This is a genomic window from Telluria sp. PB2R4, from assembly GCF_059685695.1.
Genome location: NZ_JCASIC010000019.1, coordinates 1 through 55,570, shown reverse-complemented (window position 1 = coordinate 55,570; position 55,570 = coordinate 1). Strand labels below are relative to the sequence as shown.

The 55,570-nt window shown below is 68.4% G+C and carries 51 protein-coding genes (1 of these 51 cut by a window edge); 23 read left to right on the top strand and 28 right to left on the bottom strand.

Translation table 11 applies throughout. The features are described from left to right. Positions 1–319, top strand: the final stretch of a protein-coding gene (locus AC56LU_RS23000) for a SulP family inorganic anion transporter (protein ID WP_497177924.1). It extends 1,331 nt beyond the left edge of the window; 319 of the gene's 1,650 nt are visible here — the last part of the coding sequence; its start codon lies off the left edge, out of view; it ends in the stop codon at positions 317–319. A gap of 10 nt (positions 320–329) precedes the next feature. Here the strand turns inward: AC56LU_RS23000 and AC56LU_RS22995 are convergent, their stop codons facing one another. Continuing rightward, entirely contained in the window at positions 330–962 is a 633-nt protein-coding gene (locus AC56LU_RS22995) for a 1-acyl-sn-glycerol-3-phosphate acyltransferase (RefSeq protein ID WP_497177923.1), read from the bottom strand. 179 nt (positions 963–1,141) lie between these two features. On the opposite strand from AC56LU_RS22995, the gene arsC reads away from it, so the two are divergent. Further along, positions 1,142–1,489, top strand: coding sequence for an arsenate reductase (glutaredoxin) (gene arsC / locus AC56LU_RS22990; RefSeq protein WP_497177922.1), 348 nt, complete (start codon positions 1,142–1,144; stop codon positions 1,487–1,489). A gap of 73 nt (positions 1,490–1,562) precedes the next feature. Here arsC and AC56LU_RS22985 read toward each other — a convergent pair whose 3' ends face one another. From AC56LU_RS22985 to AC56LU_RS22975, 3 genes are all read right to left on the bottom strand, one after another. Then, on the bottom strand, positions 1,563–2,792 hold the full coding sequence (locus AC56LU_RS22985) for a right-handed parallel beta-helix repeat-containing protein (RefSeq protein WP_497177921.1): 1,230 nt from the start codon (positions 2,790–2,792) through the stop codon (positions 1,563–1,565). A gap of 118 nt (positions 2,793–2,910) precedes the next feature. Next, complete coding sequence (locus tag AC56LU_RS22980) at positions 2,911–3,378, bottom strand: acyl-CoA thioesterase (protein WP_497177920.1); 468 nt, start codon at positions 3,376–3,378, stop codon at positions 2,911–2,913. 63 nt (positions 3,379–3,441) lie between these two features. Beyond that, a complete protein-coding gene (locus AC56LU_RS22975) occupies positions 3,442–4,296 on the bottom strand; it encodes an endonuclease/exonuclease/phosphatase family protein (protein ID WP_497177919.1) in 855 nt (284 codons plus the stop codon). Positions 4,297–4,401: 105 nt separating this feature from the next. On the opposite strand from AC56LU_RS22975, the gene AC56LU_RS22970 reads away from it, so the two are divergent. Beyond that, positions 4,402–4,749, top strand: coding sequence for a hypothetical protein (locus AC56LU_RS22970; RefSeq protein WP_497177918.1), 348 nt, complete (start codon positions 4,402–4,404; stop codon positions 4,747–4,749). A 102-nt stretch (positions 4,750–4,851) separates the two neighbouring features. On the opposite strand, the gene AC56LU_RS22965 is transcribed toward AC56LU_RS22970, so the two are convergent. From AC56LU_RS22965 to AC56LU_RS22945, 5 genes are all read right to left on the bottom strand, one after another. Beyond that, positions 4,852–5,061 carry a cold-shock protein gene (locus AC56LU_RS22965; RefSeq protein ID WP_497177917.1) on the bottom strand — a complete coding sequence of 70 codons (210 nt, stop codon included), beginning with the start codon at positions 5,059–5,061 and terminating at the stop codon, positions 4,852–4,854. A gap of 228 nt (positions 5,062–5,289) precedes the next feature. Further along, entirely contained in the window at positions 5,290–5,745 is a 456-nt protein-coding gene (locus AC56LU_RS22960) for a hypothetical protein (protein ID WP_497177916.1), read from the bottom strand. Between the two features lie 255 nt (positions 5,746–6,000). Continuing rightward, entirely contained in the window at positions 6,001–8,658 is a 2,658-nt protein-coding gene (gene pepN / locus AC56LU_RS22955) for an aminopeptidase N (RefSeq protein WP_497177915.1), read from the bottom strand. 173 nt (positions 8,659–8,831) lie between these two features. Further along, positions 8,832–9,896 (bottom strand): alkene reductase, encoded by a 1,065-nt coding sequence (locus AC56LU_RS22950; RefSeq protein ID WP_497177914.1) that lies wholly within the window; start codon positions 9,894–9,896, stop codon positions 8,832–8,834. A 10-nt stretch (positions 9,897–9,906) separates the two neighbouring features. Further along, entirely contained in the window at positions 9,907–10,203 is a 297-nt protein-coding gene (locus AC56LU_RS22945) for an ArsR/SmtB family transcription factor (RefSeq protein ID WP_497177913.1), read from the bottom strand. 127 nt (positions 10,204–10,330) lie between these two features. On the opposite strand from AC56LU_RS22945, the gene sugE reads away from it, so the two are divergent. After that, entirely contained in the window at positions 10,331–10,651 is a 321-nt protein-coding gene (gene sugE / locus AC56LU_RS22940) for a quaternary ammonium compound efflux SMR transporter SugE (protein ID WP_497177912.1), read from the top strand. Positions 10,652–10,665: 14 nt separating this feature from the next. On the opposite strand, the gene AC56LU_RS22935 is transcribed toward sugE, so the two are convergent. Further along, positions 10,666–11,649 (bottom strand): succinylglutamate desuccinylase/aspartoacylase family protein, encoded by a 984-nt coding sequence (locus tag AC56LU_RS22935; RefSeq protein ID WP_497177911.1) that lies wholly within the window; start codon positions 11,647–11,649, stop codon positions 10,666–10,668. A 112-nt stretch (positions 11,650–11,761) separates the two neighbouring features. Between AC56LU_RS22935 and AC56LU_RS22930 the strand changes: the two genes are divergently transcribed. Then, on the top strand, positions 11,762–12,898 hold the full coding sequence (locus AC56LU_RS22930) for an acyltransferase family protein (protein ID WP_497177910.1): 1,137 nt from the start codon (positions 11,762–11,764) through the stop codon (positions 12,896–12,898). On the opposite strand, the gene AC56LU_RS22925 is transcribed toward AC56LU_RS22930, so the two are convergent. The 3 genes from AC56LU_RS22925 to AC56LU_RS22915 are packed head-to-tail and all read right to left on the bottom strand — an operon-like array spanning position 12,879 to position 14,901. Next, entirely contained in the window at positions 12,879–13,352 is a 474-nt protein-coding gene (locus AC56LU_RS22925; RefSeq protein WP_497177909.1) for a hypothetical protein, read from the bottom strand. The two genes, AC56LU_RS22930 and AC56LU_RS22925, sit on opposite strands and share 20 nt — an antisense overlap. A gap of 38 nt (positions 13,353–13,390) precedes the next feature. Beyond that, positions 13,391–14,254 carry a pirin family protein gene (locus AC56LU_RS22920; protein ID WP_497177908.1) on the bottom strand — a complete coding sequence of 288 codons (864 nt, stop codon included), beginning with the start codon at positions 14,252–14,254 and terminating at the stop codon, positions 13,391–13,393. Between the two features lie 50 nt (positions 14,255–14,304). After that, the gene (locus AC56LU_RS22915) at positions 14,305–14,901 is read right to left on the bottom strand and encodes an FMN-dependent NADH-azoreductase (RefSeq protein WP_497177907.1); all 597 of its coding nucleotides are present in this window, start codon (positions 14,899–14,901) and stop codon (positions 14,305–14,307) included. A gap of 112 nt (positions 14,902–15,013) precedes the next feature. On the opposite strand from AC56LU_RS22915, the gene AC56LU_RS22910 reads away from it, so the two are divergent. Further along, positions 15,014–16,006 carry a LysR family transcriptional regulator gene (locus tag AC56LU_RS22910; protein WP_497177906.1) on the top strand — a complete coding sequence of 331 codons (993 nt, stop codon included), beginning with the start codon at positions 15,014–15,016 and terminating at the stop codon, positions 16,004–16,006. On the opposite strand, the gene asd is transcribed toward AC56LU_RS22910, so the two are convergent. Next, positions 15,939–16,787 carry an archaetidylserine decarboxylase gene (asd, locus tag AC56LU_RS22905; protein ID WP_497177905.1) on the bottom strand — a complete coding sequence of 283 codons (849 nt, stop codon included), beginning with the start codon at positions 16,785–16,787 and terminating at the stop codon, positions 15,939–15,941. The genes AC56LU_RS22910 and asd overlap by 68 nt on opposite strands. Before the next feature lie 174 nt (positions 16,788–16,961). Between asd and AC56LU_RS22900 the strand changes: the two genes are divergently transcribed. Then, positions 16,962–19,220: a TonB-dependent receptor plug domain-containing protein gene (locus tag AC56LU_RS22900; RefSeq protein ID WP_497177904.1), complete on the top strand. Its 2,259-nt coding sequence runs from the start codon at positions 16,962–16,964 to the stop codon at positions 19,218–19,220. Positions 19,221–19,392: 172 nt separating this feature from the next. After that, positions 19,393–21,555 carry a TonB-dependent receptor plug domain-containing protein gene (locus AC56LU_RS22895; RefSeq protein ID WP_497177903.1) on the top strand — a complete coding sequence of 721 codons (2,163 nt, stop codon included), beginning with the start codon at positions 19,393–19,395 and terminating at the stop codon, positions 21,553–21,555. A 46-nt stretch (positions 21,556–21,601) separates the two neighbouring features. On the opposite strand, the gene AC56LU_RS22890 is transcribed toward AC56LU_RS22895, so the two are convergent. After that, the gene (locus AC56LU_RS22890) at positions 21,602–22,894 is read right to left on the bottom strand and encodes a TCR/Tet family MFS transporter (protein WP_497177902.1); all 1,293 of its coding nucleotides are present in this window, start codon (positions 22,892–22,894) and stop codon (positions 21,602–21,604) included. 243 nt (positions 22,895–23,137) lie between these two features. Between AC56LU_RS22890 and AC56LU_RS22885 the strand changes: the two genes are divergently transcribed. Beyond that, positions 23,138–23,980 (top strand): AAC(3) family N-acetyltransferase, encoded by an 843-nt coding sequence (locus AC56LU_RS22885; RefSeq protein WP_497177901.1) that lies wholly within the window; start codon positions 23,138–23,140, stop codon positions 23,978–23,980. A 3-nt stretch (positions 23,981–23,983) separates the two neighbouring features. After that, a complete protein-coding gene (locus tag AC56LU_RS22880; protein ID WP_497177900.1) occupies positions 23,984–25,378 on the top strand; it encodes a polysaccharide deacetylase family protein in 1,395 nt (464 codons plus the stop codon). Here the strand turns inward: AC56LU_RS22880 and AC56LU_RS22875 are convergent. From AC56LU_RS22875 to AC56LU_RS22860, 4 genes are all read right to left on the bottom strand, one after another. Further along, entirely contained in the window at positions 25,356–26,075 is a 720-nt protein-coding gene (locus AC56LU_RS22875; RefSeq protein WP_497177899.1) for an HD domain-containing protein, read from the bottom strand. The genes AC56LU_RS22880 and AC56LU_RS22875 overlap by 23 nt on opposite strands. Then, entirely contained in the window at positions 26,044–26,778 is a 735-nt protein-coding gene (locus AC56LU_RS22870; protein ID WP_497177898.1) for a ribonuclease HI family protein, read from the bottom strand. The genes AC56LU_RS22875 and AC56LU_RS22870 overlap by 32 nt, the downstream gene beginning before the upstream one ends. Before the next feature lie 59 nt (positions 26,779–26,837). After that, on the bottom strand, positions 26,838–27,437 hold the full coding sequence (locus AC56LU_RS22865; RefSeq protein WP_497177897.1) for a YXWGXW repeat-containing protein: 600 nt from the start codon (positions 27,435–27,437) through the stop codon (positions 26,838–26,840). 187 nt (positions 27,438–27,624) lie between these two features. Continuing rightward, the gene (locus AC56LU_RS22860; protein WP_497177896.1) at positions 27,625–27,840 is read right to left on the bottom strand and encodes a hypothetical protein; all 216 of its coding nucleotides are present in this window, start codon (positions 27,838–27,840) and stop codon (positions 27,625–27,627) included. A 229-nt stretch (positions 27,841–28,069) separates the two neighbouring features. On the opposite strand from AC56LU_RS22860, the gene AC56LU_RS22855 reads away from it, so the two are divergent. From AC56LU_RS22855 to AC56LU_RS22820, 8 genes are all read left to right on the top strand, one after another. Beyond that, the gene (locus tag AC56LU_RS22855; RefSeq protein WP_497177895.1) at positions 28,070–31,189 is read left to right on the top strand and encodes a penicillin-binding transpeptidase domain-containing protein; all 3,120 of its coding nucleotides are present in this window, start codon (positions 28,070–28,072) and stop codon (positions 31,187–31,189) included. Positions 31,190–31,280: 91 nt separating this feature from the next. Further along, complete coding sequence (locus AC56LU_RS22850) at positions 31,281–32,555, top strand: hypothetical protein (protein WP_497177894.1); 1,275 nt, start codon at positions 31,281–31,283, stop codon at positions 32,553–32,555. Beyond that, complete coding sequence (locus AC56LU_RS22845) at positions 32,552–33,094, top strand: hypothetical protein (protein WP_497177893.1); 543 nt, start codon at positions 32,552–32,554, stop codon at positions 33,092–33,094. The genes AC56LU_RS22850 and AC56LU_RS22845 overlap by 4 nt, the downstream gene beginning before the upstream one ends. Then, positions 33,088–34,149, top strand: a complete 1,062-nt coding sequence (locus AC56LU_RS22840) for a hypothetical protein (protein ID WP_497177892.1) — start codon at positions 33,088–33,090, stop codon at positions 34,147–34,149. Before AC56LU_RS22845 ends, AC56LU_RS22840 begins: the two co-directional genes overlap by 7 nt. Then, positions 34,146–35,156: a hypothetical protein gene (locus AC56LU_RS22835; RefSeq protein WP_497177891.1), complete on the top strand. Its 1,011-nt coding sequence runs from the start codon at positions 34,146–34,148 to the stop codon at positions 35,154–35,156. The genes AC56LU_RS22840 and AC56LU_RS22835 overlap by 4 nt, the downstream gene beginning before the upstream one ends. Before the next feature lie 61 nt (positions 35,157–35,217). Then, complete coding sequence (locus AC56LU_RS22830) at positions 35,218–37,098, top strand: hypothetical protein (RefSeq protein WP_497177890.1); 1,881 nt, start codon at positions 35,218–35,220, stop codon at positions 37,096–37,098. A gap of 19 nt (positions 37,099–37,117) precedes the next feature. Next, positions 37,118–39,358, top strand: coding sequence for a bifunctional serine/threonine-protein kinase/formylglycine-generating enzyme family protein (locus AC56LU_RS22825; protein WP_497177935.1), 2,241 nt, complete (start codon positions 37,118–37,120; stop codon positions 39,356–39,358). A gap of 44 nt (positions 39,359–39,402) precedes the next feature. Next, complete coding sequence (locus AC56LU_RS22820) at positions 39,403–40,305, top strand: pirin family protein (RefSeq protein ID WP_497177889.1); 903 nt, start codon at positions 39,403–39,405, stop codon at positions 40,303–40,305. Between the two features lie 200 nt (positions 40,306–40,505). Here AC56LU_RS22820 and AC56LU_RS22815 read toward each other — a convergent pair whose 3' ends face one another. From AC56LU_RS22815 to AC56LU_RS22805, 3 genes are all read right to left on the bottom strand, one after another. After that, on the bottom strand, positions 40,506–42,080 hold the full coding sequence (locus AC56LU_RS22815; protein WP_497177888.1) for an FHA domain-containing protein: 1,575 nt from the start codon (positions 42,078–42,080) through the stop codon (positions 40,506–40,508). Positions 42,081–42,203: 123 nt separating this feature from the next. Next, positions 42,204–43,193, bottom strand: a complete 990-nt coding sequence (locus AC56LU_RS22810) for a PP2C family protein-serine/threonine phosphatase (protein WP_497177887.1) — start codon at positions 43,191–43,193, stop codon at positions 42,204–42,206. Positions 43,194–43,255: 62 nt separating this feature from the next. Then, positions 43,256–44,455, bottom strand: coding sequence for an MFS transporter (locus AC56LU_RS22805; protein WP_497177886.1), 1,200 nt, complete (start codon positions 44,453–44,455; stop codon positions 43,256–43,258). 208 nt (positions 44,456–44,663) lie between these two features. On the opposite strand from AC56LU_RS22805, the gene AC56LU_RS22800 reads away from it, so the two are divergent. After that, positions 44,664–45,131 carry a GNAT family N-acetyltransferase gene (locus AC56LU_RS22800; protein WP_497177885.1) on the top strand — a complete coding sequence of 156 codons (468 nt, stop codon included), beginning with the start codon at positions 44,664–44,666 and terminating at the stop codon, positions 45,129–45,131. On the opposite strand, the gene AC56LU_RS22795 is transcribed toward AC56LU_RS22800, so the two are convergent. From AC56LU_RS22795 to AC56LU_RS22775, 5 genes are all read right to left on the bottom strand, one after another. Beyond that, positions 45,117–45,587 (bottom strand): SH3 domain-containing protein, encoded by a 471-nt coding sequence (locus AC56LU_RS22795; protein WP_497177884.1) that lies wholly within the window; start codon positions 45,585–45,587, stop codon positions 45,117–45,119. The genes AC56LU_RS22800 and AC56LU_RS22795 overlap by 15 nt on opposite strands. 8 nt (positions 45,588–45,595) lie before the next feature. Further along, positions 45,596–47,164: a hypothetical protein gene (locus AC56LU_RS22790; RefSeq protein WP_497177883.1), complete on the bottom strand. Its 1,569-nt coding sequence runs from the start codon at positions 47,162–47,164 to the stop codon at positions 45,596–45,598. Then, positions 47,134–49,500, bottom strand: coding sequence for an FtsW/RodA/SpoVE family cell cycle protein (locus AC56LU_RS22785; RefSeq protein ID WP_497177882.1), 2,367 nt, complete (start codon positions 49,498–49,500; stop codon positions 47,134–47,136). The genes AC56LU_RS22790 and AC56LU_RS22785 overlap by 31 nt, the downstream gene beginning before the upstream one ends. Then, entirely contained in the window at positions 49,497–50,456 is a 960-nt protein-coding gene (locus AC56LU_RS22780) for a serine/threonine-protein kinase (protein ID WP_497177881.1), read from the bottom strand. Before AC56LU_RS22780 ends, AC56LU_RS22785 begins: the two co-directional genes overlap by 4 nt. Positions 50,457–50,571: 115 nt before the next feature. Then, positions 50,572–51,060 carry a PXPV repeat protein gene (locus tag AC56LU_RS22775; protein ID WP_497177880.1) on the bottom strand — a complete coding sequence of 163 codons (489 nt, stop codon included), beginning with the start codon at positions 51,058–51,060 and terminating at the stop codon, positions 50,572–50,574. A 263-nt stretch (positions 51,061–51,323) separates the two neighbouring features. Here AC56LU_RS22775 and AC56LU_RS22770 point away from each other — a divergent pair, with 263 nt between their 5' ends. Next, positions 51,324–52,394: a metallophosphoesterase gene (locus tag AC56LU_RS22770; RefSeq protein WP_497177934.1), complete on the top strand. Its 1,071-nt coding sequence runs from the start codon at positions 51,324–51,326 to the stop codon at positions 52,392–52,394. A gap of 93 nt (positions 52,395–52,487) precedes the next feature. Further along, on the top strand, positions 52,488–53,939 hold the full coding sequence (locus AC56LU_RS22765) for a M20/M25/M40 family metallo-hydrolase (RefSeq protein WP_497177879.1): 1,452 nt from the start codon (positions 52,488–52,490) through the stop codon (positions 53,937–53,939). A 67-nt stretch (positions 53,940–54,006) separates the two neighbouring features. Here the strand turns inward: AC56LU_RS22765 and AC56LU_RS22760 are convergent, their stop codons facing one another. Beyond that, positions 54,007–54,378, bottom strand: coding sequence for an Lcl C-terminal domain-containing protein (locus AC56LU_RS22760; RefSeq protein WP_497177878.1), 372 nt, complete (start codon positions 54,376–54,378; stop codon positions 54,007–54,009). 221 nt (positions 54,379–54,599) lie between these two features. On the opposite strand from AC56LU_RS22760, the gene AC56LU_RS22755 reads away from it, so the two are divergent. Continuing rightward, positions 54,600–55,052, top strand: a complete 453-nt coding sequence (locus AC56LU_RS22755; protein ID WP_497177877.1) for a hypothetical protein — start codon at positions 54,600–54,602, stop codon at positions 55,050–55,052. Positions 55,053–55,267: 215 nt separating this feature from the next. Continuing rightward, the coding region (locus AC56LU_RS22750; protein ID WP_497177876.1) for a DUF1565 domain-containing protein at positions 55,268–55,570 on the top strand (303 nt) is incomplete at its 3' end.

Here is a 55,570-nt window from a genome sequence, read left to right as displayed (position 1 = left end):
TGCCGGCCTGTTCTTCGGGAACGTCGAGCCGGTGAACGAGCGCATCGAGGACGAACTGGCGGCGCACCCGGACACGCGCCATCTGGTGCTGGTGCTGTCGGCGGTGAACGCCATCGACACCTCGGCATTGTTCGGGCTCGGCGAACTGAACACCTCGCTGCGCCAGCGCGGCGTGCTGTTGCACCTGGCCGAGGTGAAGGGGCCGGTGATGGACCGGCTCAAGCACAGCACGCTGCTGCAGGCGCTGAACGGCCGCCTGTTCCTGAGTGCGGCCATGGCCTGGGACGAACTGGCCGCCTCCGCCGGCGGGCAGCGCTGAGCTTGCAGATTCAGGCGCGGCGGCGCTGCGGTTCGGCCGGATCGCGCGGCGGCGCCAGCTTGATCGGCGCGGCATCGTCCGGGTAGAGCGCCTTGCAGCCTTCGTAGACGGCGGCGATGGCCGCCATGTCCCGGTCGGCGTCGCCGCTCGGGTTCAGGGTGTGCACCACGCTGAGCACCTTGCTGCCGTAGTCGATATACACGAGCAGCAGCGGCACATCGGCGGTGGTGGCGAGGTGGTAGAAGCCGCTTTTCCAGTGCGGGCGGTAGCTGCGGGTGCCTTCCGGGGTGATGCCGATCCAGCACCAGGGCGAGGCGAGCATGGTCTTGGCCAACTGGCGGGTTGCGCCCATCGAGGCGCGCCGGTCGACGGCGATACCGCCCCAGTAGCGCATGATGGCGCCCATCGGGCCGCGGAACAGCGAGTCCTTGGCGACCCAGCGGAACTTGAGGCCGATCGCCCATTTTCCCAGCAGGCCGATGGGGAAGTCCCAGTTCGAGGTATGCGGATAGACGACGGCGATCCCGTGCGGCCCGGGCAAGGGCTTGAAGTGCACTTGCCAGCCGGCCAGGTTCAGCAGGCGCAGCGCAGTGCGCTGGCCCCAGGTGGGAAGTGCTGCAGGACGCAGCAGGTGTTCGCTCATCGACACTCCATCGCTGTACAGGGGGGATATTTTTCGGCAGTTTTTGTGTTCTACCGGAAAAATAAGCGACGAATTCTATAGCGAGCCGGGGCGGGGAACAAGCAAAATAGCTGGTGCGGCTCATGCGCTGTGGTTATGATGCCGCACCATTTTCGGCAATATTATCGAGTGCTCATCCCATGGATATCACGATCTACCATAACCCGCGCTGCGGGACGTCGCGTAATACCCTTGCAGCCATCCGCGAAGCCGGGCATGAACCTGAGGTCGTCGAGTACCTGTCGATACCGCCCACGCGCGAACGGCTGCGGGCGATGATCGCGGCCTCCGGTGTCACGGTGCGCGAGGCGGTGCGCAGCAAGGAAGCCTTGTTCGGCGAACTCGGCCTGGACCAGCCGGACGTGGACGACGCGGCCCTGCTCGATGCGATGGCGGCGCACCCGGTCCTGATCGAGCGACCGTTTGTCGTGACGCCGAAAGGCGTGCGGCTATGCCGGCCTTTCGACCGCGTGCGCGAGATCCTGTAGAGCGCCTGACAATTCCCCCGATGGCTGCGTTGCATCGTCTTGCCCTCGGGGTGTTGTCACGCGCCCTCGTTGCTTACTGCGCCCCCGGCGACGGTACCCCCGCCGGTTCCGATTCGGTATAGGGCACGGCGCCGATATCGAGCGGCCGCCGGGGCCGCAGTGCCACCGCGTCGCCGGCGTCGTTGGCGAGGCCCTTGCCGATGGCCGGCGAACCCGGCTGGAGCCTGAAGTCGGGCGTGGCGAGCGCCCGGCTGTAGTCGGCGAACAGCGGCGCCGCGGTGACGGTGCCGCTGTGCTGGCGTCCGGCCGAGAGTCGCCAGTCGCGCCCCGAGTTCTGGAACACCAGGTTGTTGCGGTAGCTGATGTTGGCGCCGGTCGCGCCCTGTTCCAGGATGCCGTAGCCGTTGTCGTAGACGATGTTGTTGGCCGTGTGGGTGTGGTCGTTCGGCCCCTTGCTGTGATAAAAGTCGCCGCCGCCGACCACGATGCCGGTGCCGCAGCCAACCACCGTATTGCCGCGGATCGTCACGTGGCTGGCGTCGTGCCACAGGTGGATGCCGGCGCCGGAGGCGCGGTAGATAATGTTGTCGCGCACGGCCGCCGTGGTGCTGACGTAGATCCCGTGCATGTAGCGGCAGTCGGGCGGGCCGATATCGTGCACGTGGTTGCCGACCACTTCGGCGTCGTTGCCCTTGTAGTAGCTGTCGACGCCGATGCCGGCGCCGCCCTTGGCCTCGCAGGGCACGTCGTTGCCGATGTGGTGGATGTGGTTGTGGTGGACGCCGTTGTGCGAGCCGCCGTTGTAGATGCCGGTGAGCCACTTCATGCCGCTCTGGTATTGGCCGCCGTCGATCTCGAAGCCGATGATGTCGAGGTAGTTGGCGCGGTTATCCCAGGCCGCCGGCTGGCGCGAATCGAGCGGCGGCACCAGCCGCGCCGCGCCGCGCTCGGTCGATTCGAACACGATGCGCGCCTCCGCCGTGCCGTGGGTGTTGGTGCGCACCCCGCCGAAATAGGTGCCGGGGGCGACGTGCACCGTGGTGCCCGGCGTGACGGCCTGCGCGGCGCGCGTGAGGGTGCGGAAGGGTTCGTCGCGGGTGCCGGGATTGCTGTCGGACCCGGATGGCGCCACGTACAGGTGCGTGCGCACCAGTTCGGGGATGACGAGGTCTTCCTGGCCGGGCTCGCGCAGGCGGCAGCCGGACAGCAGCATGGCAAGCAGCAGCGCGCTGGTCAGCGCAACGATGAACGCGCGGTGGGTGGACCGCACGACGGCGAACGGGGTATGGGGGGTATGGCGCATCTTTCCCTCGCGGCAGCGAACGTGACAGGCCAGTTTGGCCCGGCACTAGCGGAAAGGGGGCCGGTTGCCTCAATGTCTACTTTGAGCGCACGCAACACGCGGTGGCGCGACTTGGCGTTTAGCTTGCCTTGAGCACCGCCGGCATATAGGTATCGACGAACTCGGCCGGCATGCGGCGCGGACGGCCGCTGCTGATCTCGATGCAGACCAGGTCCCAGCGCCCGCGCAGCACGGTGGCGCCGTCGCTGTCGCGCACCAGCTGGAAGCGCCGTTCCATGGCGAGCTTGCCGTCGCCGGCGACCAGCCAGGTGGCCAGGGTCAGGGCCTCGCCGCGCAGCGCCGGCAGCAGGTAGTCGTACTCTCCGCGCCGGATCGCCATCGCGCGGTCGAGGCGGCGGTAATCGTCCAGCGACAGGCCGAGCTGCTCCGAGTGGGCCCAGCCGGCCTGCTCGCACCAGCGGATGTAGACGGCATTGTTGGTGTGGTCCAGGCCGTCGATGTCGCCGGCGTCCGGTGTGACGGCGAGGGTGTAGGGGTGAGGATAATCCCAGTTCAATGTGGCCTCGAGAGCTGTGAGCGGTGTCAAGCGCGGCATGCTGCCGCAAACGGTCATTGTACGGCCCGCAGCCCGGACAGGTGTCTTGACGCCTCAGGCGCCCCAGTCGAGCTCCACCAGCAGCGCCTGGTGGTCGGAACCTTGTTCGCTGGCATCGACCCGCACCCGGCCCACGCGGCCGGCCAGGTCGGCGCTGGCGAACACGTAGTCGAAGGTGAAGGGCGCGGATGCGGCGGGGCTGGCGTCGTGCAGGCCGACGGTGGGCGCGTGGCGCCGGCCCGGCTGCACCAGCTGCCAGCAGTCGCGCCAGGGCTGGACGCCGCCGCCGAACGGCGCCATCAGGCGCTGGTGCTCGGGCGAACCGGGCAGCATGTTGAAGTCGCCTGCCAGCAGCGCCGGCATGGCGCGCGGCGGTACCCCGAAAGGGCCGTGGCCGGGCGCCGGCGGGCAGCAGGCATGCAGGCTGGCTTCGCGGTGCAGTTCGCGCAGGCGTTCGACCTGCGCCATGCGCTGGCGCTGCGAAAAGCATTCGAGATGGACGCTCGATACCCGCAGCAGGCCGCCCGGCGCCGCCACCGTCAGTTCGAGCGCCATGCGCGGCATGCTCATGACGTCGGGCGCGGGCGGCCAGGGCAGGGAATGGCGCAGTGCCTGCAGTACGGGAAGACGCGAGAATACCATCTGGCCGAAACGGCGCCGCGCGCCATCCCTGGCGTCCGGCGCGGCGGTGTCGCAGGCGACGGCCTTGAAGCCCGTATAGCCGGGCAGGCGCTCGCGCAGCATGGTGAACTGGTCTTCGCCCCCGGAAGTATAGCCATGCGAAACTTCTTGCACACAAAGCATATCAAAACTGCAAAAGCGGTCGAGGCATGCAATGATACGGTTGAGATCGGTCTTGCCGTCCGGGCTGCGGGCGGACTGGATATTCCAGGTAACGAGCTTGAACATGGTCGTCCTTTCTGTCGACCTTCAGGCTAACCGGCAGCCCGGGCATGACGTTTGAACAAGGTCAGGCGCGCGGGCCAGGCAGCCCGGCGTGGCAAAGGAGTCCGGATGTTTACGATGATCCTGCTGCTCTACCTGCAGCAACACCGCGACGTCATGCTGGAGAGCACCAGCCTGCGCGGAACTTACCAAACCAGGAAAGCCTGCGAAGCGGCCGCCGTGCGTGCGCGCGGCCCCTTGCCGACGCCGGACGGCTATGCGGCAGCCTGGCACGATGCGATGTGCATCCCGGTGAACCGCGGCGTGATCGTCAACGAGGGCAAACCGGTCGATCTCGGCAAGCTGCTGCAGGGACGCCCGCCCGTGGTGTGCGAAGGCACCGGGGCGTGGCGCCGGGTGGTGGAGCTGTGTGCGCCGACCGCGTCGAGTGCGAACGGCGCCGGCGGCGCGAAGTAGCGTTAATGCAAAAGCCCGCCAATTGGCGGGCTTTTCGTCGGTGCCGCAGCGCCCACGCTATCTGCGTGGTGCGCGCCGCCTGACTGGCATCTGATTGATTAATCAGATCGCGCAGATATTTCCGGCTTTGTCGCCTTTTGGTCCGGTCGCGCGGACAAACGACACGCGCTGGTTTTCTGCCAGGCTTTTAAAACCCTGCGACTGGATATCGGCGAAATGGGCGAATAAATCGCTGCCGCCCTCGTCAGGTGCAATAAAGCCGAAGCCTTTGGCGTCGTTGAACCATTTTACGGTGCCGGTTTGAGTAGTCATGTGAATTCCTTTTTGATTGGCTGGGCAAGAACGCCCGGTGCACATTCGACCAAGAGAGGGAGTGACGGGAGGAAATCAAACAGGACCGCCGAAAGGCGAACGGGAAAGAAAGACCAACAATAACAACGACTTGATGTAGTGCGAGGCCAAAGATACAGGTATCTGGCCGATTCACCTAATCTTTTCGGATTTAATTTCGATCGCCGTTTTCAGCATCGGGGAAGCCTGTTATTTCCACTCCCCGTGGCTGGGGCAGCGGATGGCGCCGGCGCTTCCGCCGCCTCCCTGCGTGTCGAACATGGCCGCCCCGCCACCCTCGGCGCCGCCGATACGCGGCCCGACGCTGCCCCCGGTGCGGCACCACACTTTGCCGCCGAGGCGGAAGCGGTAGATCACCTGGCCGTCCGGGGCCGTGTAGCTGTCGCTGGTCATGCCCCGGCTGCTGTCCTGGTGGGCGCCCGCGAGTCCCGCCCGCAAACGCCCCATCGGGGTATCGGCCAGTTCCGGCACGCCGGACTTCCCCTTGCGTAGTGCGCGGTCGATGATAACGGCGTCGCGTCTTGCGCGGCCAAGCACGGCGTCCAGCGCCGATTCGGCTGGAGCGGACGGCAGGTCGATGGCAGAGGGTTGGGCCGCACTTGCCGGTGCTTCGGCCGGCGCGCTGATCGCGTCAAGCTCGCGCACGGCAGCGGCGGGCGCGCCGTCGCTGCGCGCGCGCGGCGTACGGGAAATAGGAGGGCGGGGAAGGCGTGGGCGGACCCGCGGTTCGACGGGCGCGGGCGGCGCCACGCGAATCAGGTCGAAGACCCGTTCGCCGCCGGCATCCGGGGCCGGCGGATAGGCGATCCGCCAGCTCCAGGCCAGCAACAGGTGAATTCCCAGCGTGGCCAGCAAGGGCCACGCCGGGGCGCGGCGTGGGAATGCCGCGTGCACCGGGTGTTACGACTTCGGCGCCGTCATGGCCTGCTTGATGTCCACGCAGCGCTGGTCTTCCTGCAGCGTGTCGAGCAACGCGCGGCGGGTGCCGGCCGACAGTTCCTTCATGGTGTCGGCGGCGCGCTGCAATCGCTGGACGCTCTGCGGCGTGCAGCTGGCCGGGATCATCGTGCCGGCGTAAGTGCGCATGAAGACCGGGCCGGCCGCCTTGTCGATCGCCGGCAGCTTCGCCAGGCGCTCGCTGGCGGTCTGCTCGGCCAGCTTGTGCTGCTCGACCGGGAACATGCTGCCCATTGCCGTGCGCAGGCGCGAGAACGGCAGCTTGGTCTTCAGGTCTTCCACCGTGGCGAGCCATTCGGCCTTGACCTTCGGATCCGGACGCACCACGGTGGCGGCCAGTGCCGCGCTCTGGCCGCTGTCGGACTTGTCGCGCGCCTGCTCGGCTTCGACCAGGCCTGCCGCGCCCTGGACGTCGAAGCGGTTCAGGCGGGTGATGATGGCCCAGCGCTGGTCCTGGCTGATGTTCAGGCCCTCGGTGCCTTTGCCTTGGAGCATGCCGGCCAAGCGCGCCAGCGCTTCCGGGCTGGACGCCAGGCTCATGTAGGTGCTGAACCAGCGGCGCTGGAAGTTGTCGTTGCCCTTGTTGGCGACGACACCGTTCCAGGCCATGTCTTCCAGCGCCTTGCTGGTCCGCTTCGCGTACGCATTGTCGAGGCCCATCGCGTTCAGGTAGTACTTCGCCGTGCTGACCTTGCCCAGCACGTCGCCCAGCAGGGTGTAATCCTTTTCCCCAGGAGCGTTGGCCAGGGCGACGTCGATGAATTCGTTCAGCGGCAGCTTGCCGTCGCGTACGCCGTCCCACAGCGCCTGCCACAGCATGGCGCGCAGCAGCGGGTCTTCCACGCCGCCCAGGGTGGTGCGTGCGGTCTCGAACGAGCGCTTGTCGAGGTTGACCTTGACGAAGCCCCAGTCCTGGTAGTTCGGGTAAACCAGGTCGGGGCAGGCGCTGCCGATCATGCCGGCGACATTCGTCTTCGCACCCGCATACGTGACCGGCACGTTCTTGGCCAGCACCAGCTTGCCATTTTCCAGCTTGAAGGCGCCCACCTGCACGCGCTGCTCGCGCAGCGTCGGCAGGGCGCGGCTTGCAGCGGTCTGGGCCAGCGAGAAGCTACTGATCTTGCCGTTGGAGCAGCTGTAGTTGGCGGTGATGGTGTTCACGCCGGCCTGGTACAGCCATTCCTTGGTCCATTTCGACAGGTCGCGGCCGGCGGCCTGGCCCAGGCTGCCGATGAAGTCTTCCAGTTTCGCGTTCTGCCACGAATACTTGACCAGGTAGTTATGGACGCCCTTGCGGAACACTTCCTCGCCCAGCATGTGGCGCAGCTGCTTCAGGGTCGACGCGCCCTTGGAGTAGGTGATGGCGTCGATGTTGTCGAAGGCGTTGGCCGAGGACGGCACCGGCACCTCGATCGGGTGGGTCGAGACCTTCTGGTCCTGGATATAGGCGCCCTGTTTGTCTTCCTGGTAGAAGGACTGCCAGGCATCCTTGAATTCGGTGGCTTCGGCGGTGGCCAGCGTGGCCATGAAGGAAGCGAAGCTTTCGTTCAGCCACAGGCCGTTCCACCACTTCATCGTGACCAGGTCGCCGAACCACTGGTGCGCCATCTCGTGCATGATGACTTCGGCCAGGCGCATCTTCTGCGCCGGGGTCATCTCGGCCTTGTACAGGAAGCCGGCTTCGGCGAAGGTGATCGCCGCGGCATTTTCCATGGCGCCGTACAGGAAGTCGGGCACCAGCAGCTGGTCGTATTTCTCGAACTGGTAAGGAATACCGAAGTAGTTGTCGAAGAATTCCAGGCCGCTCTTGGTGTAGCGGAACCAGTCACTTGGGGTTACCTGCTTGGCGACCGACTGGCGCGCGAACAGGCGCATCGGGTACTTGCCGCTCTTGTCTTCCCACACCTGGTAGGGGCCGGCGTGCAGCGAGAAGTTGTAGGGGCTGAGCTTCTTCGTCTTCGGGAAGGTCCAGCGCTTGGCGCCGGGGTTGCCCGCACCTGCGTCCACGATGCCGGATTCACGGGTGGTGGTGACCACGTGCCAGTCGGCCGGGGCATTCACGGTGACGGTGTAGGTCGCTTTCAGGTCGGGCTGGTCGAACACCGCGAACATCTGGTGCGCGGCGGCCGGCTCGAAGTGCGAGTAGGTGTAGACCCGGCCGTCGACCGGGTCGACCATGCGGTGCAGGCCTTCGCCATTGGTGCTGTGGAGACGCTCGTAGCTGATGGTGACGGTGTTGCGGCCCTTGGCCAGGTCTTCCGGCGCCAGGGTGACGAACCAGTTGTTGTAGCGCGTCGCCACCTGCTTGCCGTTGACGGTCACGGACTTCACGGTCGCCTTGTCGAGGTCGATCGTCAGGGCCGAGTCGGTATCCCTCAGGTCAAACGTCACCGTGGTGGTGCCGGCGAAGGTCTCCTTGCCGGTCAGCGTGAAGTCGAGCACGTAATCCACGTTCGACACGCGCGCCGAGCGGGCCATGGCGTCCGCTTCCGACAGGTAAGCGTTCTCGGCACGGGCAGGGGCGGGCGCGGCGTTGGCAGCATTGAAGACGAAGGCGGATGCGATGGCGAATGCCATCACGCGGGGTGCGAAGTGTTTCACGTGGTCTCCTGGGACAGCGCAGGCTAGGTGCGCAATAAAAATAATCGCGCAAGAATAGCATGTGCGGCGTGCCATTTACACTACATACATATCCGATTGTAGATCGTATGTATGTGTGAAGAAGACCAGGAAGCAAACCGGGCTCCCGTCGCAGGAGCCCGGTGACCGGCCGCTTAGTTCAGCGTCGGGTAGTCGATGTAGCCTTCCGCCCCCGGCGCATAGAACAGCTCGGGCTTGGGCGTGTTCAGCGGCGCATCCTGCTCCAGGCGCTGTGGCAGGTCGGGGTTGGCGATGAACCAGACGCCGAAGGCCACCGCATCGGCTTCGCCCGACGTGATCAGCTGTTGCGCGCTTTCGCGGGTCAGCTTTTCGTTGGCGATGTAGACGCCGCCGAATTCCTTCTTCAGGTAGGCGCGCAGGCTGTCGTCGCCGATGGCTTCGCGGGCGCAGATGAAGGCGATGCCGCGCTTGCCGAGCTCGCGCGCCACGTAGCCGAATGTCTCGCGCGGGTTCGAATCGCCCATGTCGTGCGAGTCGCGGCGCGGCGCCAGGTGCATGCCGACGCGGTCGGCGCCCCAGACATCGATACAGGCGTCGGTCACCTCCAGCATCAGGCGTGCGCGGTTCTCGACCGAGCCGCCGTATTGGTCGCTACGCCGGTTGGTGGAATCCTGCAGGAACTGATCGAGCAGGTAGCCGTTGGCGCCGTGGATCTCCACGCCGTCGAAGCCGGCCTTTTTCGCGTTTTCCGCGCCCTTGCGGTAGGCGGCGACGATGGCCGGGATCTCGCTCGTCTCGAGCGCGCGCGGGGTGGTGTAGTCGCGCATCGGGCGCAGCAGGCTCACGTGGCCCTGCGCGGCAATGCTCGAGGGCGCCACCGGCAGCTGGCCGTCCAGGAAGTGCGGGTCGGAGATGCGGCCCACGTGCCACAGCTGCAGGACGATGCGGCCACCGGCCTGGTGCACGGCGTCGGTGACGATCTTCCAGCCTTCCACCTGTTCATCCGACCAGATGCCCGGGGTGTCGGCGTAGCCCACGCCCATCGGGGTCACGGCGGTCGCTTCCGACAGGATCAGGCCAGCGCTGGCGCGCTGTACGTAGTATTCGGCCATCATCGCGTTCGGCACGCGGCCCGCCCCGGCGGCGCGCGAGCGGGTCAGCGGCGCCATGATGATGCGGTTAGGCAGTTCGAGTGCGCCTACTTTGATCGGGTCAAACATTGTCGGTGTCTTGCTCATGCGGGTACTCCTAAAGTCCGTCATTCAGTTGATCGAGGAAGCCTTGGATGACTTCCTCGTTACGCTGGAAGAAGATGAACTGCCCGACGCGCCGCGTGCTCACCAGCCCCGCCTTGTGCAGGGTCGCCAGGTGCGCCGAGACCGTCGATTGCGACAGGCCGGTGCGCTGGTCGATCAGCTTGCAGCACACGCCCATGTCGAGCGGGTGTTCCTGCTCGGCGAAGTGCTGGTGTGGATCCTTCAGCCAGTGCAGGATCTGGCGCCGCACCGGATTGGCCAGGGCCTTGTGGATCGCGTCGATGTCCATGAATTCTTCCCTTATGTGCAACATCTATCGGGTTCTTTCGATCCGAATATCGTCATCTTACGATATATCCGTAAATCCTGCCGGCGACCGGTATACTCGGCCGGTTTGCAATTGACAGGGAGTCACAATGAGTTGGGTATATCTGTTCCTCGCGGGTTTGCTGGAGGTGGCCTGGGCCGTCGGCCTCAAGTACACGCATGGCTTCACCAAGCTGATGCCGTCGCTGTGGACCTTGCTGGCCATGCTGGGCAGTATCGGCATGCTGGGCCTGGCCTTGCGCGAGCTGCCCCTCGGGACCGCATACGCGGTCTGGACCGGCATCGGCACGGTCGGCGTGGCCATCGCCGGCATCGTGCTGCTGAACGAACCGGCGGATGCGCTGCGCCTGGGTGCGATCGCGATGATCGCGACCGGTATCATCGCCCTCAAGTTCCTGTCGCCCGGCTGACTCTCTACTGACTCTTATTCGCGGCCGAAGGTCGGATTCGGGCGGGTCAGGTAGTACCACTCCGAATTGGCGTTCGCCTTTGCGTCCGGGAACAGGATACGGCCGCTGAACTCGGCCACGGCCCGGCTGCCGTCGGCGCGCACGCCGATCTCGTCGCCCTCGATGACAGGGTCGAAGCTGGCCCACTGGCGGCTGAACGCGTCGTCGGCGTGCAGCTTGTCGTGCACCACCACCATCGACAGCGCTTCCATTTGTTCGAAGGGCAGCGGCTCCGGATCCGGCGCGTCGACCAGTTTCAGGTGCGCCAGCGTGTTCATGATGGCGCGGTAGGCGACGTCGGGCGAGGCCGGGTCGAGGTGCTGGCCGCACTCGAGGGTCAGTGCGTAGCCGCCGGTGCTGCGCATGTATTCGGTGGTGCCGACGCCATAGCGCAGCACGGTTTCCAGTTCGTCGGCATTGCGGCTGCGGCGCTTGACGCCGTCGCCGTAGGCCGCCAGCCAGCCGTCCACGAAGCGCCGCACGCCCAGACGGCGCGCCCAGGCGCGTTCCTGCGCGGCGTGCTTGAAGGGCTGCAGCGGGCCGTCGTTGTCGAGCGGGCCGACCATCACGAAAGGCTCGCCCCCCACGGCATTGAAGGAGTGCAGGTCGAGCAGCACGTCGTGCCGCGCCAGCAGGGGGCAGAGCCAGTTGGCGATGTGGTCCTCGAAATCCTGCGGGTCTTCTTTCGGGAACAGGTTGCGGTTCAGGTTGCGGTCGCCGTTGCGGGTGTTCTGCTCGTAGGCCTTGGGATTCACCACCGGCACGAAGGTGACGCTGCCGGCCGCGATGTGCAGGCGGCCGCTGTCGATGTCTTCCATCACGCGGCGGATGCCGATCGTCCCGCAGACTTCGTTGCCATGGGTCGCGCCCATGATGATGACGCGCGGGCCCGGCTGCATGCCGGTGTAGGTGACGGACTTGAACTGGTATTTTGCGGAAGAAGTTCGGGAAGTGGTCATTGCGGTGCTGATCCGGGGGAAAGGGTTGCCAATACAAGGGTTGCCAATACGTTAGTGCCGACATTCTATCGGCAAATTGAGAAATCGAGGCCGGCATGGCATCATCGCCGCCATGTCTACTTCCACCCTTCGCGTCCACGGCCTCGACACCCTGCGCGCACTCGCCGTCACGCTGGTGGTGCTGCACCACTACGTGCTGTTCGTCAGCGACGCGCCCACCTTCGGCTGGGCGGGGGAGGTCGGCTGGGTCGGGGTCGACCTGTTCTTCGCGTTGTCGGGCTACCTGATCGGCAACCAGATCTTCGCCGGGATGAAACGGCCGAGCGGCTTTTCGCTAGGGAATTTCTATGCGCGCCGGCTGCTGCGCACCCTGCCGAACTACTGGGTGGTGCTGGCCCTGTACTTCCTGTGGCCGGCCTTTCGCGGCACGGCGCCGCTGCTGCCGCTGTGGGAGTACGCGACGTTCATTCAGAATTTCGCGCTCGAACCGGGCAGCGCCTTCTCGCACAGCTGGTCGCTGGCGATCGAGGAACAGTTTTATCTATTGCTGCCGGCTGTAGCGCTGCTGGGTGCGCTCTTCAAGGGCTCGCTACGACTGGCGTGGACCGGGATGGCGCTGGCGGTCCTTGCCGGCATGCTCATCCGCGCCGAGCTGTGGCAGGAGATGGCGGGGCAAAACTATAAGCTTTACTTCTATTTCAAGTACATTTATTACTCTAGCTTATGCAGGCTGGACGAATTGCTGGCCGGTGTGGCGCTGGCGCTGCTGCGCAACCACCATCCCGGCGCGTGGGCGCGCCTGACCCGGCACGGCAACCTGATGGGCGTGCTGGGGCTGTTCGCCTGCGGCCTGGCCTTCCGGTTCTTCCTCGACGACCGCTATGGCTTCGGCGTCACCGTGTTCGGCTTCCCGCTGATGGCGCTCGGCTTTGCGCTGCTGATCGTGTCCGCGGTGGCGGAAGGCTCCGTGCTGCGCAGCCTGCGCGTGCCCGGCGCGGGGCTGCTTGCGCTGTGGTCGTATGCAATCTACCTGTTGCACAAGCCGGTGTGCGTGATGGCGGCGAAGTGGATGAAGGGGCAGGGCTTCGGCGCCGAGCATCCGCTGACGATCGCCGCGCTGCTGGTCCTGTCGGTGGTCACGGGCTGGCTGCTGTACAAGCTGGTGGAAACCCCGTTCATGCTGCTGCGTGAGCGCTATGTGCCGAGCAATGCGGCGCGCCGCCCGCCGCTTATCCCCGCGCCTCGATAACGCCGAACGCCGCCGGCGCGTCCGCCAGGAAGGCAAGGATGGCGTTCGCCTGCACATGCGGCTCGTAGCCGGAGGTATCGCGGATCGCCTGGCGCAGGCCCGGCACCGTCTCGATGGTGTGCGGGCTGCGGTAGGCGTCGACCAGCAGCTGCGCCAGGTCGCCGGGCGCACCCTGCCCACGGCGCAGGCGCTGCTCGATGATACCGAGTAGCGTGCGCTGCATGCGCGGGGTCGGGTTCGCGATTTCGCGGAACAGGGACGGGGTGTTGGTGATGGCTTCGCACATCCTCGCCTCGATGGCGTCGGGCTTCAGGTCCGAGGGGATGTCGAAGTAGGCCTTGTTCCAGCGCGTGCGCGCGTAGGCATGGCCGGGCGGGAAACGGTCGGCGGTGTCGAAGCCGAGCGCGCGGCTCGCGCGCGCCAGCACCTCCAGCACGGTGTCGATCAATGGCATGAAAAAGCGGGATGAACTTGGCTCATCCCGCCAGTGTATCAGGCTGCAAAACGTCCCGCGCGGAAGTCGTCAAAAGCCTGGTACAGCTCTTCGTTGGTGTTCATCACGAACGGACCGTGCTGCGCGATCGGCTCGTTCAGCGGACGTCCCGCCAGCAGGATCAAGCGCGTGGGCTCCAGCGCCTTGATGCGCACGCCATCGGCGCCGGCGGCATTGTCCAGCACCGCCATGCGCGTCTTGCCGACGGCCTTGCCCTCGACCACCGCCTCGCCCCGGTACACATAGACGAAGGCGTTGTGGCCCTGCGGGAGCGGCTGCTCGAAGCTGACGCCGGCCGGAATCTCCAGGTCGAGGTACAGCGGCTCGGTGTGCAGGCGCTGCACCGCTCCCGCCACGCCCTGGGTTCTACCGGCGATCACCTGCACGGTCACGCCATCGGCGGTGGTGAAGCGCGGCACTTCCTCGGCCGGGATGTCGCGGTACCACGGGTCCATCATCTTGTCGCTGGCGGGCAGGTTGAGCCACAGCTGGAAGCCTTCCATCAGGCCTTCGCTCTGCTCCGGCATCTCGGAGTGGATCACGCCGCGCCCGGCGGTCATCCACTGCACGCCGCCATCCGTCACCAGGCCTTCGTTGCCGGCGCTGTCGCGGTGGCGCATGCGGCCATTGAGCATATAGGTGACGGTCTCGAAGCCGCGGTGCGGATGCTCCGGGAAGCCGGCGATGTAGTCGCCCGCCTGATCGCTGCCGAAGGCGTCGAGCATCAGGAAGGGGTCGAGGCGGCGCTGCAGGGAACCGGTCAGCACACGGTTGATCTTCACGCCCGCGCCGTCCATCACGAACTGGCCCTGGATCAGGCGTTCGACGCCGCGCGACTTGGCGATGGTAGTGGTTTCGGTCATGCTGATTCTCCTTGTGTGTCGGTTCGTGATGCGCCGCCCGGCGCAACGGATTATGCCAGTGCCGCTTCCACGGCTTCGTTGGCTGCCTGCTGGCCCTTGGCCGCCGCTTCCGGACCCATGTTCAGGCCCGACGAATAGATGAAGGTGTGGTCGGTCAGGCCCAGGAAGTTCAGCAGCATGCGGATGTGCGGCACCTGCGGGTCGGCTTCCACCGGATAGACGCCGCCGCGTGCGGTGGCCACGTACACCTTCTTGTTCTTCAGCAGGCCTTCCGGACCGGTCTCGGTATAGCGGAAGGTCACGCCCGAGCGGGCGATGGCGTCGAACCAGTTCTTCAGCTGCACCGGCATGCCGAAGTTGTACATCGGGGCGCCGATCACGATCACGTCGGCGGCCTGCGCTTCCGCGATCAGGGCATCGTCCAGCGCCACGCGGGCGGCCTGCTCGCTGTTGCGCTGCTCGGCCGGGGTGAACAGGGCGCCGACGGCGGCGCCGTCCAGCAGCGGGTGCGGCTGGGCGCCGAAGTCGCGGCGCAGTACCTTGGCTTGGGCATTGCTCGAGACCAGCTTGTCGACGATGAGGTTGGCGACGCGGGTCGATTCCGAATCCTTGCCGCGGACGCTGGAGGTGATTTGCAGGATGTTCATGTTGGTGTCCCTTTCGTTTCCAAGAAAAGTGTTGATGGACACACTGTAAGGGTTCCAAAATCAATCCGGAAGCCATTAGAATGGATAATATTATCCCGCTCATGGAACAATCATGGAAGTCGAACCGAATGACCTGCTGCTGTTCGCCCGGATCGTCGAGGCAGGCAGCTTCAGTCGCGCGGCCGAGCGCGTGCAGCTGCCGAAATCGACGGTGTCGCGCCGCATCGCGCTGCTGGAACAGAAGCTGGGCGAGCGCCTGCTCCAGCGCACCACGCGCAAGCTGATGGTGACCGAGTTTGGCGCCAGCCTGCTGGAGCACGCGCGCAAGGTGCTCGAGGAGGTGGAGGCGGCCGGCGCGCTGGCCCAGCACCGCCAGCTGGAACCGAGCGGCAAGCTGCGCCTGTCGGTGCCGGGCGACTTCGTCAACCTCGGGCTGCACGGCGTGATTGCCCGCTTCATGGCGCGCTACCCCGCGGTATCGCTTGAAATGGACCTGTCGCCGCGCCGGGTCGACCTGATCGCCGAGAACTACGACATCGCGATCCGCATGGGCGACCTGCCGGACGACGCTTCGCTCAATGCCCGGCCGATCAACCTCGAGTACTTCGGGCTGTATGCCGCACCCGCCTACCTGGCGCGCCACGGCTTGCCCGAACATCCCGACGACCTGCCGCGGCACGACGTGCTGTGCCTGCTCAGCCGGAATGGCGGGGCGGTGCCCTGGGTGCTCACGCGGGGAAAGGTGCGCTGGGAGCGCCAGCTGCAGGGACGCTTGACTGCGAATTCCCCCGAGCTGCTGGCGCGCATGGCCTCGCACGGCGCGGGCATCGCCGGCAGTTCGCTGACCTTTGCCGGCCCTTATCTGCAGACGGGAGAACTGGTGCGGGTGCTGCCGGAGTGGGACTTGCCGACGGCAAGGGGGTGGGCGGTGTTCCCGGGGCGCCGGCTGATGCCGGCCAAGACCCGGGCCTTCCTCGACATGATGGAGCAGACTTGCACCGAGCTGGGACACCGCTCAGCGCCTCCAGCGTCGGCGATCAGCGGGGACGATTCCCCATCGTCTCGCCCAGGCGCACCGGACCTTCCGGCGCCCACTCGCCGTTGAAGGCGATCGCGCCCTTCTTGAACAGCATGACGACGGTGGAGCCGAGCAGGAAGCGGCCCATCTCTTCACCCTTCTTCAGCAGCACCGGCTGGGCCTCGTAACTCCATTCGTACAGGCGCGGCATGCGCGGCGGGTTGACCACGCCATGCCAGACGGTCGCCATGCTGCCGACGATGGTCGCACCGACCAGGGTCATCACGAAGGGGCCGTGCTCATCCGACTCGAACACGCAGACCACGCGCTCGTTGCGGGCGAACAGGCCCGGCACGCCGCGCGCCGTTGTCGGATTCACCGAGAACAGCTTGCCCGGCACGTAGATCATGCGGGTCAGGCGGCCATCGCAGGGCATGTGGATGCGGTGGTAGTCCTTCGGGCTCAGGTAGAGGTTGGCGAAGTGGCCGTGCTGGAAGTGCGCGGCCAGCGAGGCGTCGCCGCCCACCAGTTCGGCGGTGGTGAACTTGTGGCCCTTGGCCTGGAAGATGTGGTGGTCGTCGATGTCGCCGAACTGGCTGATTGCGCCGTCCACCGGACACACGAAATCGGCTTGCGCCAGCGGGCGCGCGTCTGCGCGCAGCGGGCGGGTGAAGAATTCGTTGAAGCTGCTGTAGCTCGCGATGTCCGGGTTTGCCGCCTCACTCATGTTGACGCCGTACTTGCCCACGAACCAGCGGATCAGGCGGGTGGTCATGGCGCCGCCTTTGGCGCCGGCGACGCGGCCGGCGAAGTTGGTCAGCGCCGTCTTCGGCATCACATATTGGGGAAGGACTTTTAAACGGGACACTTTGACGGGCCTCTAGGTTTGAAATCGAGCGCGCATTATACGGCGCAGTGTACTCCAGTGTCCGCATGGAAGGCGTATGCGAGGAAAATAGTTGCTGCATGCATATTCGATTCTTGCAGACAGGACGAGTTGCTTCTGGGACAATTCGGCTCCCTATCCCTTTCGAAGTAATCAATGTCCCCCGTACTCCGCCCGTTCCGCATGACGCTGCTTGCCGCCGCGATCAGCCTGTGTCTCCCAGCCTTCGGCGCCGCGCAAGAGGTCCAGACTCCGCCGAAGGCCGACGCGCCCAAGGCCGACGCGCCCAAGGCCGACGCAGCCAAAGCCGACGCAGCCAAAGCCGACGAGCGCAAGAAGATCACGCAGGTGGAGGTGAAAGGCACGCTGGATGCCTACGACCCGCGCCGCGACGACACCGCCACCAAGGTCGTGGTCAGCAGCGAAGAGATCACCAAGTACGGCGACACCAATGTGCTGGACGTGCTCAAGCGCGTGCCCGGCATCACCGTCAACAGCCCGAACGGCCGCGGCGGCGAAATCCGCATGCGCGGCCTGGGGGCGGGCTATACCCAGATCCTGGTGAACGGCGAGCGTGCGCCGGCCGGCTTCTCGATGGACTCGCTGGCGCCGGATTCGATCGAGCGCATCGAAGTGCTGCGCGCGGCGAGCGCCGAGTTTTCGACACAGTCGGTGGCCGGCACCATCAACATCGTCCTCAAGCGCACGGTGAAGAACCGCCTGCGCGAACTGAAGCTCGCGGCCCAGGGCTCGCGCAACGGCTACGGCCCCAACGCCAACCTGCAGATGTCGGACCGCGACGGCGCGTTCTCGTACTCGGTGTCCGCCAACGCCATGCACGACCGTTTCGAATTCGAGTCCACCGGCGTGGAGCGGGGCGAGGCGCCGAATGGCGACACCAGCATGCTGCGCACCATTCTGTTGCCGCAAAAAGGCCAGATGAGCCTGTTGAACTTCAGCCCGCGCCTGAACTGGACACTCGGCCAGGACAATGTGCTGACCTCGCAGACCTTCATCAACGCACACCGCTTCAAGAATCGCGTCAGCACCTTGACCACGACCCTGATCGGGCCGCCGCCGCCGTACCCCGAGCTGTTCAACGACTTCGAGGCCGACAACCAGTACCTGCGCTCGGACCTGAGCTGGGCGCGCAAGTTCGAATCGGGCGCCAAGCTGGACCTGAAAGTGGGCGTCTCGGCGCTCGAGAACGACAGCACCTCGCAGCGTACCGCCGCGACGGCGGCCGGCGCGCCGCTGCTCAATACCACCAGCCTGCTCGCAGGCCGGGACCGCGGCGTCAACAGCACCGGCAAGTACAGCCGCACGATCGAGAAGGGCCACACCTTCGCCTTCGGCTGGGACGGCGGCGTCGATACCCGCGACGACGAGCGCAATGAAGTCAACCGGGTACGCGTGAGTGGCAACCTGCCGCTGTACGAAGTGTCGGAAGCGCGCGTCAAGCGCCTGGCCGTGTTCGCGCAGGACGAATGGAACATCACGCCAGCCTGGTCGATGTACCTGGGCGCGCGCTGGGAAGGCATCCGCACCCGCGTGACCGGCAACACCTTCGGCCAGGCGGAGTCGAGCTCGAATGTGTGGAGTCCGATCATGCAGACCTTGTACAAGTTCCCGGGCAAGAACGGCAAGGGCGGCGACCAGCTGCGCCTGGCCCTGACCCGCACCTACAAGGCCCCTGGCGTGGGCAGCCTGACCCCGCGCCGCCAGATCAGCGAGAACAACAGCTCGACCGAGCCGGATTACCGCGGCAACCCGGCGCTCAAGCCCGAGCTGGCCTTCGGCATCGACGCTGCCTACGAGCATTACTGGGCCGAAGGCGCGCTGCTGTCGGTGAGCGTGTCGCAGCGCCGTATCAACGATTTCACCCGCAATCTCACCTTCTTCGACGGCGAGCGCTGGATCACGACGCCGAGCAACCAGGACAGTGCCGTTACCCGTTCGCTCGAGATCGAGACCAAGTTTCCGCTCAAGGCGCTGATGACGGATGCGCCGGCGCTCGACCTGCGCGCCAGCGTCAACCGCAACTGGTCGCGGGTGGAGTCGGTGCCGGGCCCGGACAACCGCCTCGACCAGCAGACCCCGCTGACGGTCAACCTGGGCGCCGACTACAAGGTGGGCGCGCTGACCACCGGCGGCAGCTTCGCCTTCCGCCGGGGCGGCCCGGTGCGGGTGTCGCTGAACCAGCGCGCCTATGTCGCGCCGCGCCGCGAACTCGACTGGTATGCGCTGTGGAAGTTCGACGCCCAGCGCCAGCTGCGGCTCGCCGTCAGCAACATCACGCGCCAGGACTTCGTCAACGAGAACACGTATGAGGACGCACGCTTCGGATCGCAGACGCGCAGCTTCGTGTTCCCGCAGGGCGTGCGCTACCGCGCGACGTATGAGCTGAAGTTCTGATCGTCCCAATCGTCGATCCAGGCCCGGCTGCTCAGCCGGGCTTTTTCTTGTCAGTGGAATTCACGTTTGCTATGTCGTAGCAATAAAATGTTCATTAAAACGTTTACATGCTTCCATTAGCTGGAATATAGTTGTTCACATTAATTGAACAACTATTTCTGGAGAGTGGAGAATGAGCTTGCTGCGCCCCCGTCACCTGGTAGTCCTCGTCGCCGGGCTCTGTGCCCAGGCCGGCGCCCAACAGTCCGGCACGGATGGGCCGGTGCAGCAGGTGGAAGTCAAGGGGCAGGGCTATGACGCACGCCGCGACGATACCGCCGCGCGCATCGTCGTCAAGCGCGAGGAGATCGTCCGCTACGGCGATACCGCGGTGGCCGACGTCCTCAAGCGCATCCCCGGCGTCACCGTCACCACCGGCAACGGACGCAGCACCCAGATCCGGATGCGCGGCCTGGGCGGCGGCTATACCCAGATCCTGGTGAACGGCGAACGCACCCCCGCCGGATTCGCACTCGATACGCTGTCGCCGGACATGATCGAGCGCATCGAAGTGCTGCGCGTCGCCACCGCCGAGTTTTCCGCCGAGTCGGTGGCCGGCACCATCAACATCGTGCTGCGCAAAAAAGCCAACCAGCGCCAGCGCGAAGCCAAGCTCGGCTACTTGCTCTCCAGCGACTTCCGCGGCCCCACGTTCAGCACCCAGCTGGGGGACCGTGGTGACAAGTCCTCCTGGTCGTTCTCGGCGAGCGGCAACCATGACGGCCTGTCGCGCGACTGGGGCGGCTTCGAGGAAAACACCAGGCCGGATGGCATGGTCGACCTGTACCGCAGCACATACGCGCAGGAGAAGGGGCACATGAATCGCCTGAACCTGAGTCCGCGCCTGAACTGGACCCTCGACAACGGCGACAGCCTGGCGTGGGAGACCATGTTCAACAGCGGCAGTTTCCGGAACCAGGGGCGCCCGATCGTGACGACCCTGGTGGGCCGCCCGCCGCAGACCCCCGACCTGAGCACCTTCGGAGAATTCGACGACCGCACGCTGAAGTCGGACCTGAGCTGGACCCGCAGCATGGCGTCCGGCCTGAAGCTCGACGCCAAGCTCGGCGCCGAATGGTCGTCGCACAAACGCTTCGTGCGCCGCAGCGGCCTGGATGCCGTCGGCTTGCCGGAAACCGAGGGCAGCACGCTGTCCGACGCCCACGCCAGGGGATTGAATTCAACCGGCAAGGCCACGCGCGGCATGGACGGCGGCCATCTGCTGGCGCTGGGCTGGGACCTGCGCGTAAATGAGAGTTCGGAAATCCGGGTCGAGCGCGACCGGATCCGGGTTTTTGCTCCCGGCCAGCTGCTCGATGAAGGCTTCCGCGCGAACGTCAGCCGCGCCGCCCTCTACCTGCAGGACGAATGGACCATCGGTCCGCAGTGGTCGCTCTATGTGGGCACCCGCTGGGAGGGCGTGCGCACGCGCGTGTCGGGCAACGCGGTCGAGTTGACGCAGGTGCGCTCCAGCGTGCTTAGTCCTATCCTGCAGGCCCTGGTTAAATTTCCGGCGAAAGAGGGCAAGCAGGCCGACCAGTTGCGCCTGGCCGTCAGCCGGACCTACAAAGCCCCCGAGCTGGGCGCAATCGTGCCGCAGCGCGCGGAATGGGAAAACAACAGCGCCACCGAAGCCGATTACCAGGGAAATCCGGAGTTGCGGCCGGAACTGGCCTGGGGCATCGATGCGGCCTGGGAGCATTACTGGGCCGAAGGCGCAATGCTGTCGGTGAGCGGCGCGCTGCGCCGCATCGACGACTACACCAGCAACCGGATCTACTTCGACGGCCTGCGCTGGATTTTCACGCCGGTGAACGACGACCGCGCCGTGATGCGCAGCCTCGAGATCGAGACCAGGTTCCCGCTTAAGGCGCTGGTCACCGGCGCGCCTGCAATCGACCTGCGCGCCAGCGTCAGCCGCAACTGGTCGCAGGTCGAGTCAGTGCCGGGGCCGTACAACCGGATGGAGCAACAGATCCCGCTCTCGGCCAACCTCGGCCTCGACTATAAATCGGGCGCGCTGGCGGCGGGCGCCAGCGTGGCGCACCGGCGGGGCGGCTACATCCAGGTGGCCGCCAACCGGGGCTTCTACCGCATCGCCCGCACCGACCTGGACGCATATGCCGCCTGGACCTTCACCCCGAAAGCCGCACTGCGGGTCGCGCTGTCGAACCTGCTGGGCGAAGACAACGGCTTCGAGCCGAGCTACTTCGACCCCGTCGGCGGCCTGGAAAAGCGGCGCTGGCATTACCCGGGCGGGATCAAGCTGCGCACCACGCTGGAGATGAAATTCTAGGCAAGCCGCAGCACGGCCCGCGCTGCCACCGGCGCGCTCGCCGGCATCAGGCCCGCAGCTCTTCTTTGTCCTCGTTCTTGCCCTGGTCTTCGCCGTGGCTGTCGTGCACGCGGTGGCTGCGGAAGTAACGCCAGGCCACCAGGATCGCCAGCGCCTGCATGGCCGCGCACAGCAGGAAGTGGCTGCCGATGCGCCAGTCGCCCGGCGGCAGGTGGCTGACCCTGGCCAGGATGGCGGTGCCGATGAGCGGGGTGATGATGACGCCCAGGCTGCCGATCGATTGCAGTGAGCCCATCAGTTCGCCTTGCTGGTCGCCGGCGGTCGACTTGGACACGATCGCCTGCAAGGCAGGCGTGGCGGCAAAGCCCAGCACATTGCAGAGGATCAGCGCGTACATCATCCAGCCCTGGGTGGCCAGGCCATAGCCGAGGAAGACCAGCGCGCCCGAGCTGATGCCCAGCAGCGACAGGCGGACCTCGCCGAAGCGCCGGATCAGCAGCGCCAGCAGCCCGGCCTGCACCACGGCCGACACCAGCCCGACGCAGAACATGGCGATGCCGTTGTCGCGCGGCGTCCAGTCGAAGCGGAAGGTGGTGTACAGCACCCAGGTCGACTGCAGCATCATCTGGCTGAAGGTGACCAGGGTGATGACCACGAGCAGGCCGCGGATGTCCTGGCGGCGTGCCAGGCGCAGCAGGGCGCCGAGCGGGTTCAGGCGCGCCCAGGCGAACGGGGGGCGCCGGCCGGGCGGGAGCGATTCCGGCACCATGAAGTAGCCATAGACCAGATTGCCGGCGCCGAGCAGCGCGGCCACGTAGAAGGGCAGGCGCAAGTCATTGTTGCCCAGCAGGCCGCCGAGCATCGGACCGCAGATGAAGCCGAGGCCGAAGGCGGCGCCGATCTTGCCGAAGCTCTTGGCGCGGTTTTCCCTGGTCGAGATATCCGAGGCGTAGGCCGAGGCCACCGACATGCTGGCCGAGGACATGCCGCCGATGATGCGCCCGACGAACAGCCAGAACAGGCTTGGTGACCAGGCGGTGACCAGGAAGTTGATGCACATGCCGGCCATCGAGTACAGCAGCACCGGCCGGCGCCCGACGCGGTCGCTGAGCGCGCCCAGGGCCGGCATGAACAGGAATTGCAGCACGCCGAAGGTGGCGGCCAGGACGCCGAACCACAGGGCCTGGTCGTCCCTGGCCGGGACGTACTGCCCGACCAGCAGCGGCATGACGGGGACGATCAGGCCGATGCCGAGCATGTCGATGAAGATGCAGACCAGGACGAAATTCAGGTTGCCGTTTGCAGGTTGCGCGGGCTGTGGCGCGGTCGAGCTGCTCATGAATGCCTCGGACGGGTGACATTGACCATCTTAACATTGGGCAAGCATCATTCGGACACCCGGGAAGCGGCGGTGTCGAAAAAATGGACAGTCGCGCGTCCAGGAAGCGCAATTCCGCGAAAGCGCATGCAAAAGCGCGGCCCACTGGCCCCAAGAGGGAATCGGGGCTGCGTGCGCGCAAAGCGCACGATGGCGGATACGGCACACTCGGTAGCGCCCTGACAACTGACCCGGGAATTGCCAATGGATATAACACGAGAATCAATACGCCACGATTTGCGCAGGCTGGGCGTCGTGGAAGGCGATGTTGTCCTCGTTCGGGCCGGCTTGAAGGCGGTGGGAGCGCGTGATCAAGGTTATTTTCTGGACGCGCTCCTGGATACCGTCGGATCGAGCGGAACGGTCGCCAGCCTGGCGTTCACCAAGAATGGCTTCGCGTGGCAGGCGTCGAAAATTCCACCTTATACGCCGGATTCGGTATCCAACGCGGGCGCGCTGCCGAACATGATGATCGCCCGTCCCCATTCACACCGCAGCCTGCATCCCCAGTGTTCGATTGTTGCCATTGGAAAGCATGCACAGCAACTGACGGACGGGCACGGACCGCACTCCCGCGCCTACGAACCGGTCAGGAAGCTGATCGCGCATAAGGCAAAAATGCTGGTCACCGGCTGTGTCGGTTCGAGCCCGGGCTTTACGACAGCTCACCTCGCAGAGGCCGACCTGGGGCTTTACCGGCGCCGCATCGCGCCCTGGCTGGCAATCAGCCGCTATGTCGACGAGCACGGCAGCATACGGACCTTTTATCGGACCGATCCCGGCCTGTGCTCCAGGTCGTTCTGGAAGTTTTATGCGGCATATGTCAAAAGCGGACATCTGGCCACCGGCCTGGTCGGCAATGCATACTCCATCTGCGCTCCCGCGGCCGAATGTTATGCCATCGAGCGCGAGATACTGGCGAAAAACAAGGCGTTCTCCGCATGCGATTCGGGCGACTGCGCCGCCTGTAATCTATTGCGCTGGGATCGCATCCATCGTTGGCCCGCGTTTTTTCTCGGGCGAGTATTGCGCAAGAGGAGTCATTGAATCATGGTAGCGCTCGATGCCGACAAGATCACGGTCTTGGTGCCGATCGACTATCGCGCACCCGCCGAGTGGGTGCTGGAGTGGATATTTACCGAGATACTGCGCCTGGAATTTACCTGTCTGCCATATGAGGGCGAGCAGATCGAGATGCGATTCAAAGGGAAGACCTTGTCCCTTGCCTGCGATTTTTTTCGACTGAATAAACCGGTCTGGATGAAACCGGACTCGCTTGTGATCGAGCCTCGTGGGGACTGGATGGACGTCGACCACACGCTCGACGCCGACCTGACTGCCAGGTCGATCCCGGTGCTGTGGGGGCATCAGGGTTTCCTGTGCACAGCCCAAGGGAATGGTCAGCTGAACCTCGATGTGATCGGGTCCACCTTCTTCATGCTGTCCAGGTATGAGGAGTTGATCAAGGCAAGCCGCGATCGAAACGACCGATTTCCGGCTGCGGCGTCGCTGGCGGTGGAGCGCGGTTTTCTGTACCGTCCTGTCGTTGACGAATATATCGAGATTCTGTGGTCCGCCATGGTGAAAGTCTGGCCGCAGCTGACTCGGCCGCGGACAGCCGGAACCATGGTGGTGACCTGTGATGTCGACGAACCCTACGAGCGATGGATCGCCAGTCCATGGCTGCTGGCGCAAGGCCTGGCCGGGGCCTTGCTGCGCCGGCGGTCGGTGGGCTGCGCGGGCCGGCGCTTGAGAAACGCCTGGAGCTCTCGACAAGGCCGTTACCAGTTCGACCCCAACTGGAATTTCGCGTGGTACATGAACACGCTCGAGTCGCATGGCTACCGGGGCATTTTCTATTTCATCCCCACGTCCGGCAGGACGCCGTTCGATTGCACCTACTCGCTGACGGAACGAAGGATCAAGGAGTTGCTGAAATCCATGTCCGACAGGGGACACCAGATCGGGATGCACGGCAGCTACCACACGTATCGCAACGCCGCCTTGTTACAGCGTGAACGGATGTCCCTGATCGACGCCTGCCGCATCGCCGGCGCGGACGCAGGCGTGATCGGCAATCGTCAACACTATCTTCGCTGGGACGCCGGCCAGACTGCGGACCATCTGGAGCACGCCGGATTCACCTACGATTCGACGGGTGGCTATCCCGACAATCCCGGATTCCGCTACGGTAGCACCCGAACTTTCCCCATGTGGAGCTGGACACGGCAGGCCCCGCTGAAGTTGCGGCAACATCCGCTGATCTTGATGGAAGGCTCGGTCATTTCCTATTTAAAGCTGGGGTATAGCGCAGAAGCCTTCGACTTGATGCGAACTCTCAAGAAAGCTGCCCTGAAGTACGGCGATTTCACCATGTTATGGCACAACTCGAGTCTATCAACGCCCGAGGATATCGGCCTGTTCAAGGAGATCCTGGCGGCTTGAAGTCGGGCAGGGCCTCGCCGTCCTGCACGCCGTTCTCGGCGGCGAACTCCTCGCGAAACGCCAGCAGCCGCGCCAGCCGTTCCTCGGCCAGCGCGCGGCCGCCCGCCGTCTGCATCATGCCCGGCAGCTTGGACAGCTTGACCATGATATGGTCGAGCGCATAACTGCGGTCGTCGAATTCCCGCCCCAGGCCCAGCGGGTCGCCGGGGTGCGCCAGGCTGCTCCCCATGCGCCCGGCGATGTAGAACATGCGCGCCAGGCCCACGGCGCCCAGGCCGTCCAGGCGGTCGGCGTCCTGCACGATCTTCGCTTCCAGCGACTCGGCCGGAATGTTGGCCGAGAAGCTGTGCGCGGCGATGGCGTGCGCCACCGCGTCGAGGCGCTCCGGCGGGAAGTTCATCCATGCCAGCTGGTGGCGCGCCAGTTGCGCCGAACGGCGCGAGGCCTGGTCGCGCTCCGGGTCGTTCTTCGGCAGGTTGACCAGGTCGTGCAGGTAGCAGGCCGCCATCACCACCAGGGCGTCGGCTTCGGGGTGCTGCGCCAGCAGCGACCGGGCATTGCGCCACACCCGTTCCAGGTGGGCGCTGTCGTGGGCGCCGTCGTGATCACCCTCGCCGCTGCTGCCTTCGGCCATGGCGGCCAGGCGCGCACGCCAGGTGGCCAGGTCAGTCTTCGGTTGGTCGTTGTTCAGTTTCATGCGGGTCTTCACTGGTTGCGGGCGGCACGGCGCGCTGCGACAGCGCGTCGGCCTGGGTATTCTTGTGGCGCGGGATCCAGCGCAGGGTGGCGCCCGGCAGGCGGGCGAGCAGGGCGCGCACCCGTTCGCGATAGGCGCGCAGTGCCGGGGCGCTGGCGCTGTCGGGCGCGTGGACGTCGTCAATCACGACCTGGCTGTCGCCCTGGACGGCAAGCGTGCCGGCGCCATGCCCGGCGGCGGCTTCCAGCACCGCGATCAGGGCCAGGTACTCGGCTTCGCTGCTGTTGCCGTAGCCGGCCGCACGCGACAGTTCGACGCGCACGCCGCCGGGGCCCTCGAGCACGGCGCCGATGCCGCAGCGCCCGGGATTGGGCCGCGCCGAGCCGTCGAACCAGGCGCGCCAGGCGGGCGCGGTGGCAGGCTGCGGGGTACGCTGCCGGGACAGGGCCGCGGCGGCATGGGCCTGGCGCGCCGCGGCCCCGTGTTCGCCCCGCAGGCGCTCGGCGGCGCGCGCCGCCAGCAGCTGTTCGAGGCCGGCCACGCCCGCCCTCAGGGTCAGGGTGGCGCGCAGAGCCTCGGCTTCCGGCATGCCGGTGCGGGCGGCAAGCTTGCGGCTGGTGGCGACTTCGCCCTTGAAGGCGGCGGCGAGCAGGGTGGCGTGGTCGGCGGGGAGGGCGAGGTCGCGGGCTGGCTTGCTGATCATGGCGCTAGGATAGCAAAAAGGCACCCGAAGGTGCCTCTGCCGTTTCTGGAAAGTTCGAATCAACGGCGGTAGGGATTGTCCGGCCGCTGGTCGTAGCGGTTCGGGACGCGGTCGCCATCCATGTCGCGATCGCGGCGGTTCGGAATGCCGTCGTTGTCGAGGTCGCGGTCGCGGTAGTTCGGCACGCCGTCGCGGTCGGTGTCGCGGCGGCCGCCGCGCTCGTAGCGGTCGGGGATGCCGTCGCGATCGCGGTCGTAGCGGCGTCCGTCGCGGTAGTAATAGCCGTCGCGGTAGCCGTCACGGCCGTCGCGGTAGCCGCCGGCATAGACCGGTGCATAGCCACGGCCCTGGTAGCGGTCCCAGCGCGCCGGTTCCATGTACCAGCCGCCCTGGCGCTGGTGCCAGCGCGGCGGGGCGTAGACGTAACCCGGGCGGGCGGCGACATAGTGGCCCGGCACCCAGGCGTGGCGGCGGCCGCGCCATTCCCAGTAGCCCGGGGCCCAGACATGGCCGTGGCGCGCGACGGGAACGCGTTCATAGATGGGCGCCGGCGGGGCCGAGCCGATATACAGTTGGAAATCGGTCTGTGCCATCGATGGCAGCGGCGCGAAGGCGGCGCCAATGGCGATCAGGGCAGCGAGGGTGTAGGTGCGTTTCATGTCGGGTCTCCAGATCCAAAAACGGATGACCCACTATATCGCCGGCGGTCGGCGGAAGGGAGCGTTGAAGCAGATACTTACATCTGAAACAGATTGGGAGCCGGGCTCCGCAGTAGGGTGATACAAATGGCGTCGCAAGGAGCCGCCCGTTGTCGCGCCGAGGCGACGACGGGCTGGCCCGAGGAACTCATCCGCGGTCTCCTGCGGCCTGCTTTTCTTCGCTGGAGAGGCGCTTGGCGCTGACCGTCACGACCGCCATCTTGCCGCCGCTGGCGACCATGGCCGTATCGGCGCTGTAGTTGCGGGCCTGGGCTTCCGGGATCGCCTCCATCAGGTAGCTGCCCGAGACGGCGAGGCTCATCGCGATGACGAACAAGGCCTCCATATGCTTCATGACGTTCATGGTGTTTCTCCTTGCGGGTGGGTGGTCGATGTGTGCACTGTAGGCCAAGCGATTCCAGGCCGCGAGGCGATTGCGACGAGACGCGGAAAACGCGGGATAGCCTGTCAAAAATCCTGCTCGAACGCGCGTCACCGATGTCGTGCGGCGCGGCGCGACGGATGGGTTTCACCCACCCCCTGCTAGACACGGGCGAGCGGCACGACCGGGCCGCAACCACCTGCACATGCCGATGACCGCCGCCATCACCGCCTTCACCGCCCTGACGCGTTCTGTCGCCGCCGCCCGCACGGCGCGCCGGCGCGCGCGCAACCTGCGGCGCGGCGCGCAGACTGCGGCAAGGCCTCGCCTGTCCGTGAACCCGTGGGCCGTGCTGGCCTGCGCCGCCGCCGCATGCGGCGCCGTGGTGCTGGCGCTGGCGGCGCGCTCGCTCTCGATGCACAGCGGTGCCGCGCAAGCGCAGGGCGCGGATGCGCTGGCCACCCTGCAGCCGCTGCTGGGCGGCGTCACGGTCCGGGTGCCGCACGAGCCGGGCATCGCCGTCGTCCAGCACGGCGCCGCCGCGCTGGTGGTCGGGTCCGGCGTGCGTCTGGCGCCGCCGCTGCGGATCGACCTGTGCACGCAGCTGTCCGACGCGCGGCGGCCCTTGCTGCTGCCGCTGCGGATCGGCTACCCGTTCGCCGAGGCAGCCGCAGCGGGAGCGGCCAGGAACGTTCTGCTGGCCGCGCCCGGCTCCGGCATGCCGCGCATGGACCTGCGCGGCGACCCCAAGGGCGCGCTGCGGCTGGCCTGGAATGCGGGCAGCGGCGCGGCCGCCTGGATCGGCGACGCCGGCAATAGCGTGGTGACGCGCGGCGCCCACGGTGTAGGCCTGCTCGGCACGTCCGGCTGGCTGGTCTGGCAGGAGGGCGCGCTCAGGTTCACGCGCCGCCCGAGCCAGGCCTGCCCACAGGCCGGCGAGCTGCTGCTGCAGCGCGCCGTCGTCCACGCGAACAGCGCCGGTCTGGTGCAGGCCTTCGGGCCGGGCGTGGCGCTGCCGGCGCTGGCGCTGGCGCCGGGCGAATACCGGGTGCCCGCCGCCGCCCCGCGCGGGCTGGAAGACGCCTTGCTGTTCGAACAACTGAAAACACACGGACTGATTCGCCTGGGCAGCAGCGGACTGGCCGAGGTCGCGCCGCGCGACCTGGCCGCCTGGAGCGCTGCGGCGCCTGGCGGCCGCGCGCCGCTGCCCGGCTGGGACCGGGTGCGACTCGACGACGAAGGACGCCGGCTGCTCGAGCGCCTGTACCGCCGCGCCGACGGCGCCTTCGTGCGCGAGCAGCTGCGGGTGTTCAACAGTGAACGCCGGCTGCTGGCCTGGCGCGCACGGCCCGGGAGCGATCAAGGCTGGCGGGCCAGCGTCGGCGGGGTGCCGGTGGCGCAGGACGAGGGCTTGCCGCTGGCCGCGATGCGCCTGTTCGCGCGCCTGCCGGAAGGCTGGACGCCGTGGCGCCGGGTGAGCGCCTGGGATGGCGGCGGGCAGGCCGGGAGTGCGGTGCTGGTATTGGACAGGCCCGAGCCGGCCGAGTTGCTGCTGGCCGGGCGCCTGCGCCGCGTCACCGGGGCAACGGCGGCGGTGGTTGGCGCCTGCGACGGGCGCGCCTGCCGCGAGCGCGATGCGGTCCAGCGCGTGCTGCTGGCCCCGCAGCCGGGCGCGCAGCGCATCGTGCTGGAGGTGGAGCCGCTCGACCTGGCGCAGCTGTCCGGCAGCGCGGACGCGGCCTACCGTCACGTGCGTGCCGAGGGGGGAGGGCTGGCCTGGCATGCCTTGCCGGCGTCGAGCGGCGCGCAGCGGCCGGCCCTGGCCGAGGTTCGGCTCAGCGGGCGCGGCGGCGAAGCGCTGTGGACGGACGGCAGGGTGAGCGCCGCGGCGCAGGCGGCCGGGCTGGCGCCGCTGCTGGGGGTGCACCGCGAACACGGCTCGAGCGTCGCCGGCATGCTGGCGCGCTTGCCCGGCAACAGCCATGCGGCCCGCCTGAGCCTGGACCTGGGCCTGCAGGCGGCGGCCCAGGCGGCGCTCGACTGCGTCGGCCTGCGCGGGGGGAAATGGGACGGCAAGACATGCCTGGCTGCGGGCGTGGCGCCGGCCGGGCGCCAGGCGGGCATCGTGCTGCTCGACGCCGGCAACGGCGACGTGCTGGCCGCGGCCGGCGGCGGCATGGGCGCGCTCGAGACGGGGCGCTGGGCCGAAGTGCGCGATTTCGACCGCGCCGATCCGGCGCGCAGCCCCTTGCGCCTGCCGGCCTTCCAGCATGACGGCGGCGCCCAGCGCGCCCCCGGCTCGACCTTCAAGGTGGTGACCGCCCTCGGCCTGGAAACGGCGGCGCGCGGCGACGCGAAGCTCTCCGGCCTGCTTGCCGGCAGGCCGCTGGCCGAGATCGACGCCATGGCGGCTGGCGCCGGATACGGTTTTGCTACCAGCGCCCCTGCCTATCCGCAGGGCGCCGGCGCCCGCATCACGAATTTCCGCGAGGGGCTGGCCGGCGCCCGCGCCGTCGAAGGACGGCTTGGCCTGGCGCAGGCCATGACGCACAGCATCAACACCTGGTTCGCCTGGACGGCCGAGCTGGGCGACCGCAGCCTGGGCGGCGCGCCGCAGGGCGGCCTGCCCGGCGTGCGGGCGCTCGAACCGGACGCGCTCGACGCCATCCGCCCGGTTGCGGGCATGGCGCGCCGGCTCGGGTTCGGCGCGCCGCTGCGCCTGGACGGCGGCCTGCTGCCGGAGGACTATCGCTGGTCCGCCTGGGACGCGCTGCAGGCCAGCGCATCAGGCATGGATCCGATCCAGACCCGGCACGAGGTGCGCCAGATGGCGATCGGCCTGCGCATGCAGGCCACCCCGCTGCAGATGGCGCTGGTCGCCGCGGCGGTCGGGCAGGGGCGGATCGTGACACCGCGCCTGCTGTTGGAGCTGGACGGACGCGCGGCCGCCACCCGCCCCGGCCCGGAACTGGGCGTGCGCCTCGACCGCATCCGCGCAGGCATGAAGGGCGTGGTGGACGGCGGCACGGCGGCAGGCGCCTTCCGCGGCCAGGAATTCGCGCGCCTGCGCGCCGGCCTGTTCGGCAAGACTGGCACCGCCCCCACGGGTTCGCCCGCCGCGGGATCGCCCGCCGCCGGCGACGATGGACTGGCGACGGTCTGGTTCATGGGCTGGCTGGAGCCGGGCAGCCTGCCGGGGCAGACCCGCCGGCTCGCCTTTGCCGCCTTCGTCAGCCAGTCCAGCCTGACCGGCGGCGGCCATGCGGCGCCGGTGGTCGCCGCCTTGTTGCGTTCGATGCAACAGCCATCGATGGAACAGAAGGGGGATTGACCCCCACCTGCGCGCCTCGATGATGTGTTTGTATGGCATCATCTGTTGACAATCCGCCCTCGTGCGGATGGCTAGCGAGGATGAGGCAGGTATGCGTTTGCCGGGAACCCGGTACCAGGAACATGGTTGGGAGCAGGTCCGCAAGTTGCTGGGGCAATGCTCGCTGCAGGCGCTCGCCCGCATGAGCCCGGCGCGGCTGCTCGATCCCGACCCCGGCCGCAATGCGCTGCTGGCCGAGTACGTCGATGTGACGGCGCAGGCCCTGCATGCCGGCGGCCGCCGCGGCGACATGGCCGGCAACAGCTACGGTGACACCGTCCTGGAACTCGCCCTGAGCCTGCTCTACGAACTGCAGGCCAGGTGCGCCGACTGGGCCGCCCTGTGCACGGCGGTCTCGAACGAGCACGCGCGCATGCCGGCGTTCTGGACGTCCGCAGGCGGCGACGCGCTGTTGCGCAAGAAGTTCAACGACATGTATGCGGTCTTGCGCGACAAGGTCGACAGCGACAATTACCAGGCGGCCTGCGGCCGCCCCTGCAGCCCGAACCGCATGTACGCCTACCGGATGCTCGATACCGCCTACGGCGAGCTGGTGCGCCTGTTTGCGGCCTGGCGCGAGCACCGCGAGCAGATAGGGGCCATCCTGGGGCGCGTGCTCGAGGCCGAGCCGATCGAGGCGCGCCAGCTGCGCACCGTGGCCGACTGCCGCCCAGAATGGATCTTGCGCTGGAGCGAAACCCTGGAGCGCTTCACCGGCGCCGCCGGCCCGCTGCACACCCGCTCCAAGCGTTTCGCCAGCCTGAAGGACCATCCGGAAAAGATCGGCGCGATGCTGCGCGAGATCGGCGAATACCAGGCCCTGTCGTCCAACCAGGACTGCGACTGGCTGCAGGACGCGAACGACGCCGGCGCCTGGCTGGACGACTACTGGCGTGTGCTGGGCGAATCGGAAGCGGCCAGCACCCCGGGCCCGGACCTGGTGCTGGAAACGCTGCAGGAAGAGCTCGACCTCGTTGCTCCGGTGACGGACGAGGACATGCCCGCGGACGACGGGCTAGCCTTGTTGCTCGAGGCCGTGGCCCAGCGCGTTTCACTCTCCCCCCGCTACCTGCAAGTGGCAGCGGCGGCGCAGGAGCGCGGCAGCTGGGCGTTGCGGATGATGGCGGACGATTCGCTGCCGGTGCGGCTGGCGGTCTACCTGAAGCTGCTCGGGCCCTTCGACGACAGTTATCCGTCCGAATGGCTCGATCCGGCCACCGGCGAACTGCCGACCATGCAGCAACTCGCGCTGCTGGACGACGTTTCGCTGCCGACCCTGCGAAAACGGCGCGACGCCGCCATCCTGCGGCTGAAGGAGGATAGATGATGGGCATGACGGAACTGGACCGCAAGCTGCAGGCGCAACTGCTGACCGGGCGGCGGGTCGAAGGCGACCGCCTGATGCTGGACGACGCGACCCTGTTGGGGGCGCTCGACGGCAGCCGCCCGCTGACGCCTGGGGAACGCGGCGCGCTGCAGGCCTCGCCGCTGACGGCGCGCCGCCTGCGCACGCTGGCCGACGCCCGCCGCGCGCAGGCGAAGCCGCGACCGTGGAGCGGCAGCGCCGGCATGCTGCGCGCCGCCGACGGCGGCATGGCGCTCGACACCCTGGTCACCGATGACGGCGCATGGCGCCTGCATTTCGTGGCGGACCGGGTGATACTGCAGCTCGACCCGCAGTCGCCGCTGGCCGCCGAACTGCTGCGGGGGGCGCAAGCCTTGCGCGTGGTGGACGGCGCCGGAGCCACCGTGCTGGAGGGTCTGCTCGACAGCGACGGCGAGTGCGAAGGTCCGTGGCCGTTCGACGCGGCGCCGGCACAGCACTTCCAGCGTCACGGCGCACGCTTTTTCGTCAACGCATGCTGAACCTGTTTACACGGCCGTTCCGCCAGCCACCGCCCGACCTTGCCGGCCTGGGCGCGGGTTGCATCGCGCTGCCGCTGGCGCGGGGCTGCACGGTGCCGGCCGGCTGCTTCGCCGTGCTGGCCAACCGCGCGGGCCACACCCGGCGCCTGAGCGAGGGCGCGCGCGTCGCGATCCTGGATGGCGAAAGCGCCTGGTGCGTCCATCCGGGCCCCTACGGCTGCGACCTGGCGCCGTTCGCCGCCGCGCCGGAGATCGGCCTGCGGGTGCGCTTCGCCATCGACGCACCGGATCCGCGTGAAGTCCAGCAACGCTTCGACCTGTTCCTCGCCAGCGAGGCGGGCGAGCGGGTGGCGCTGGACGCGTTCGTGGCGACCATGCAGGCGGCCCTGCAGCGCGAACTTGCGCAGGGCAACCTGGACCTGCCGCCCTGCACCAGTTTCGAGGAGTGGAACACCTTCCGCGCCGGTTTCAACCAGCTGCTGTACACGCGCTTCGGCGTGATGGTGGACGACTGCGTGCCGGTCGACCTGGGCGCGTCGCGCGACCTGGCGGCGCTGCTGGCGGCGCGAATCGCACTCCAGCCTGCGCTGCAGCCTGTGCCGGAAGCGGCTCCAGCGGCGCCGCAATACGAGGCCTTCGACGCAGCGAAGGAAGATGCGAGGGCATTGCGCCGACTGTTCCTCGAACTGCCCGGCCTGATGTGCGGCCTGCGCCTGGCCGTGCTGCCGGCCGACTGCGCGGACTTCCGCCGTCACCAGGAGCTGCTGCGCCGGCTCGACCTGGTCAGCCTGTCGGTGGGGACCATGCCGGCACTCGAACTATCCGCGCCCGGCCAGCCGCTGGCGGCCGCCGAACAGCTGCGGCGCGCCCGCCACAGCGGCCGCGCCGTGGCCGCGCTGGACGAAGCGTGGGCACTGCTGGCGCGCATGAAGATGGGCGAGCCTGCGCAGGTGCCGGCCCTCTTGGGAGAGGCCGACCGCATCGTCGCCAACCTCGAATGCGATTGCGCGGCGCGGCGTGCAGTGCGGGACGATACCGCGGGAGACGCGGCATGAACGCACCCGTGACGGTTCGCAGCATCGCGCCGGACGGCACGTACATCACGGTGACGGCGAGCGTACGCCCGCGCGGCGGCCGCGCCGACGTCAAGTGCAGCGTGCCGGATGCGCCGGCGCTGGCGCAGCGCATGCAGGAAGTGGTGCGCCTGGCGCGCCATACCGAGCCGCGTTTCGACAGCCGCGAACAGGTGGTGCTCAGCCTCGACCGCGCGCCCATGGCCGGCAGCCGCGACTGGGAACTGGCTTGCGTGCTGGCCGACCGCATCGTGCGCGGCGTGTGGCAGCCGGCGCCCGGCCAGTTGCCGGTGGTGGCGAATGGCTGGTCCGACGCCTGGCAGCTCGGGCGCATCGACGGCCATGGCTTGCAGCAAGTGCCGCCCAGGGTACTGGCCGGCGGCGAGGGCGGTCTGCCGCACCTCGGTGCCGTCAGCGGGCATCCCGATCCAGCGGCGGGCGTCGCGGCGGCGCGCGCCTGGTTCCCGCTGGTCAGCGGCGGCGCCGGCGACAGCCTGTGCTGGGTCGAGGTCAGCGTCCGTCCCGCGCCGCACGAGTGCGAGGACAGCGAGGAAGAAGCCAGCATCGCGGCGCCCGGCGCCGATGCCGCGCTGCAGGCCCGCGTGCGCGCGGTGCTGGCCGGCGCGCGCCACCACGACGGCCGTGGGGTGGGACAGTGGCGCACCACGGTGCGTTTCGGGGAAGCGCGCTTCCAGGGCGGCTCGTTCGAGCTGGCCCTGGTCATGGCCGACCGCATGGCGCGCGGCCGCGAATTCCTGCCGCGCGGCCGGGTGCTCGCCACCGGCCAGTCTTCCAGCTGGCACGCCGGCCGGGTCGAGACGGTCGAAGGGCTGGAGCCCAAGTGCGCGCTGCTGGTGCGCGAAGCGGCGCCGGGCGACCGGGTGCTGGTGCCGCGCGCCTGGGAGCCCGGGCTGCCGCAAGGCTGGCGCGAGACGCTGCGGGAGCGCGGCGCGAGCCTGGCCTGCGTGGACCGGATCGGGATCATTTGAATCGCGCGCGGCTTTGTTAGAATCGGTGGGCGCTTTGTTGTAATGCTGAAATGGAGTCGATATGTTCCAGAAGTTCGGATTGGGCGGCGCGAAAGCGGCGCCGGTGCTGCGCGACAATCGCTGGGTGGCCGGCCCGGACGAACTGGCCGTGTTCTTCGGTGTGCGCGAGCTGTCGGGCGTGTTCGTCAAGACGCTGCGCGTGCCGGCCACGGCGCGCGCCTACATCCTGCAAGGCGACAAGGCCACCGAAGTGCCCCAGGGCGAATACGAGATCGAGGGCTTCTTCACGCGCCTGAACCACCTGCTGCGCGACCAGCATGCCGAAATCCTGGTCACCCGCACCGGCGCGCTGCCGGTCGACTTCCGTTTCGACGAGGTCCTCACTTCCGAGCAATTGGCGGTGGTCGCCCGCCTGAGCGTGAGCCTGCGCATCGAGAACGTGCCGGCCTTTGCACGCCACTTCATGACGGTGCCCGGCACCATCGGCACGAACGAACTGCGCGAACTGCTGGCGGCCCCGGTGCGCCAGCTGGCCGGGGAATTCGTCGGCGCCCGTTCGATCCGCGACATGGCCGGCGCCGATCGACCGCCTGCACTCCGCGAGCAGTTCGAGCAGCGCCTGCTGGGCGGCCTGGCGCCGCTGCTGGCCGAATACGGGCTGGCGGCGGTGAAGGTCGATACCGTCGAACTGCGCCACGACAAGTACGACGCCAACCGCGCCAGGGTCGGCAGCCTGTGGCTGGCCGCCGACGAGCGCCACGTGCAGATCGAGCATGCCAGGCACCTCGACGACCTGTACGACGCCGAGGAATGGCAGCGCCTGCGCCGCACCGAGCAGAATGCGCGCGTGCGCCAGCGCGAGCGCGAGCTGCGCCAGGACGACGCCGTCAACCGCGCCGAACTGTCGCTGCAGGGCGCTGACCGTGCGCATGCGGTGCGCGCGCGCCAGATCGAGCTGTATGCGCGCATCCTGGACGCCACTACGCGCAAGCAGGCGCTGGAACGCGGCGCGGGCGACGCGGTGGCCGAACTGGAACACGAGTTTGCCCAGAAGGGCGCGCGGCGCTCCGACGAGGCCCATGAATGGCAGCACCTGCGCGCGCTGGCCGGGGTGCGGATGCGCAGCGAGCTTGAAGTGGCGCAGCACGAGGCGCGCCAGGCGCAGGCCATTGCCCGCCAGCGCTTTTCGCAGGGTCTACTGCAGCAGCAGATCCGCAACAAGATCGAACAGGCCGCCCTGATCGAGGACGCCGCGCGCCGGCAGGCGGAGCTGGTGCGCCTGCGCGCCAGCGAAGCCGACGTGGCGCGGCGCTCGCGCGAGATCGACGAAGAAGAACACCTGGCGCGCCAGCAGACGCTGGCGCTGGCCAACGCAGCGCGCCGGCGCGAGGCCGAACGCCTGCTGGAGTGGGAAGACGAACAGGCGCGCCAGCGCATCGAGTCCACCCGCACGCTGGCGCAGCAGGACAAGCTGGCGCGCACCATCGACCTCGATGCGCGCCAGGCGCGCGCGCTGCAGGACGTCCAGCTCGACGCCGAGGAGCGCCGTCACGCGCTGGAGCTGCGCCGCCTGGAGGCCTTTGCCGCGATGGACGACACCGCCAAGCTGGCCCTGGCCGCCGCGCCGAATGCCGCGCTGCTCACCGACTTCATGAAAACCCGGGTGCATGCGGGCATGGATGCCGAACAGCTGGCCGCCCTGGCCGAATTCGCCACCCCGGGGGGGGAGGGCAAGCTGACGACGCATGACGCGCTGCAGCTGGTGCGCGACGAACAGGCCAGGCGCGCGCTGGAAGTCGACCGCGACCGGCGCCACCAGGTCGAGCTGCTGGCGACCCAGGCCCGCGGCATTGCCGGGGCGGTGCGCCAGTGCGCCCACGGCCACCCGGCGCGCGAGGGCGAGCGCTTCTGCGCCACCTGCGGCGCGGCGCTGCAGCCATGAAGGCGTCGTGAAGGAAGCAATGCAGACCGCCATCGACAAGATCCGCGAATTGCGTGCGCTGCACGAGGATGGCCTGCTGAGCCGTCTTGAATTCGACCTGCGCAAGAACGCGATCCTGGATGCGGCTTACCAGCCCGATCCTACCGTGGACGAAGGCCCTCCGGCGCGCGCATCGCGTCCCGGCACCGAGATCGGCCTGATGGCCGGCCAGGAAGTCGGTCCGCAGAACCGCCGCTACCGACTGGAGCGCCTGATGGCCCATGGCGGCATGGGCGCGGTGTGGCAGGCGACCGACCTGGCAACGCATGCGGAGCTGGGCCACAGCGCCCAGGTGGCGCTGAAGATCCTGCCGCCCCAGCTGACCCAGTCGGCCCCGCAGGCCAAGCTCCTGATCCAGGAAGCCACCCGCGCGCGCCGCCTGGCGCACGAGCACATCGTGCGCGTCTACGAATGGGCCCAGGACCCGGCCACCGCGAGCTATTTCATCATCATGGAATGCCTCGAGGGCGAAGACCTCGACAGCCTGCTGGCGCGCGAGGGGCGGCTGCCCTTCGAGCGCGTGCTGGCGCTGCTCGAGCCGGTGGCCGCGGCCCTCGACTACGCCTGGGAGAAGCACGGCCTGGTGCACCGCGACATCAAGCCTGCCAACGTGTTCGTCACACGGCGCGGCGAGGTGAAGCTGCTCGACTTCGGCATCGCGGCACGCGCCCGCAGTCATGGAAATGGCGGCGCCGCGCTGGACGCCCCCGGCACCTCCGGTACCCCTGGCTACCGCGCGCCCGAAGCCGGTAATCCGCACATCCAGCCGGCGCCGGCGCTCGACGTGTACGCCGTGGCACGGATGATGGTCCAGATGCTGGCAGGCGCGCTGCCGGCAATGTCCTCGGAAGCGCCGGAAGCGCCGGATGCCCTGGCGCCGCACCAGTGGGACGCATTGCGCGCAGGCCTGGCGCCCGATCCTGCGGCGCGCCCGGCCAGCGTGCGCGCGCTGCTGGAGGGGCTGCGCGACGCGGCCGGCCAGTCGCCGGAAGAACTTGCCGCCCTCGAGGCGGCAGCGCGCGCGGAGCACGAACGCCACGAACGCGAACAGGCGGCGCAGCAGCAGAAAAAGGCGCAGCTCGAACAACAGGCGCGGGCCGCGGCGCGGACCTTGGTCGAGCGTCAGCGCCGCGAGCAGCAGCGCCTGGAGCGCGCGGCCCAGGAAGCGGCGCGGGCGGCGCGCAAGGAGGCGCTGCGCCGGCAGCTGCTGGCCCGGCGCGAAGAAGAAGTCGCCAAGGCGCGCCTGGCCGAGGAAGAGGCGCAGCGCAAGGCGGCCCACCTCAGGGCGGCCGCGACCTACCTGGCGGAGCAGAAGCGCGCACGTGAACTGCAGGCGGCGCGCACCGCAAGCGCGCTGCAGCAGCTGATGCCGACTCCCTCCAGCCCGGTGGCCGATGCAGACGGCGTCCTGCGCGACCCCTTCCTCGATGGCGCCGGCAGCGGACCCGCGCTGGTGCTGGTCCCGACAGGGCGCTTCCAGATGGGCTCCCACGAACACGAGCGCAAGATCGCGATGGCGGCCGGTGCGCAGCAAAAATGGCTGGAGCGCGAGACGCCGCAGCGCTGGGTCGGCATCGAGCGGCCGTTCGCGATGGGACGCACTCCGGTCACGGTGGGCGAGTGGCGGGTGTTCGTGGCCGCCACCGGCTGGGCGCCGCAGGGCGAGGTGAACTGGGCCGATCCGGGCTTCGTGCAGACCGATGCGCATCCGGTGGTGGGCGTTACCTGGCACGACGCGCAGCGCTACCTGCACTGGCTGTCGGCGGCCACTGGCCAGCGCTACCGGCTGCCGAGCGAAGCCGAATGGGAGTATGCCTGCCGGGCCGGCACCCGCAGCGCGTTCAGCTTCGGCGACAGCATCAGTCCCGAACAGGCCAACTACGACGGCAGCTACAGCTATAACGGCGGCCCGCGCGGCGCCTTCCGGCGCGGCACCACGCCGGGCGGCATGTTCCCGGCCAACCCCTGGGGCTTGTACGACATGCACGGTAACGTGTGGGAGTGGGTGCAGGACCCGGTGCACGACAACTACGAAGGCGCGCCGCTCGACGGCAGCGCATGGGAAGACGGCGGCGCCGAGGACGTGGAGGGCCGCCGCGTCCTGCGCGGCGGCTCGTGGCTGTACCACCCGCGCTACCTGCGTTCCGCCTTGCGCAATGGTTTTTCGAGTGCGCTGGCGAACGACATCGTGGGCTTTCGCGTGGTGCGCGAGCTGATCTGAGATGGTGTAAAGTAGCCGGATCGCTCAAGCACGGAGGAATAGCCATGGCCATTGCCCACCTGTTCAAATCGCATGACAAGGACCTCGGCGGCGGCTTCACTGTCCGGCGCATCCTGCCGGCGGCCGCGCGCCAGTCGGTCGGGCCCTTCCTGTTCTTCGACCACATGGGGCCGGTGGAAGCGCAGCCCGGCGCGCGCCACGACGTGCGCCCGCACCCGCACATCGGTCTGGCCACCGTCACTTACCTGTTCGAAGGCGCGATCATGCACCGCGACAGCCTGGGCACCGAGCAGCGCATCGAGCCCGGCGCGATCAACTGGATGACGGCCGGCAGCGGCATCGTCCATTCCGAGCGCACTCCGGACGACCTGCTGGACCGCGTGCGCCGTACCCATGGCCTGCAGCTGTGGGCGGCGCTGCCGCGCGAGCACGAAGAAGCGCCGGCCGCCTTCTCGCACACACCCGCGGCCGACATTCCCGAAGTCGCATTCGAAGGTGCGACGGTGCGTGTCCTGGTGGGCTCGGCCTTCGGCCGCTCTTCGCCGGTGCCGACCTTCAGCGATACGCTCTATCTCGACGTGCAACTGGCCCCGGGCGGGTCGATCGATCTCGGCGGCCTGCCGGAGGAGAGCGCCGTCTACGCGCCGATGGGCGCCATCGAGGTGGATGGCGAGGCCATCCCGGCCAACACCATGGCGATGCTCGAGCCGGGCATGCAGGTGCGGGTGTCGTCGAGCGCCGGCGCGCGCTTCGTGCTGATCGGCGGCGCGCCGCTCGACGGGCGCCGCTACATCTTCTGGAACTTCGTCTCCAGCAGCCGCGAGCGCATCGAGCAGGCCGCGCGCGACTGGGAAGCCAACGCCTTCGTGCCGGTGCCGGGCGACGACGAGCGTATCCCGCTGCCGGCCTGGCCGGCGGCCTGGCGCCACGAAGGGCGGCCTGACTGATTGTCGTGGCAAGGAATCGGGCGTAAGCTGGTATGCCCGAACGGGTTTTTTATGTCCTGCAAACGAAAGGACACGCCATGAACATTCCAGAACACCTGAAGATTCCGGTCATCGTCTTCGCGCTGCAGGCGGCGCTGCTGGCCGGTGTCGCCCTGGTCTTCCTGGTCTTGCGTTAAGAGCGTCAGGCGCTCCAAGCCAGGCTAGGCGCCCAGCCAGGCGGCAGGGATCGACGGATGTGCACGCCGGCGCTCGCCGGCGCGGGGGGCGCGCGTGCGTGTTTCCACGGCCGTTTCAGGGTACGCCTGGGGGGTAAACCGCAGCTGCCAGCCCATCCCGCGCAGGCCCTCGAAGCGCACGCCCGGCGCCAGCGCGGTCTCTGTGCCGGTAACCGGGTCCAGGTGCCAGAAACCGCCGTCGCGGTGGAACAGCAGCGGCATGCCGGCCGCGCGCGGCTGGGCCGCATGATCGATTGGGCGCCGGCCCGGCCCGGTCTCCGGCGCCAGGATGCAGAAAGCCTCGGCGCGCGCACCCGCGTCGACGCGGTGCAGGATCACGCCATGCGGCAGCAAGGCCGTCACTTCGAGCTCGACTACCCCGCGAATGCTGGCGGTGAGCCCGATCCGCATGCCGAGCCGGAGCGGCACCGGCGCGTGCTTGCCGGGCCACACGCCGTCGAGCAGCAGGCCGTAGCGCGACACGTCCTCGATCTCGAAACCGTGCCGGCCCTGCCGGATGACGGCATGCCGTCCCGACAGGCGGCGCGTCAGGCCGCCGCGTTCACCCACGTGTTCCCCATTGTGCTCGCCGTAGTGCAGCAGCAGCAGGTCTGCTTCCGGTTCAAACTCTTCGAAACGCCCGAGCACGCATTCGTCGAGCGCAAACAGGCGCAGGTGGCGCTGCACACTCGAGTCGGGCTCGGCATGCACCAGGCAGGCGCTGCTGGCCGGGCAGGGATGGCCGGCGGCGTCGACGGGCACATCGATCTCGATCAGGTCTTCGTCCCAGGCGATGGTGGAAAAGCCGAGGTCGACCTTGCCGCCGCCATCGCGCGGATCGCGGATGTCGAGCTGGGCGATCGAGGCGTTGCGGGCCGTGACGTCGATGTCGATGCTGCCGCCGCCGGGCGCCGCCACGCGGGCAATGCCGGCGTCATCGGCGACCACGCGCACGTTCTTGTGGGTGGCGAGGAAGGTCTGGTGGATTTCGCCCAGGCTGGCATCCTGGCGCGGCACCAGGACTACCGGCGAGCAGGTCCAGGTGCGCGCCATGGCCTGGCGGCTGTGCAGTTCGATGTCGATGCGGTACTGGCCGTGCTCGAGGCCGCGCGACGAAAATTCCAGGAACACCGGGCGCCAGTCGCCGCGCGAAGTGCGCTGGAAAGCATAGCGTTCGCCGTCGCGCAGGCGCAGGCCGGAGCGCACCAGCATGGTCAGCTCGGTCGCGCAATCCATCGGCATGCCGTGCAGCTCCAGCTTGATGGCCTGGCGTCCGCCCGCCGCGCGCGGATCGAAGCCGCTGATGTGCAGCTGTGGGCGCTGTAGCGAGTGGGCGCCGGCGGCAGGCGGGACAGCCGCTACGGCGCCTGAGGTGCGCTGCGCGCGCAGGGCGCTGATGGCGTCGAAGCTCGATGGCAGGCCGCCCGCCACGGTACTGGGAACCAGGCCGGCGGGAGGGGATTGCGTTGCCGGCTGGGCATGCCCGTGCGCGCATGCCCCTTCGCCTGGCATGACCCAGACGGTGCAGTGCGGATGCTCGGGATTGCGGCAGCGGTTCATGGCAAGGGGGCTAATTCGCTTGTATTCGACAACATTGCAAAGCTTACGCCGTTTTACTGTCCAGCGGCGCGCCGAATTCATTGATTAGCAACATTATTTTCTGTTAGGAATTTTCTAACGATGCTACGCAGGCAGCGCGGTTTCGTCTGCGTGACTGCCCGCCTGCGCCTGCAAGGGCCGCAGCACCAGCGCGGTCAGGTTGTCGGCATGCAGTCCGTCCGGCGGAGCAGTCTCGAGCGCGCCGAACAGGCGCCCGACCATGGCTGCGGCATCGGGAGCGCCGGCGAGCAGATCCGGCCAGCGGCCGACAAAACGGTCGGGTTCGGCGCAGGACCAGAAACCGTCGGTCGCGAGCAGGTAGCAGGCGTCCGGGCGCAGGCGCAGGACGCGCCGGTCCGGCAGGGTACACAGCCAGGATGGCAGGTTCAGCGGCGTCAGCTCGAACAGCGGGTTCGACAGCTGCGCCGGGTTGCTGAACGCATTGCCGAGGATGAATGCCTGGGCGATCTGCGGCGCATGCGCGCCGTGCACCTGGCGCCACCAGCCGGCTTCATCGATGTGTCCGGCGAGCGCGGCCGCAGTGGCCGGCACATGGTCGACCGTCAGCGGCTTGGCGCGCCCCGGCTTGACCTCGTACAGGCGCGAATCGCCCACGTGATAGAGCAGCGGCGCGCTGCCTTCCGGCAGTTCGAGCATCGTCAACGTGGTGCCGGGCCGGGCGCCGGCCTCGAAGGAAAAATGGCGCTGCAGTTCGGCGTGCAGCACGTCGAGGTGGCGCCCCAGTTCGGCGGCGCTGCGGCAGGGCGGCACCGTGAGCAGGCCGGCGGCCACCGCCTCGGCCGCCTCGCGCCCATGGCCGTGCCCGCCCATCCCGTCCAGCACCGCCACCCGGCCATGCCCCGCGGGCCAGCCGCGCACGACGCTGCGCTGCACCTGCTGCCCAAGCAGGTAGCTGGCCTGGCCGGCGAAGTCGATGACGACGAAATTGTCCTGGTTTTCAAGCCGCTGCAGGTGGCCGCTGCCGCGGCGGCTGGCGACGGCCACGTCGTAGCGCGGCGCGAACTGGAAATCGGACAGGAGGTCGGACGGGCGGTCGAACAATTCAGGCGGCATGTCGAGGACTGTGATGGCAATCCTGCTACTTTACACCTGAACAAGCGCCGCCGAAGGCGCGATTAGAGCGGGTTTTTCCGGCTTCCCGTCACCAGCACCAGGGCGTTGGCCAGCACGCAGGCTCCGGCGGCGCCGAAGGCCGCGCGTACGCCCCAATGGTCGGCCACCTGGCCCCAGAACAGGCTGCCGCCGACGTAGCCGGCCGACATCACGAACAGGTAGATCGACAGGGTGCGGGCGCGGATCGCGGCCGGGAAGGACAGCTGGGCCGCGGCGTTCAGGGTCGACACGGTGGCCGACCAGGCCATGCCGCCGCACAGGATCAGCGGCACCAGCACGAGCAGCGAACGGGTGAGCGCCATCGCCACCAGCATGGCGCCGTACGCGACCAGGGCGCCGGCCAGGACGCAGGTCTTGTCGAAGCGGACCCGCAGCTGGGGCAGGAAGAAGGCGGCGATCACGCAGCCGCCGCCCAGGCAGCCCATCAGGGTGCCGTAGGTGCTGGACTGCATGCGCAAGACCTCGCGCACGAACACCGGCAGCAGGCTGGCAAAGGCGATGGTCGAGAAGAACACCGAGCAGACGTTGCGCAGGATGCGGCGGTAGCGCGGGCAGCCGAACGCGGTCGTCAAGCCGTGCACGAAGCGCTCGCGGAAGCCTTCTTTCACCGTCGGCTGGGGCGTGCGCTCCTGCCACCAGGCCCAGTACACGCCGAGCAGGCCAGCGAACGAGAGGGCATTGGCCAGGAACAGCGCGCTCGGTCCGATCCAGCCGAACAGCAGGCCGCCCAGCGCCGGCCCGATGATGGCCGACAGGTTGTACGACAGGTTGTTGAGGGTGGCGGCGGCTTCCACTTCGTCCGCGTCCACCAGGCCTGACATGGCGGCCTGCCAGGCCGGCCAGGTGAAGGCGGTGCCGATGCCGATGCAGAAGGTCAGCACCAGCACCGGCACCGTGCTGACCCGTCCGCTGGTGACCAGCAGCGCCATGACGGCGGCGCACAGCGCCATGTACAGGTTGCAGTAGAACAGGAACTTGGGCCGGTGCACGGTATCGGCCACCACGCCCGCCAGCAGGGCGAACACGAAGACCGGCACATAGGTGGCGGTCTGCACCAGCGAGGTGATCGAGGCCGAGCCCGACAGCGAGGCGACCAGCCAGGCCGAGGCGAAGGTCTGGATCCAGGTGCCCATGTTCGAGACCATGTTCGCCATCCAGATGTTGCGATAGCGTGCATGGCGCAGCGGCCGGGTCAGGGGCACCTTGGGGCGCCGCGCTTGTGCTGAAACCCGAGCCGGAAACGGCGGCGCCAGCGGTGAAGCAAGCGGAGAAGGCGGAACGCTGGGGCTGGATTCTGGCATGATCTGGACAGTGTAGGTGGAGTCACTGCCCATGGTCAATAAAATTGCCTCGTGGCAATTCTATTCTGTGATATTGTGGCGTTCCCAAAACACGTTCGCCATGAAAGACATGCTGATCCGACCGCTGGTGGCCGCTGACATCCCCGCCGTGGCGGCCTTGTTGCGCGAACTGGCGCGCGAATACATCGTGCACGAATCGCCGCCCGAGGGGGCGTCGACCTTCCTCGCCGAAAACGACGAGATGGGCGTGCGCGGCTTCCTGGCGCGCGGGCATGTCTACCACGTGGCCGTGGTCGACGGCGAAGTGGCCGGTTTCGTGGCGGTGCGCGACCGCGGCCACCTGTTCCACCTGTTCGTCGGCAAGCGCTGGCACCGCCGCGGCCTGGCACGCGCCCTGTGGAACGCGGCGCGCGACGCGGCGCTGGCGGCGGGCGGTGACGGCAGCTTCACGGTGAATTCCTCGAACTTCGCGGTGCCGGTGTACGAGTCCTTCGGCTTCGTGCGGGTCGGCCCGACCCAGTGCGCCAAGGGCCTGTATTTCAATCCGATGCGCTTGAACGCCTCAGAAGAGGCTTGACACCTCGTCGGCGCGGCGCAGCCACAGGCTGCTGGCCCAGCCGTCCAGGCGGCGGCCGTCCACCACGGCACTGACCTGCCACCAGTCGCCGCGGCGCAGGCCGGTGGCCGTCACCGGCGTCCCGGGCGGCACCACGGCCAGGCGGCGCGCATCGGTGCCGGTGTCTTCCCGCAAATTCAGATGCTCGCGCACGCGGTACTGGGCTCCGGCCACCGGCGCACCGGCCAACAGCTGGGGCGCCGGCTTCGGCGCTCGCACACCGGCATCCGGCCCGAACGCCGCCTGCAGCAATCCTCCCAGCAGCGCCGTTCCACCCACCAGCACCGCGAGGGCGCGCGCATTCGCGCGGCGCCACCAGGCGCGCGGGCTCAAGCAGGCCGCCAGGCACAGGGTCAGCAGCAGGCCGGCGGCATAGGCGGCGACCGTGGTCGCGGAGGGCATGGCGTCCAATGGCATGGCGAACCTCAGGCGTCGAAGCGCAGCACGTAATGGCCGGCGACCAGGTGGTGGCCTGGCGGGATCAGGTAGGGCTGCTCGTCGGTGGCCGCGAGCACCTGGGCCACCAGCCGAAGGTCGGCGTCGAGGTGGAACAGGGCCTGGGTTTCGGACATGCGCACCACGCGCAAGCCCTCGCTCGTGGCTTCCCAGCCGAAGGCATTGCGCGACAGGCCGAGGCGGTCGGCGCTGGCCGCGGCGCTGCCGTCGAGCTGGCGCAGGAAAGCCGGGCCATCGAGCACGCGCAGCGCGGCCAGCGCCGGCATGCCGCGCCCGAACACCAGGCGGGCGCCGGCCGCCGCCGGCTGCACCGGTCCCTGCGGCAGCTCCAGCAGCGCGGCATAGCGGTCCGCCATCTGCGGCGGCGCCGCGTGCAGGCGGATGCCGGCGCCGTCGAGCGGCGCGAACTGCGCCGGCACGCCCACGCGCTGGCGGCCGGCGGCGGTGATCGCGTGTACCTCGTCGGCATCGTCGACGGCGAAGCGGATCACGCTGTCCTCGCCCGGCGCGGCGGGATCGAGTCCTGCGCCAAGGCCGATCTCGAGCGCGGCGGCGCCGGTGTCGCGGTAGCGGCTCAGGCGCGGCAGCGCGAGCGCGGCCAGCGTGATGCGGTGGCGCGCCACCGGGGCATAGGTGGCGTCGTTCTCGAAGGGCGGCACGGGCGCGCCAGCGACCGGCGCGACGGCAATCGGCATGGCGGTCATCTCGTCGCCGGCGACGCGCGGCTTCCAGACCGAGGGAATACGGGCCGGCGCCGCGCCCGGCGGCGTCGGCGCAGGCGGAGGTGCCGGCGCAGGCCGGGCCGCGGCTTGCGCGCGGGTGATCTTCAGGAGCAGGCGCTGAGCGCCGGTTGCGGCGCCATCCTTTTTAGCGCGGATGACGTAATAGCCGTTGGCCGCGTCGTATTGGCAGTCGAGACTGTCCTTGGGCCGCACCTGCACCTCGATCGGGCTGTCCGGCCCGTCGTTGACCAGCAGGATCCCGGCATCGAGTCCGAACGACCAGCCGGGCACCGCGAAGGTGGCGCTGGCCTCGTCCTGGCCGACCAGGGTCAGGCGCTGGTCCGGATACACTGCGCACACCGGCTGCCAGATGGCGCTGTCGCGCGAGGCCGTGACCGTGTACAGCAGCTGCTCGCCCGGCGCCGGCAGGTAGACGGCGTGGCCGAACTTCACCTTGACTTCGCCGGCCGGCACCGAGTCCATGCCGACCACGTGGTAGCGCACGTCTTCGCCGCCCAGCAGGTCGCCGAAGTCCTTCTGGTGCAGGGCCGCCAGCGACTGCGCCAGGTCGCGCACCCGCGCGCCGCGGGTCAGGTGGCGGTCGTCGTCGATCTCGTCCTGCGGCAGCATCAGGGTGACATGGGAGAAGCAGCGGGTGGCGGCGCGCCCGCGCTGTTCGCGCGGCGAGCGCTCCAGCAGGTCGCGCAGCAGCGGGCGGCGCGCGAACAGCGCCAGGCCCGGCGCCTGCCACAGCGCTTCGGCATTGAAGACATCGTCGACCCTGGCTAGGACCTGGTGTTGCACGTAGACCGGCATGATGGATTCTCCTCGAAAGATTGAACGCTCGCCATGCCGAACGCTAGCAGGGGGCAGATGAAAAACAGCAGGTGCGAGCCGCCGCTCGACAGAAAACTCATCGGCTGGCCCATGATCGGAAACAAGGCCAGGTTGGTGCCCCAGGACAGCAAGAAATGTCCGCCCAGGAAAGCCGCGCCGCCGGCCAGCACGAAGCACTGGAAGCGCCCGAGCCAGGCGCGCCGGAAGTCGCCGAAACCCGCCGCGCTGCGCCACGCGCTGGCGGCGGCATGCAGCAGGGACGCCAGCAGCGCCGCCTGCAGCGCCCACAACAGCAGGCCCCCGAGCAGGCCGTGGCGGTTGACCAGGAAGGAAGGGGCGAAGTCGTCCTGCACCGCCGGGATGCGCAGCGCCGCATCTGTTCCTGCATCGGCCGCCGCGCCGAGCGAGGCCAGCCCGAGCACACCGTCCGCCCCCAGCCAGCCGCCTGCGGCGACGGCGCGCGCGCCGAGCAGCATCTGCTGGCCGGTGTGCGGATGGGCGCCCGGGTCGGCCCATACCTGGAAACGTTCGGCGTAGAAGCCGCCGCGCAAGGCGGGGTCCGCCGATTGCAGGGCGAGGGCGCCGCCCAGCAGCGCGCAGCACAGCCCACCCGCAGCCGCCGCCTGCAGGCGGCGCCCGGTGGCCAGGCACCAGGCCAGGAAGGTCACCACCGCCCACACCAGCAGCAGGATCAGCGGAGAGTAATCGTCGACCTGCACCAGGGCCACCGCCAGCAGCAGCACGAACAGCAGCGCCGGCGCCAGCATGCGCAGCCAGTCGCGCCAGCCGCGCCGTCGGTTCCCGTCCCTGCTACCGGTGGCGAGCGCCAGGCAATGCGCGCTCAGCGCGGCCAGCGCCAGCTTGGCGAATTCGACCGGCTGGATGTCGAACACGCCGGTTTCGTCGCCGAAGGCCACCTGCAGCACCAGGCCTGCCAGCGCGCCGAGTGCCAGCGCCACCAGCAGCCATTCGGTCAGGCCCCGCGACACTGTTCCGCGCGCCATGCCCCCAAACAGCATCAGGCCGAGCGGCAGGCCGGCGGCAAGCAGCACGCAACTGTTCTCCACATGACGCATCCAGGACGTGTCGCGCGCCCCGAGTCCCAGTTCCAGTTGCACCAGCAGGCCGGCGCCGAGCAGCAGCAGCGCCAGCGCGCCCAGTACCGGCACGCGCCGCGGCCACAGCAACGCATGCCAGAGCGCGCTCCAGTCCAGCAGCAGCGGCCAGCCGGCGCCGGGCGCCGCGCCGCTACGCTGCATCACCAGCAGCAAGGCCGCGCATGCGGGGATGGCGCAGGACAGCGCCAGCTTCGCCATTGCTCCAGGGGTGCGTACCGGCGCGCAGGAACGCAGGCCGGCCGCTCCGCCCAACAGCAGCATGGCCAGCGCCGCGCACCATGCCGCGCCGGACGGCGCCGTGAAACGCCATAGCGACCGGCCGCTCCAGTGCCACTCCACGCTTGACGGCAGGTCGGCCTTCGGTTCGGCGAACAGCTCGACCTGGCTGGCCGGGCGCAGGCGCAAGGTGTCGGCGTTCGCATCGGCATTGGCGGATACGGCGAAGCGGGTGCGGCCGACCGCGAGCGACTCCACGCCGTCGAGTGCATGCTCGCGCCGCGCGGCATCGATCCAGCCGCTGCCGTCCTGCAGCAGCACCGGTTGCGATCCGCGCACATCCAGCGCCAGCGCGCCGGACGCATCGCGCGCCAGCGCGAGCTTGCCGGTGTCGAGGCCGGGCACGGCCAGCCGGTTGCCGCAATATAAATGGCCGCCGAAGGCGAGCGGCCGGCGTAAAGCCAGGGAGCCCGGCGCGATCCGGTTCCAGTAGCCGGCCAGGCGTGCCGCGATACCTGCGCCGGGGCACGCTGCCTGGGGTTCACCGTCGCGCAGCAGCAGCGCGCCGTCGTAGGCCCAGGTGTGGCGGCTGTCGCGCAGCTGCACCCGGCCGGTGTCGGCGCCGACGATCTCGAAACGCGTGGCGCCGGCCTGCAGGTGCTGGCCGGCCGCCAGCACGACGCTGCCGGTATGCTGGCGCACATGGCTTTGCCCATTCGCGCGCGCCAGCACCGCGGCCTGCACCGGGCTGATATTGCGCAGCCACCAGCGGCCGGCGCCATCGCGCCGCACCGTGAACTGTTGCGCGGCAGCGCGCGGCGCGCCGAGTTCGGCGCGGCCTAGGGTGATCGCTTCGCCCGGCGCCAGGCGCAGCGTCACCTCCTGCGGCAGGTAGCGCGACGGCGCCAGCAGCATGGCAAGGAGCTGCAAGGCGCACACGCAGGCCAGGGCCAGGGCGGCGGCGGCCAGGCGCCGGTTCATGCCGCCCTCCGCAGTGGCGGCGCATCCATGCGGGCGCGTAGGGCGTCCAGCATGCGGCTGATCTCGAGCGCGTGGGCCGGCCGTGCGCCGGGCGCGGGCGCCAGCAGGGCGCGTAGCAAGCCATCGGCCTGCGCCGCGGCCGGACCGAAGGCCTGCGCGAAGCCGGCTGCCTCACTCGCCTCCAGGGTCGGCGGCAGGCCGCCATGCGCGCGCCGCAGCACGGCGGCGCCGTCTGGCCCGTGCGCCGCGTAGGCCTGGGCGCAGGCCGCGCCGTAGCGCAGGGCCTGGCCGCGCACCAGCCAGTAGAGCAGGGCGCCCAGTGCAAAATAATCGCTGCGCGGGTCCGTGCGATACAGGCCGCGGGCCAGGGGAAAGAACTGTTCCGGCGCCTGCCAGCTGGCGGTGCCGGCATAGGCATGGGCTTGCGTTGGGGGCAGCGCGCGGCTGGTGCCGAAATCGGCCAGCTTCAGGTTGCCGCTGCGGCGCTCGACCAGCAGGTTGCCGGGCTTGAGGTCGAGGTAGCGGAAGCCCGCCGCATGCACCTTGGCCAACGCCTGGTTGACCTGGGCGATCCATTCAAGCGCCTGCGCGGGGGCTGGCGGACGGCCGGTGGCGCGCAGCACGCCCACATGGGCGGCCAGGTCGCCGTCGAGCAGTTCCAGTGCCATCGCCGGCAAGCCGTCGATGCTGCCGCTGTCGAGCAGGCGCACGATGTGGCGCCCGTCCCAGGGGGCAAGGCCGGCCAGGAAGCGCGCCTCGGCGCGGGCGGCGTCGATCCATTGGCGGCGCAGCCCGGCCGGGGCGCGCGCCATTTGATCGGTGTTGACCAGCTTGAGGGCGACGCTGCCGCCGGGGGCATCGGCGCGCCACACCACGCCATAGGCCGAGCCGCCCAGCGCTTCGCGCAGCCGGTACTGGCCGTGCGCCAAATGAACGATCGTGCCTTGCTGGACCATGCCTGCCTCCGCGACTGGCGCCGTGCGCCCTCGCCGGGATCAAGCGGGGGGAGGGGGAAAGGAGGGAAAGGAGTAGGGGGACATGAAAAAAGCCGCGCAGAGCGCGGCTTCGTGATCAGCGGCCGTGGCGATCCCAACGGTCACCGCGGTCGTTGCGGTCCCAGTCGCGGCGATCGTGACGATCGTGCCGGTCATTGCGGTCCCAGTCGCGGCGCTCGTGGCGGCCATAGTCACGGCGCTCGACGTAGACCGGGCGCGGCTGGACATACACCGGGCGCGGCTGGACATAGACCGGACGTGGCTGGACGTAGACCGCACGTGGCTGGGCGTAGGCGTAGCCACTGTTGTAACCGTGGCCACGGTTGTAGCCGTAGTTGCGGTTGTCGTAATAGCGGCGGTCGTTGTGGGTCGAGATCGAATTGCCCACCGCCGCACCCAGCACGCCGCCCACCAGGGCGCCGCCCGAGCCGCCGGCGCTGGCGCCGATTGCCGCGCCGACCACGGCGCCGAGGGCAGTATTCACACCACGGTCGTCCGCCATTGCCGCCGGCGAGACGGCAACCGCGGCCAGAACCACCGCACCAACAATTTTAGATTTCAACATGGTTTTTCCTTTGGCCTCTGCGGGGATCGGAATGATCGAACGACGCCAGGCATGGAACGAACTATAGACCTGGGCGTTCGTGCTGCCATCCGTTAATACAGATTATTACAAACAGTCATCCAGTCGACACATCCAAAGCGGCCCTTGCAGAGGGGCGGTGCCACCCCAATTAACATTTGTTACTGCTTACCGCGCCAGGCCCCGTGAACCGATCATTTGCCACCATCCTGTCCCTGCTGGTCCTGCTGCAGGTTTATATCGGCATGCGCCTCTTGCCCGACCTCGCGATGGGCCAGCCGGCGAACGTCGCGGGGGTGCTGTTGCTGGTCGTGCTGACCGTGCTGGTGCCGGTCGGGCTGATGTCGGCCTCGCTGCGCCGGCGCCGCTGGTCGAGTCTGGTGTCATGGATGGGCCTGCTCTCCATGGGATTGTTTTCCTCGCTGCTGGTATGTACGCTGGCGCGCGACCTGGTGCTGCTGGCGCTGCGGCTGGCCGGCCTGGCCGGTCCCGGCATCGTCCACGGCAGCGCCGTCGTGGCGCCCCTGGCCGCGCTGGGGGTCACGATGCTCGGCTTCGTCAACGCGCGCCGGCTGGCACGGGTGGTGAAGGTCGAGGTGCCGATCGCCAACCTGCCCCCGAGCCTGCATGGCTACGCGATCGCCCAGGTGTCCGACATCCACGTCGGCCCCACCATCAAGCGGGCCTACCTGAACGCCATCGTCAACCGGGTCAACAAGCTGGGCGCCGACGCGATCGCGATCACCGGCGACCTGGTGGACGGCAGCGTGCACCGTCTCAGCCTGCATACCCAACCGCTGGCGCGCCTGGCTGCCCGCGACGGCGTGTTCTTCGTGACCGGCAACCACGAATACTATTCAGGCGCCGAAGAGTGGATCGCCGAGCTGCGCCGGCTCGGCGTGACCGTATTGATGAACCAGCATGTGCTGCGGCGCCGCGACAATGCCACCCTCATGATCGCCGGCGTCGCCGACTATACGGCCCACCATTTCCACCCCTCGCACAAGAGCGACCCGCACGCGGCCGCCGCCGGGGCAGGCGCCGCGGCCGATGTGCGCATCCTGCTCGCTCACCAGCCGCGCAGCGCCCTGGCGGCGGCGGAGGCGGGCTTCCACCTGCAGCTGTCGGGTCATACGCATGGCGGCCAGTTCTTTCCGTGGAACCTGTTCGTGCCGCTCCAGCAACCCTTCGTGGCCGGCCTGCACCGGGTCCGCGACATGTGGATCTATATTAGCCGCGGCACCGGTTACTGGGGACCGCCGAAACGCTTCGGCGCCCCGTCGGAAATCACCCTGGTGCGCCTGGTGCCGGGATAGGCGGGAGTCGTGTAAAGACGCTAACATTTCTCACAAAAAATTTTTCGGATGCGCTATCGTTGAAATCCCTTGAACCGATGAAGGATTCGACGCATGAACCGCAGCCGCAGCCTCCCCGTCCTGACCACCCTTGCCGCGAGCCTCGCCGCCGCACTGCTCAGCAGCGCCGCCCTGGCAGCCAGCCCCGGCAACGATCCCGCGGCGCTGGCAAAGATCCGCGACACGGCGATGGGGAGCGACTACGCCTGGAACCGCATGGCGGACATGACCGACCTGATCGGACCGCGCTTGTCCGGCTCGCCCGGTGCGGCGGCAGCGGTGACCCAGGTGGCCGACGCGATGCGCAAGCTCGGCGCCAGGGTGACGCTGCAGCCGGTGAAGGTGCCGCACTGGGTGCGTGGACTCGAGACAGGCGAGCTGGTCGACTATACCGGGCGCCCGCGAGGCATCACCCAACGCGTCGTGCTGACCGCGCTCGGCGGTTCCGGGGCGACCCCGGCCAGCGGCCTGGTTGCGCCGGTCGTGGTGGTGAAGAGCTTCGACGAGCTGAAGGCGCGCGGCGCCGAGGTGAAGGGCAGGATCGTCCTGTTCGACGTGGCCTTCGACCAGCATCAGGCCGACCGCGGCCTGGCGGGCCAGGCCTATGGACAGGCCTCGGCCTACCGCCGCGACGGCCCGCGCCTGGCCGCCGAGCTGGGTGCGGTGGCGGCGCTGGTGCGCTCGGTGGGCGGCGCCAGCTACCGCCTGCCGCACACGGGCTCGACCGGCCTGCGGGACAATGCGCGGATTCCGGCGGCCGCCGTGACCGCCGAGGACGCGATGCTGATGAGCCGCCTGGCCGGGCGCGGGCCGCTCAGCATGAAACTGGTGCTGACCCCGCAGAACCTGCCGGATGCCGACAGCTATAACGTGATCGCCGACTTGCCCGGCACCGACAAACCGGACGAGATCGTGATCGTCTCGGGCCATCTGGACTCCTGGGACCTGGCCACCGGCGCGCATGATGATGCCGCCGGCGTCGCCAGTGCGATGGCCGTGCTCGAGACGCTGAAAAAACTCGACTACCGTCCGCGCCGCACCATTCGCATGATCGCGTGGATGAACGAAGAGAACGGCATGCGCGGCGCGCGCGGCTACCTGGCCGCCGAGCAGGCCAATGCCGAGAAGCACTTTGGCGCGATCGAAAGCGACAATGGCGCCGGACGTCCGTTCGGCCTGCGCGCCAGCGTGCCGGCCACGTCGAGCAAGCTGTTCGCACCGCTGCAGGCGGCGCTGCAGCCGATCGGTGCGGGCCTGTTCCGCCGCGAAGACGCACTGTCGACCGGTGACCTATCGGGCCTGGAACGCGCCGGCGTGCCGAGCTTCGCGCCGCTGATCGACACGTCGCGCTATTTCGATTATCACCATACCCCGGCCGATACGCTGGACAAGGTCGACCCCGACCACCTGCGCCGCCATGTGGCGCTGATGGCGGCCACGTCCTGGTTCCTGGCGAACATCGACGAGCCGATCGGCCGCGCGAACGTTCCCGGCCTTGCTCGCTGATCGCTGATCGCTGATTGCCAAACAAGGCCACCGGGCCCCCCGGCAACACGCCGGGGCCCGGCCCGCTTCAGGGCACGGCAATGCGCCGCACCGCCCGCGCATGCCCCCGGTAGGGGCGCCCATAGATTGTCTGGATACCGCTCGCGAAATTCTGCCCCCACACCAGCTGGGTGCGCGTTTCGTGCGGCTCGCTCGACCAGTACCAGTTGCGATCGAAGCCTTCGCGCTGGTTGGCGAACAATAAAGCCAGCTCGCGCCGCGTCGGCAGCACGCCGCCGTGCACCCGCGCCCAGTCGGCGGCGCTCGGCCAGCTGACCTCCACCGCCTCGTCCGGCAACAGCACCAGGTGGTAATCAGGCTCATCATCCTTGCCCAGGATTAGTCCCGCATAGGCCTCGCCTTCTTGCAGCATGGCCCGCACTTGCATGTACTCGCCCATTTAACAGTTCCTTTTGGTTAGTAGCTGTTTTGTAAGACCGTCCGGACCGCGCTTTGGTTGCGTGATGATGTTCGATCTAGCTCATGCAAGTGTTTGATTTCCTGATGGAACTTTGTCTTAAAGGATTAATACTTCCGGAGAATTTTTTTCCGAAAACGTTGAACTAAGGAAGTTTCCGCCCCTCAAAGGGTTACGTTCACTTTTTGAGGCACTGGGTTTGCATGAAACAATTCAAGGCTTACGCTTCCAAGCTTCGTATCGATATCCTGCTGTGCTGCGGCGCCACCGTCGTGCTGTCGGCCTGTGGTGGCGGCAATATCGACGCGGGGGCTGACCAACTGGCGGCTACCGCCGCCAGCGTGAGCACCGACGCCCGCGACCTGGCCGCTGCCAGCACCGCCGCACCGGCCGCAGCAGTCGAAGCGAGCACGGAAGCAGCACCGGCGGCAAGCATTCAAGCGGCACCAACGGCAATCCCTGGAGCATCCGCTGCAAGCACCGAAGCGGCAGGCAGCGCCAGCAACGCCGGCGCCACTGGCCAGACGGCAGAGGTGACGACCCAGGCGTTCGAACTGACCGGCTACGACAGCAAGCAGCCGCAGCCACAGCCGCAAACCGGGCAGCAGGACGCCGGCGCAAGCACCCCGGCTTCCGGCCCTGGCCCGACACACTGACCACGCTTAAGCAGTATCGGCAGCTCCATCCCGTGCAGGCGGCCACTCCCGCCGGCACACCCGAAGGCCCACAAGCATGTGTGCCTGATCCAGCAACCAGGACGACGCCACCGCTCTTTCACAGGTGGCCGGCTGTACCGGGATTTCCCGGTGCACTGGGGCGCTCTTTGCCCAAAGTTCTTGCCCGCTCAGTCGGGCACACAGGAAAACTACAAATGACCAAGACCTTCGCTTTTGCTTCGAACACCCGTCGCCACGCTGTCCACTGCGCCGCCGCCGCCGCCGCTCTGCTGGGCGCCTTCGGCAGCGCCGCCGCGACTCCGGCCACCACCTATAACTACTACGTGTCGCCGACCGGTTCCGACACCGCGGCCGGCACCAAGGCCGCACCGTTCAAGACCCTGGCGCGCGCCGCCAAGGCAGCGATCAGGCCGAGCACCACCGTGTTCGTGGCGCCGGGCACCTATGCCGGCGGTATCAAGACCACCGGCAGCGGCACTGCATCGGGCCGCATCTAC

What these genes read in the sequence shown, in the direction of transcription:
- AC56LU_RS22995 (WP_497177923.1), bottom strand. Translation starts at nt 962, where the DNA reads ATGAGCGAACACCTGCTGCGTCCTGCAGCACTTCCCACCTGGGGCCAG.
- arsC (WP_497177922.1), top strand. Translation starts at nt 1,142, where the DNA reads ATGGATATCACGATCTACCATAACCCGCGCTGCGGGACGTCGCGTAAT.
- AC56LU_RS22985 (WP_497177921.1), bottom strand. Translation starts at nt 2,792, where the DNA reads ATGCGCCATACCCCCCATACCCCGTTCGCCGTCGTGCGGTCCACCCAC.
- AC56LU_RS22975 (WP_497177919.1), bottom strand. Translation starts at nt 4,296, where the DNA reads ATGTTCAAGCTCGTTACCTGGAATATCCAGTCCGCCCGCAGCCCGGAC.
- AC56LU_RS22970 (WP_497177918.1), top strand. Translation starts at nt 4,402, where the DNA reads ATGTTTACGATGATCCTGCTGCTCTACCTGCAGCAACACCGCGACGTC.
- AC56LU_RS22965 (WP_497177917.1), bottom strand. Translation starts at nt 5,061, where the DNA reads ATGACTACTCAAACCGGCACCGTAAAATGGTTCAACGACGCCAAAGGC.
- AC56LU_RS22950 (WP_497177914.1), bottom strand. Translation starts at nt 9,896, where the DNA reads ATGAGCAAGACACCGACAATGTTTGACCCGATCAAAGTAGGCGCACTC.
- AC56LU_RS22945 (WP_497177913.1), bottom strand. Translation starts at nt 10,203, where the DNA reads ATGGACATCGACGCGATCCACAAGGCCCTGGCCAATCCGGTGCGGCGC.
- sugE (WP_497177912.1), top strand. Translation starts at nt 10,331, where the DNA reads ATGAGTTGGGTATATCTGTTCCTCGCGGGTTTGCTGGAGGTGGCCTGG.
- AC56LU_RS22935 (WP_497177911.1), bottom strand. Translation starts at nt 11,649, where the DNA reads ATGACCACTTCCCGAACTTCTTCCGCAAAATACCAGTTCAAGTCCGTC.
- AC56LU_RS22930 (WP_497177910.1), top strand. Translation starts at nt 11,762, where the DNA reads ATGTCTACTTCCACCCTTCGCGTCCACGGCCTCGACACCCTGCGCGCA.
- AC56LU_RS22925 (WP_497177909.1), bottom strand. Translation starts at nt 13,352, where the DNA reads ATGCCATTGATCGACACCGTGCTGGAGGTGCTGGCGCGCGCGAGCCGC.
- AC56LU_RS22920 (WP_497177908.1), bottom strand. Translation starts at nt 14,254, where the DNA reads ATGACCGAAACCACTACCATCGCCAAGTCGCGCGGCGTCGAACGCCTG.
- AC56LU_RS22915 (WP_497177907.1), bottom strand. Translation starts at nt 14,901, where the DNA reads ATGAACATCCTGCAAATCACCTCCAGCGTCCGCGGCAAGGATTCGGAA.
- AC56LU_RS22910 (WP_497177906.1), top strand. Translation starts at nt 15,014, where the DNA reads ATGGAAGTCGAACCGAATGACCTGCTGCTGTTCGCCCGGATCGTCGAG.
- AC56LU_RS22900 (WP_497177904.1), top strand. Translation starts at nt 16,962, where the DNA reads ATGTCCCCCGTACTCCGCCCGTTCCGCATGACGCTGCTTGCCGCCGCG.
- AC56LU_RS22895 (WP_497177903.1), top strand. Translation starts at nt 19,393, where the DNA reads ATGAGCTTGCTGCGCCCCCGTCACCTGGTAGTCCTCGTCGCCGGGCTC.
- AC56LU_RS22890 (WP_497177902.1), bottom strand. Translation starts at nt 22,894, where the DNA reads ATGAGCAGCTCGACCGCGCCACAGCCCGCGCAACCTGCAAACGGCAAC.
- AC56LU_RS22885 (WP_497177901.1), top strand. Translation starts at nt 23,138, where the DNA reads ATGGATATAACACGAGAATCAATACGCCACGATTTGCGCAGGCTGGGC.
- AC56LU_RS22880 (WP_497177900.1), top strand. Translation starts at nt 23,984, where the DNA reads ATGGTAGCGCTCGATGCCGACAAGATCACGGTCTTGGTGCCGATCGAC.
- AC56LU_RS22875 (WP_497177899.1), bottom strand. Translation starts at nt 26,075, where the DNA reads ATGAAACTGAACAACGACCAACCGAAGACTGACCTGGCCACCTGGCGT.
- AC56LU_RS22870 (WP_497177898.1), bottom strand. Translation starts at nt 26,778, where the DNA reads ATGATCAGCAAGCCAGCCCGCGACCTCGCCCTCCCCGCCGACCACGCC.
- AC56LU_RS22865 (WP_497177897.1), bottom strand. Translation starts at nt 27,437, where the DNA reads ATGAAACGCACCTACACCCTCGCTGCCCTGATCGCCATTGGCGCCGCC.
- AC56LU_RS22860 (WP_497177896.1), bottom strand. Translation starts at nt 27,840, where the DNA reads ATGAACGTCATGAAGCATATGGAGGCCTTGTTCGTCATCGCGATGAGC.
- AC56LU_RS22855 (WP_497177895.1), top strand. Translation starts at nt 28,070, where the DNA reads ATGACCGCCGCCATCACCGCCTTCACCGCCCTGACGCGTTCTGTCGCC.
- AC56LU_RS22850 (WP_497177894.1), top strand. Translation starts at nt 31,281, where the DNA reads ATGCGTTTGCCGGGAACCCGGTACCAGGAACATGGTTGGGAGCAGGTC.
- AC56LU_RS22845 (WP_497177893.1), top strand. Translation starts at nt 32,552, where the DNA reads ATGATGGGCATGACGGAACTGGACCGCAAGCTGCAGGCGCAACTGCTG.
- AC56LU_RS22840 (WP_497177892.1), top strand. Translation starts at nt 33,088, where the DNA reads ATGCTGAACCTGTTTACACGGCCGTTCCGCCAGCCACCGCCCGACCTT.
- AC56LU_RS22835 (WP_497177891.1), top strand. Translation starts at nt 34,146, where the DNA reads ATGAACGCACCCGTGACGGTTCGCAGCATCGCGCCGGACGGCACGTAC.
- AC56LU_RS22830 (WP_497177890.1), top strand. Translation starts at nt 35,218, where the DNA reads ATGTTCCAGAAGTTCGGATTGGGCGGCGCGAAAGCGGCGCCGGTGCTG.
- AC56LU_RS22825 (WP_497177935.1), top strand. Translation starts at nt 37,118, where the DNA reads ATGCAGACCGCCATCGACAAGATCCGCGAATTGCGTGCGCTGCACGAG.
- AC56LU_RS22820 (WP_497177889.1), top strand. Translation starts at nt 39,403, where the DNA reads ATGGCCATTGCCCACCTGTTCAAATCGCATGACAAGGACCTCGGCGGC.
- AC56LU_RS22815 (WP_497177888.1), bottom strand. Translation starts at nt 42,080, where the DNA reads ATGAACCGCTGCCGCAATCCCGAGCATCCGCACTGCACCGTCTGGGTC.
- AC56LU_RS22810 (WP_497177887.1), bottom strand. Translation starts at nt 43,193, where the DNA reads ATGCCGCCTGAATTGTTCGACCGCCCGTCCGACCTCCTGTCCGATTTC.
- AC56LU_RS22800 (WP_497177885.1), top strand. Translation starts at nt 44,664, where the DNA reads ATGCTGATCCGACCGCTGGTGGCCGCTGACATCCCCGCCGTGGCGGCC.
- AC56LU_RS22795 (WP_497177884.1), bottom strand. Translation starts at nt 45,587, where the DNA reads ATGCCATTGGACGCCATGCCCTCCGCGACCACGGTCGCCGCCTATGCC.
- AC56LU_RS22790 (WP_497177883.1), bottom strand. Translation starts at nt 47,164, where the DNA reads ATGCCGGTCTACGTGCAACACCAGGTCCTAGCCAGGGTCGACGATGTC.
- AC56LU_RS22785 (WP_497177882.1), bottom strand. Translation starts at nt 49,500, where the DNA reads ATGAACCGGCGCCTGGCCGCCGCCGCCCTGGCCCTGGCCTGCGTGTGC.
- AC56LU_RS22780 (WP_497177881.1), bottom strand. Translation starts at nt 50,456, where the DNA reads ATGGTCCAGCAAGGCACGATCGTTCATTTGGCGCACGGCCAGTACCGG.
- AC56LU_RS22775 (WP_497177880.1), bottom strand. Translation starts at nt 51,060, where the DNA reads ATGTTGAAATCTAAAATTGTTGGTGCGGTGGTTCTGGCCGCGGTTGCC.
- AC56LU_RS22770 (WP_497177934.1), top strand. Translation starts at nt 51,324, where the DNA reads ATGCGCCTCTTGCCCGACCTCGCGATGGGCCAGCCGGCGAACGTCGCG.
- AC56LU_RS22765 (WP_497177879.1), top strand. Translation starts at nt 52,488, where the DNA reads ATGAACCGCAGCCGCAGCCTCCCCGTCCTGACCACCCTTGCCGCGAGC.
- AC56LU_RS22760 (WP_497177878.1), bottom strand. Translation starts at nt 54,378, where the DNA reads ATGGGCGAGTACATGCAAGTGCGGGCCATGCTGCAAGAAGGCGAGGCC.
- AC56LU_RS22755 (WP_497177877.1), top strand. Translation starts at nt 54,600, where the DNA reads ATGAAACAATTCAAGGCTTACGCTTCCAAGCTTCGTATCGATATCCTG.